The sequence below is a fragment of the Streptococcus sanguinis genome, assembly GCF_900635155.1.
GTDB classification, from domain to species: Bacteria; Bacillota; Bacilli; order Lactobacillales; family Streptococcaceae; genus Streptococcus; species Streptococcus sanguinis_G.
Genome location: NZ_LR134002.1, coordinates 2,286,327 through 2,342,939, shown reverse-complemented (window position 1 = coordinate 2,342,939; position 56,613 = coordinate 2,286,327). Strand labels below are relative to the sequence as shown.

Annotated in this window: 57 protein-coding genes, 1 pseudogene and 1 riboswitch (2 of these 59 running past the window's edge); of the genes and pseudogenes, 44 read left to right on the top strand and 14 right to left on the bottom strand. The window is 43.3% G+C overall.

All coding sequences use genetic code 11. The features are described from left to right. From yfmH to ELZ47_RS11725, 7 genes are all read left to right on the top strand, one after another. Window positions 1-1,289 carry the 3' portion of an EF-P 5-aminopentanol modification-associated protein YfmH gene (gene yfmH / locus ELZ47_RS11755; protein ID WP_126436085.1) on the top strand. Its footprint begins 7 nt before the window's first position, so 1,289 of the gene's 1,296 nt are visible here — the last part of the coding sequence; its start codon lies beyond the left edge, outside the window; it ends in the stop codon at window positions 1,287-1,289. 33 nt (window positions 1,290-1,322) lie between these two features. Next, the gene (rodZ, locus tag ELZ47_RS11750) at window positions 1,323-2,177 is read left to right on the top strand and encodes a cytoskeleton protein RodZ (protein WP_126436084.1); all 855 of its coding nucleotides are present in this window, start codon (window positions 1,323-1,325) and stop codon (window positions 2,175-2,177) included. Window positions 2,178-2,193: 16 nt separating this feature from the next. After that, window positions 2,194-2,733, top strand: coding sequence for a CDP-diacylglycerol--glycerol-3-phosphate 3-phosphatidyltransferase (gene pgsA / locus ELZ47_RS11745; RefSeq protein WP_002899412.1), 540 nt, complete (start codon window positions 2,194-2,196; stop codon window positions 2,731-2,733). A 1-nt stretch (window position 2,734) separates the two neighbouring features. Beyond that, complete coding sequence (locus tag ELZ47_RS11740; RefSeq protein WP_164549622.1) at window positions 2,735-3,571, top strand: energy-coupling factor ABC transporter ATP-binding protein; 837 nt, start codon at window positions 2,735-2,737, stop codon at window positions 3,569-3,571. Further along, a complete protein-coding gene (locus ELZ47_RS11735) occupies window positions 3,547-4,386 on the top strand; it encodes an energy-coupling factor ABC transporter ATP-binding protein (RefSeq protein WP_002894262.1) in 840 nt (279 codons plus the stop codon). Before ELZ47_RS11740 ends, ELZ47_RS11735 begins: the two co-directional genes overlap by 25 nt. Beyond that, entirely contained in the window at window positions 4,379-5,173 is a 795-nt protein-coding gene (locus ELZ47_RS11730) for an energy-coupling factor transporter transmembrane component T family protein (RefSeq protein WP_126436082.1), read from the top strand. The genes ELZ47_RS11735 and ELZ47_RS11730 overlap by 8 nt, the downstream gene beginning before the upstream one ends. A 210-nt stretch (window positions 5,174-5,383) precedes the next feature. After that, complete coding sequence (locus ELZ47_RS11725; protein ID WP_002894257.1) at window positions 5,384-5,974, top strand: LysM peptidoglycan-binding domain-containing protein; 591 nt, start codon at window positions 5,384-5,386, stop codon at window positions 5,972-5,974. Window positions 5,975-6,109: 135 nt separating this feature from the next. Here ELZ47_RS11725 and ELZ47_RS11720 read toward each other — a convergent pair whose 3' ends face one another. From ELZ47_RS11720 to sdaAB, 3 genes are read right to left on the bottom strand one after another with little or no spacing between them, the layout of a single operon-like run. Then, a complete protein-coding gene (locus ELZ47_RS11720) occupies window positions 6,110-6,757 on the bottom strand; it encodes an HAD family hydrolase (protein WP_126436081.1) in 648 nt (215 codons plus the stop codon). Between the two features lie 51 nt (window positions 6,758-6,808). Further along, window positions 6,809-7,681, bottom strand: coding sequence for an L-serine ammonia-lyase, iron-sulfur-dependent, subunit alpha (gene sdaAA / locus ELZ47_RS11715; protein WP_126436080.1), 873 nt, complete (start codon window positions 7,679-7,681; stop codon window positions 6,809-6,811). An 8-nt stretch (window positions 7,682-7,689) separates the two neighbouring features. Next, a complete protein-coding gene (gene sdaAB, locus ELZ47_RS11710) occupies window positions 7,690-8,361 on the bottom strand; it encodes an L-serine ammonia-lyase, iron-sulfur-dependent subunit beta (protein ID WP_126436079.1) in 672 nt (223 codons plus the stop codon). A 298-nt stretch (window positions 8,362-8,659) separates the two neighbouring features. Here sdaAB and mnmA point away from each other — a divergent pair, with 298 nt between their 5' ends. From mnmA to ELZ47_RS11630, 16 genes are all read left to right on the top strand, one after another. Further along, entirely contained in the window at window positions 8,660-9,781 is a 1,122-nt protein-coding gene (gene mnmA / locus ELZ47_RS11705; protein ID WP_126436078.1) for a tRNA 2-thiouridine(34) synthase MnmA, read from the top strand. Between the two features lie 19 nt (window positions 9,782-9,800). Next, window positions 9,801-10,415 (top strand): MarC family protein, encoded by a 615-nt coding sequence (locus ELZ47_RS11700; protein ID WP_002894248.1) that lies wholly within the window; start codon window positions 9,801-9,803, stop codon window positions 10,413-10,415. A gap of 144 nt (window positions 10,416-10,559) precedes the next feature. Next, on the top strand, window positions 10,560-12,467 hold the full coding sequence (gene mnmG, locus ELZ47_RS11695; RefSeq protein WP_061589483.1) for a tRNA uridine-5-carboxymethylaminomethyl(34) synthesis enzyme MnmG: 1,908 nt from the start codon (window positions 10,560-10,562) through the stop codon (window positions 12,465-12,467). Window positions 12,468-12,606: 139 nt separating this feature from the next. Further along, window positions 12,607-14,628, top strand: a complete 2,022-nt coding sequence (locus ELZ47_RS11690; protein ID WP_126436077.1) for a DHH family phosphoesterase — start codon at window positions 12,607-12,609, stop codon at window positions 14,626-14,628. After that, a complete protein-coding gene (gene rplI / locus ELZ47_RS11685) occupies window positions 14,625-15,077 on the top strand; it encodes a 50S ribosomal protein L9 (RefSeq protein WP_002894242.1) in 453 nt (150 codons plus the stop codon). The genes ELZ47_RS11690 and rplI overlap by 4 nt, the downstream gene beginning before the upstream one ends. A 26-nt stretch (window positions 15,078-15,103) precedes the next feature. After that, entirely contained in the window at window positions 15,104-16,459 is a 1,356-nt protein-coding gene (gene dnaB, locus ELZ47_RS11680; protein WP_002894241.1) for a replicative DNA helicase, read from the top strand. Between the two features lie 2 nt (window positions 16,460-16,461). Beyond that, a complete protein-coding gene (locus tag ELZ47_RS11675; protein ID WP_002894239.1) occupies window positions 16,462-16,737 on the top strand; it encodes a Veg family protein in 276 nt (91 codons plus the stop codon). Window positions 16,738-16,833: 96 nt separating this feature from the next. Beyond that, complete coding sequence (locus ELZ47_RS11670) at window positions 16,834-17,457, top strand: HAD family hydrolase (RefSeq protein ID WP_164549621.1); 624 nt, start codon at window positions 16,834-16,836, stop codon at window positions 17,455-17,457. An 84-nt stretch (window positions 17,458-17,541) separates the two neighbouring features. Further along, window positions 17,542-17,643, top strand: a riboswitch (TPP riboswitch). Between the two features lie 118 nt (window positions 17,644-17,761). Beyond that, on the top strand, window positions 17,762-18,514 hold the full coding sequence (locus ELZ47_RS11665) for an ABC transporter permease (protein ID WP_126436075.1): 753 nt from the start codon (window positions 17,762-17,764) through the stop codon (window positions 18,512-18,514). Between the two features lie 41 nt (window positions 18,515-18,555). Continuing rightward, a complete protein-coding gene (locus tag ELZ47_RS11660) occupies window positions 18,556-19,557 on the top strand; it encodes an ABC transporter substrate-binding protein (RefSeq protein ID WP_126436074.1) in 1,002 nt (333 codons plus the stop codon). Further along, window positions 19,557-20,279 carry an ABC transporter ATP-binding protein gene (locus tag ELZ47_RS11655; protein ID WP_126436073.1) on the top strand — a complete coding sequence of 241 codons (723 nt, stop codon included), beginning with the start codon at window positions 19,557-19,559 and terminating at the stop codon, window positions 20,277-20,279. The genes ELZ47_RS11660 and ELZ47_RS11655 overlap by 1 nt, the downstream gene beginning before the upstream one ends. A 260-nt stretch (window positions 20,280-20,539) precedes the next feature. After that, the gene (rpsD, locus tag ELZ47_RS11650; RefSeq protein ID WP_002899562.1) at window positions 20,540-21,151 is read left to right on the top strand and encodes a 30S ribosomal protein S4; all 612 of its coding nucleotides are present in this window, start codon (window positions 20,540-20,542) and stop codon (window positions 21,149-21,151) included. Window positions 21,152-21,352: 201 nt separating this feature from the next. Next, the gene (locus ELZ47_RS11645) at window positions 21,353-22,384 is read left to right on the top strand and encodes an NAD-dependent epimerase/dehydratase family protein (RefSeq protein WP_126436072.1); all 1,032 of its coding nucleotides are present in this window, start codon (window positions 21,353-21,355) and stop codon (window positions 22,382-22,384) included. Then, window positions 22,359-23,186: an MBL fold metallo-hydrolase gene (locus ELZ47_RS11640; RefSeq protein ID WP_164549620.1), complete on the top strand. Its 828-nt coding sequence runs from the start codon at window positions 22,359-22,361 to the stop codon at window positions 23,184-23,186. The genes ELZ47_RS11645 and ELZ47_RS11640 overlap by 26 nt, the downstream gene beginning before the upstream one ends. Continuing rightward, window positions 23,155-24,414: a F390 synthetase-related protein gene (locus tag ELZ47_RS11635; protein WP_164549619.1), complete on the top strand. Its 1,260-nt coding sequence runs from the start codon at window positions 23,155-23,157 to the stop codon at window positions 24,412-24,414. Before ELZ47_RS11640 ends, ELZ47_RS11635 begins: the two co-directional genes overlap by 32 nt. Window positions 24,415-24,514: 100 nt before the next feature. Next, window positions 24,515-25,459 carry a 3-oxoacyl-[acyl-carrier-protein] synthase III C-terminal domain-containing protein gene (locus ELZ47_RS11630; RefSeq protein ID WP_126436069.1) on the top strand — a complete coding sequence of 315 codons (945 nt, stop codon included), beginning with the start codon at window positions 24,515-24,517 and terminating at the stop codon, window positions 25,457-25,459. A gap of 103 nt (window positions 25,460-25,562) precedes the next feature. Here the strand turns inward: ELZ47_RS11630 and ELZ47_RS11625 are convergent, their stop codons facing one another. Together ELZ47_RS11625 and ELZ47_RS11620 are read right to left on the bottom strand one after the other, a co-directional pair. Then, window positions 25,563-26,093, bottom strand: coding sequence for a TetR/AcrR family transcriptional regulator (locus ELZ47_RS11625; RefSeq protein ID WP_004189391.1), 531 nt, complete (start codon window positions 26,091-26,093; stop codon window positions 25,563-25,565). A 232-nt stretch (window positions 26,094-26,325) separates the two neighbouring features. After that, on the bottom strand, window positions 26,326-26,988 hold the full coding sequence (locus ELZ47_RS11620; protein ID WP_126436068.1) for a DUF4947 domain-containing protein: 663 nt from the start codon (window positions 26,986-26,988) through the stop codon (window positions 26,326-26,328). Window positions 26,989-27,361: 373 nt separating this feature from the next. Between ELZ47_RS11620 and ELZ47_RS11610 the strand changes: the two genes are divergently transcribed. The 3 genes and pseudogenes from ELZ47_RS11610 (at window position 27,362) to ELZ47_RS11600 (ending at window position 31,967) form a co-directional block, all read left to right on the top strand. Beyond that, window positions 27,362-29,785: a YhgE/Pip domain-containing protein gene (locus ELZ47_RS11610; RefSeq protein WP_125331278.1), complete on the top strand. Its 2,424-nt coding sequence runs from the start codon at window positions 27,362-27,364 to the stop codon at window positions 29,783-29,785. 189 nt (window positions 29,786-29,974) lie between these two features. Next, a pseudogene (locus ELZ47_RS11605) lies at window positions 29,975-30,688 on the top strand (VTC domain-containing protein). A gap of 19 nt (window positions 30,689-30,707) precedes the next feature. Beyond that, window positions 30,708-31,967 carry a carbohydrate-binding domain-containing protein gene (locus tag ELZ47_RS11600; protein WP_164549618.1) on the top strand — a complete coding sequence of 420 codons (1,260 nt, stop codon included), beginning with the start codon at window positions 30,708-30,710 and terminating at the stop codon, window positions 31,965-31,967. Between the two features lie 79 nt (window positions 31,968-32,046). On the opposite strand, the gene ELZ47_RS11595 is transcribed toward ELZ47_RS11600, so the two are convergent. From ELZ47_RS11595 to ELZ47_RS11580, 4 genes are all read right to left on the bottom strand, one after another. Then, a complete protein-coding gene (locus ELZ47_RS11595; RefSeq protein WP_125331276.1) occupies window positions 32,047-33,000 on the bottom strand; it encodes a S66 family peptidase in 954 nt (317 codons plus the stop codon). A gap of 144 nt (window positions 33,001-33,144) precedes the next feature. Continuing rightward, window positions 33,145-34,185: a DUF4097 family beta strand repeat-containing protein gene (locus ELZ47_RS11590; RefSeq protein ID WP_125331275.1), complete on the bottom strand. Its 1,041-nt coding sequence runs from the start codon at window positions 34,183-34,185 to the stop codon at window positions 33,145-33,147. Next, window positions 34,178-34,777, bottom strand: coding sequence for a DUF1700 domain-containing protein (locus ELZ47_RS11585; RefSeq protein ID WP_125331274.1), 600 nt, complete (start codon window positions 34,775-34,777; stop codon window positions 34,178-34,180). Before ELZ47_RS11585 ends, ELZ47_RS11590 begins: the two co-directional genes overlap by 8 nt. Continuing rightward, window positions 34,752-35,090 (bottom strand): PadR family transcriptional regulator, encoded by a 339-nt coding sequence (locus ELZ47_RS11580; protein WP_002913906.1) that lies wholly within the window; start codon window positions 35,088-35,090, stop codon window positions 34,752-34,754. Before ELZ47_RS11580 ends, ELZ47_RS11585 begins: the two co-directional genes overlap by 26 nt. A 258-nt stretch (window positions 35,091-35,348) precedes the next feature. Between ELZ47_RS11580 and ELZ47_RS11575 the strand changes: the two genes are divergently transcribed. From ELZ47_RS11575 to ELZ47_RS11550, 6 genes are read left to right on the top strand one after another with little or no spacing between them, the layout of a single operon-like run. Beyond that, window positions 35,349-35,480 (top strand): teichoic acid D-Ala incorporation-associated protein DltX, encoded by a 132-nt coding sequence (locus tag ELZ47_RS11575; protein WP_002894209.1) that lies wholly within the window; start codon window positions 35,349-35,351, stop codon window positions 35,478-35,480. Between the two features lie 19 nt (window positions 35,481-35,499). Then, window positions 35,500-37,050, top strand: a complete 1,551-nt coding sequence (dltA, locus tag ELZ47_RS11570; RefSeq protein WP_125331273.1) for a D-alanine--poly(phosphoribitol) ligase subunit DltA — start codon at window positions 35,500-35,502, stop codon at window positions 37,048-37,050. Continuing rightward, entirely contained in the window at window positions 37,047-38,291 is a 1,245-nt protein-coding gene (dltB, locus tag ELZ47_RS11565; RefSeq protein ID WP_125331272.1) for a D-alanyl-lipoteichoic acid biosynthesis protein DltB, read from the top strand. Before dltA ends, dltB begins: the two co-directional genes overlap by 4 nt. Before the next feature lie 19 nt (window positions 38,292-38,310). Continuing rightward, window positions 38,311-38,550 carry a D-alanine--poly(phosphoribitol) ligase subunit DltC gene (gene dltC, locus ELZ47_RS11560; RefSeq protein WP_002894204.1) on the top strand — a complete coding sequence of 80 codons (240 nt, stop codon included), beginning with the start codon at window positions 38,311-38,313 and terminating at the stop codon, window positions 38,548-38,550. Next, entirely contained in the window at window positions 38,543-39,811 is a 1,269-nt protein-coding gene (gene dltD, locus ELZ47_RS11555) for a D-alanyl-lipoteichoic acid biosynthesis protein DltD (protein WP_125331271.1), read from the top strand. Before dltC ends, dltD begins: the two co-directional genes overlap by 8 nt. 40 nt (window positions 39,812-39,851) lie before the next feature. After that, a complete protein-coding gene (locus ELZ47_RS11550) occupies window positions 39,852-40,337 on the top strand; it encodes an N-acetyltransferase (RefSeq protein ID WP_125331270.1) in 486 nt (161 codons plus the stop codon). 30 nt (window positions 40,338-40,367) lie between these two features. Here ELZ47_RS11550 and ELZ47_RS11545 read toward each other — a convergent pair whose 3' ends face one another. From ELZ47_RS11545 to ELZ47_RS11535, 3 genes are all read right to left on the bottom strand, one after another. Next, entirely contained in the window at window positions 40,368-41,195 is an 828-nt protein-coding gene (locus tag ELZ47_RS11545; protein WP_125331269.1) for a Cof-type HAD-IIB family hydrolase, read from the bottom strand. 32 nt (window positions 41,196-41,227) lie between these two features. Then, window positions 41,228-41,974: a DeoR/GlpR family DNA-binding transcription regulator gene (locus tag ELZ47_RS11540; protein ID WP_126436067.1), complete on the bottom strand. Its 747-nt coding sequence runs from the start codon at window positions 41,972-41,974 to the stop codon at window positions 41,228-41,230. Between the two features lie 163 nt (window positions 41,975-42,137). Continuing rightward, window positions 42,138-42,533, bottom strand: coding sequence for a hypothetical protein (locus ELZ47_RS11535; RefSeq protein ID WP_002917987.1), 396 nt, complete (start codon window positions 42,531-42,533; stop codon window positions 42,138-42,140). Window positions 42,534-42,813: 280 nt separating this feature from the next. Between ELZ47_RS11535 and ELZ47_RS11530 the strand changes: the two genes are divergently transcribed. Next, window positions 42,814-43,395, top strand: a complete 582-nt coding sequence (locus tag ELZ47_RS11530; RefSeq protein ID WP_197715324.1) for a DNA-3-methyladenine glycosylase — start codon at window positions 42,814-42,816, stop codon at window positions 43,393-43,395. Window positions 43,396-43,398: 3 nt separating this feature from the next. Next, window positions 43,399-44,661: a S41 family peptidase gene (locus ELZ47_RS11525; protein WP_126436065.1), complete on the top strand. Its 1,263-nt coding sequence runs from the start codon at window positions 43,399-43,401 to the stop codon at window positions 44,659-44,661. A gap of 26 nt (window positions 44,662-44,687) precedes the next feature. Here the strand turns inward: ELZ47_RS11525 and ELZ47_RS11520 are convergent, their stop codons facing one another. After that, a complete protein-coding gene (locus ELZ47_RS11520; protein ID WP_126436064.1) occupies window positions 44,688-45,854 on the bottom strand; it encodes a CynX/NimT family MFS transporter in 1,167 nt (388 codons plus the stop codon). Between the two features lie 42 nt (window positions 45,855-45,896). Beyond that, the gene (locus ELZ47_RS11515; protein WP_002910979.1) at window positions 45,897-46,418 is read right to left on the bottom strand and encodes a TetR/AcrR family transcriptional regulator; all 522 of its coding nucleotides are present in this window, start codon (window positions 46,416-46,418) and stop codon (window positions 45,897-45,899) included. 169 nt (window positions 46,419-46,587) lie between these two features. Here ELZ47_RS11515 and ELZ47_RS11510 point away from each other — a divergent pair, with 169 nt between their 5' ends. The 10 genes from ELZ47_RS11510 to ELZ47_RS11465 form a co-directional block, all read left to right on the top strand. Then, window positions 46,588-47,475: a cation diffusion facilitator family transporter gene (locus ELZ47_RS11510; RefSeq protein WP_126436063.1), complete on the top strand. Its 888-nt coding sequence runs from the start codon at window positions 46,588-46,590 to the stop codon at window positions 47,473-47,475. A 1,119-nt stretch (window positions 47,476-48,594) separates the two neighbouring features. Beyond that, window positions 48,595-50,277 (top strand): GspE/PulE family protein, encoded by a 1,683-nt coding sequence (locus ELZ47_RS11505; protein ID WP_002899360.1) that lies wholly within the window; start codon window positions 48,595-48,597, stop codon window positions 50,275-50,277. 1 nt (window position 50,278) lies between these two features. Next, entirely contained in the window at window positions 50,279-51,343 is a 1,065-nt protein-coding gene (locus ELZ47_RS11500; RefSeq protein ID WP_002899359.1) for a type IV pilus twitching motility protein PilT, read from the top strand. Window positions 51,344-51,346: 3 nt separating this feature from the next. Further along, window positions 51,347-52,573 (top strand): type II secretion system F family protein, encoded by a 1,227-nt coding sequence (locus ELZ47_RS11495; RefSeq protein ID WP_049547760.1) that lies wholly within the window; start codon window positions 51,347-51,349, stop codon window positions 52,571-52,573. 172 nt (window positions 52,574-52,745) lie between these two features. Continuing rightward, entirely contained in the window at window positions 52,746-53,189 is a 444-nt protein-coding gene (locus ELZ47_RS11490) for a prepilin-type N-terminal cleavage/methylation domain-containing protein (protein WP_049548091.1), read from the top strand. 110 nt (window positions 53,190-53,299) lie between these two features. After that, entirely contained in the window at window positions 53,300-53,743 is a 444-nt protein-coding gene (locus tag ELZ47_RS11485; RefSeq protein ID WP_049548091.1) for a prepilin-type N-terminal cleavage/methylation domain-containing protein, read from the top strand. 41 nt (window positions 53,744-53,784) lie between these two features. Further along, window positions 53,785-54,225: a prepilin-type N-terminal cleavage/methylation domain-containing protein gene (locus ELZ47_RS11480; RefSeq protein ID WP_049547790.1), complete on the top strand. Its 441-nt coding sequence runs from the start codon at window positions 53,785-53,787 to the stop codon at window positions 54,223-54,225. Between the two features lie 122 nt (window positions 54,226-54,347). Then, complete coding sequence (locus ELZ47_RS11475) at window positions 54,348-54,836, top strand: hypothetical protein (RefSeq protein ID WP_049547789.1); 489 nt, start codon at window positions 54,348-54,350, stop codon at window positions 54,834-54,836. Between the two features lie 28 nt (window positions 54,837-54,864). After that, window positions 54,865-56,169, top strand: coding sequence for a VWA domain-containing protein (locus ELZ47_RS11470; protein WP_049547788.1), 1,305 nt, complete (start codon window positions 54,865-54,867; stop codon window positions 56,167-56,169). A gap of 12 nt (window positions 56,170-56,181) precedes the next feature. Continuing rightward, window positions 56,182-56,613, top strand: the 5' end (the start) of a protein-coding gene (locus tag ELZ47_RS11465) for a type II secretion system protein (RefSeq protein ID WP_049547787.1). 1,056 nt of this gene lie beyond the right edge of the window; the window shows 432 of its 1,488 coding nt (coding positions 1-432); it begins with the start codon at window positions 56,182-56,184; its stop codon lies beyond the right edge, outside the window.

The following is a 56,613-nucleotide window of genomic DNA, read 5'->3' as shown; positions in this document are numbered from 1 at the left end:
GAGAAGTGCTAGAAAAAATCAATTATTCAGCAGTGGGAGAAACTGTTTATCAGACAGTCTTGGCAAATGGTTTGCGTGTTTTTCTTCTGCCTAAAAATGATTTTAATGAAACTTATGGGATTATCTCAACTAATTTTGGTTCAGTGGATACAGGGATTGTTTCACGTGAAACCAAGCAGGTCACTCAGTATCCGGCTGGAATAGCTCATTTTTTGGAACATAAGCTTTTTGAAGGTCCGCAGGGAAAGGATCTGCTGCTGGAATTTACTAAGCTAGGGGCTGAGAGTAATGCCTTTACAAGCTTTACTCGGACTAGCTATCTGTTTTCTGCAACGGATAATATTTCAGAAAACCTACATCTTTTGCAAGAACTGGTGCATCGGGCTGATTTTACAAAAGGATCCATTTTGCGGGAACAGGATATTATCGGCCAAGAAATTGAAATGTATCAAGATAATCCGGATTATCGTCTCTTTTTTGGAGCCTTGGCCAATCTCTATCCTCAAACACCTCTGGCAGAAGACATTGCAGGAACGAAAGAGTCTATCTCTGAGATTACCGTCGAAAATTTGAAGGAAAATTTCAATAACTTTTATCATCCTTCTAATATGACTTTGTTTGTGATTGGTAATTTTGATTTGGAACAGATAGCTGCTGAGATTGCAGAACAGCAGGAAAAACTAGTTTTTGCTGGGAGTTCGGAAGCTATTGAAAAAATTCCTGTGCGCCTTCACCCAGTGGTGTCAACAGACACCTACCGAATGGAGGTGGCTAGTCCAAAACTGGCAGTTGGGATTCGAGGGACAGACTTTGTTGATGAATCGGAGTTGTATCGCTATAAAATCACTTTGAAACTCTTATTTGCCATGATGTTTGGCTGGACTTCCAAGCGTTTCCAGTCCCTCTATGAAAGTGGGAAAATGGATAATTCTTTAACGCTGGAAGTGGAAGTAGAAAAAGATTTTCACTTTGTCATGTTGACGATGGACACTCAGGAGCCGGTGGGACTTTCTCATCAATTTCGCTCAGCCATCAAGAATTTTGACAAGGATTCGGATGTAACAGAAGAGCATTTGGATACGATTAAAAGTGAGATGTTTGGTGATTTTCTGCATGGTTTAAACTCGCTTGAGTATATTGCAACCCAATATGAACCTCAGTTGATGGGTGAGAATCTGTTTGATTTGCCGAAAATTTTACAGGACATCAGCCTGAATGATGTGATAAAACTAGGTCATCGATTTATCGATCAGTGTGATATGACAGATTTTACTATTTTTCCAAAATAATTCCAGAATCGTTTCTAAAATTTTGTTAAAATAGTGAAGAATAGAAATAAGGGAAAAGTAAGTATGAGAAAAAAAACGATAGGAGAAGTGTTGAAGCTTGCCCGGACCAATCAAGGGCTGAGCTTAGAGGAATTGTCAAAAAAGACAGATATCCAGCAGGATTTGCTGGAAGCGCTGGAACGAAATGACTATGATTTGCTTCCTAGTCCTTTCTATGCCCGTAGCTTCTTGCGGAAATATGCTTGGGCTGTAGATTTGGATGAATCCATTATTCTGGAGGCTTACGAAGCTGGTGAGATGATTGTCTTTGATGAAGTGGCACTGGCAGCAGATGAGGAATTCAGGAGCAGAAAAAATAAAAATAAAAGCTCTTTTCTGCCCTTATTCTATTTTCTCTTGTTGGCTTCAGCTATTGCTGCTTTCGTAGCTTATTATATCTGGAGCTATGCTCATACTAATTCGGTAAGTTTCAAAGCATCTAACAGCAATTATAGTCTGGTTTCCTCTAAAAGCATTAACAGTCAGAAGAGTTCCTTTTCTTCGATTGATTCTAAGTCAGTTTCTTCCTCAGTTAGCAAATTGACAGTTAGTGGAAGCGGAGAGAATTTGATTGCTGAGTATAGCGGAGCAAGTCAGCCTGTCAAAGTGACCGTTTCTGTGGAGCAAACGACCAATTTGGTAAGTATAAGCGATTCAGAACTAGCCGAAGGTATCACCTTATCTCCTGAAAAATCAAGCCAGACGGTTTCTCTTGAGCCAGGCAATAAGTATCTTATTACGTTAGCACCTGTTAAAGGAGCAACTGTGACGATAGAGGGACAAAAACTAGATACTTCGGCTTTGACTAGCGATAGCGGAACCATTAGTTTGAACATTACGAAAGGATAAAAACGAAGGGAATCCCATGAAAAAAGAAAATATTCCAAATGCCTTAACTCTTGTTAGAATTGCTTTAATCCCTGTATTTGTTGTGATTTTAACATTCGGTCATTCTTACACCATGCATATTTTAGCAGCTTTTATCTTTGCTTTTGCCAGTATAACTGATTATCTAGATGGCTATTTGGCTCGAAAGTGGGAAGTGGTAACAAATTTTGGTAAATTTGCTGATCCCATGGCTGATAAGCTTTTAGTGATGTCTGCTTTTATCATGTTGATTGAGATGAAAATGGCTCCTGCCTGGGTTGTGGCTATTATTATTTGCCGGGAATTGGCAGTAACAGGTCTGCGCTTGCTTTTAGTGGAAACAGGCGGTACAGTTTTAGCAGCTGCTATGCCAGGTAAAATCAAAACCTTCACGCAGATGTTTGCTATAATTTTTCTTCTGATTCATTGGACTCTATTAGGACAAATCCTTCTGTATATCGCTTTAATCTTTACGATTTATTCTGGATATGACTACTTCAAGGGAAGTGCCTATCTCTTTAAAGATACCTTTAAATAATATGGAAAATATCATCGAAGTAAGAAATCTTAAGTACAAATACTATAGTGAGTCTGAGAATTACACCTTAAATGATGTCTCCTTTCAAGTAAAAAAAGGGGAATGGCTGTCCATTGTCGGTCATAATGGCAGCGGAAAATCAACCACAGTTCGTTTGATTGACGGTCTTTTAGAAGCGGAAAGCGGAGATATTATTATCTCAGGCGATAAGCTGACAGCTGAAAATGTCTGGGAAAAACGCAGACAGATTGGTATGGTATTCCAAAATCCAGATAATCAGTTTGTTGGAGCAACTGTAGAAGACGATGTAGCCTTTGGTTTGGAAAATCAAGGACTAGACTATGATCTGATGGTAGAGCGAGTCCAGCAGGCATTAGAGCTTGTTGGCATGCAGGATTTTAAGGAGCGTGAACCAGCTCGTCTTTCCGGAGGGCAGAAACAGCGGGTAGCTGTTGCAGGTGTCGTAGCTCTGAGACCGGATATTATTATTTTGGACGAAGCAACTAGCATGCTGGATCCAGAGGGACGTTTGGATCTTATCCGAACCGTGAAAAAAATTAAAGATAGTAATCAGCTGACCGTCATTTCTATCACTCATGACCTGGATGAAATAGCCTTAAGCGACCGTGTTTTGGTCATGAAAGAGGGTCAGGTTGAGTCTACCGCTACTCCGAGAGAACTTTTTTCTCGAGAAGATTTGGAAGAGCTAGGATTGGATCAGCCGTTTGTTAATCAGGTAAAGGCGGCTTTGCGTCAGTCAGGGTTTCCTCTGCCAGACTCTTACTTAACAGAAAAAGAATTGCAGGATCAACTATGGGCATTACTCTCAAAAATGTAAGTTATACTTATCAAGCTGGCACCCCTTTTGAGGGACCAGCGCTTTTTGGAGTGGATTTGGAGATAAAATCGGGCAGTTATACAGCTCTTATCGGGCATACTGGCAGCGGTAAGTCAACCATTCTCCAGCTTTTAAATGGCTTGCTGGTTCCTAATCAGGGCAGTGTTGAAGTAGGCAGTACAGTCATCACGGCTGATTCTGTCAATAAAGACATTAAACAGGTGCGCAAGAAGGTCGGTCTAGTCTTTCAATTTCCGGAAAGTCAAGTTTTTGATGAAACAGTTTTGAAAGATGTGGCTTTTGGGCCTCAGAATTTTGGTGTTTCTAAGGAAGAAGCCGAAGCTTTGGCGCGTGAAAAATTGCACTTAGTCGGAATTTCTGAGGATTTGTTCAATCGCAGTCCTTTCGAACTTTCTGGTGGCCAGATGCGCAGGGTGGCCATAGCAGGTATACTGGCCATGGAGCCTGATATCTTGGTTTTGGATGAGCCGACAGCAGGACTTGATCCATCCGGTCGAAAAGAACTGATGAGGCTCTTTGAAGAGCTGCATCGTGCCGGTATGACAATTGTTTTGGTAACTCACCTAATGGATGATGTAGCCAACTTTGCTGATACAGTCTATGTTTTAGATAAGGGCAGAGTCGTCAAGAGCGGTCAGCCTGCTCAGGTCTTTCAGGATCTTGATTTTATGGAGAGTATTCAATTGGGTGTTCCCAAGATTACAAAATTTGCTCACGAATTGGCGGAGAAAGGGATGAATTTCTCGCACTATCCTATTACAATTGAAGAATTCAAGGAGATCTTGCATGGATAAGTTGATTTTAGGCCGCTATATTCCCGGAAATTCAATTATTCATCGTTTGGATCCGCGGAGCAAGTTGCTAGCGATGTTTCTTTTTATTCTATTAATTTTCTGGGCTAATAATCTTGTTACCAATCTGCTGTTGTTTGTTTTCGTTTTTAGTTTGGTCTTGCTGTCTAAGGTTCCTTTGAAGTTCTTTTTAAAAGGGATCCAGTCCATGGTTTTTATCATAGCTTTTACCACCTTGTTCCAGCTATTTTTGACCTCAGGAGGCGCTACAATTTTTCAGTTTGCTTTTATCAGAATTACAGAAGCAGGACTGTCACAGGCTGGTATTATTTTTAGCCGCTTTATTCTGATTATTTTCTTTTCTACTCTTCTGACTCTGACAACAACGCCCTTAAGCTTGTCCGATGCGGTTGAGTCTTTGCTGAAACCTCTGAAAGTTTTTAAGGTGCCAGCACATGAGATTGGCCTGATGCTCTCTATGAGCCTGCGCTTCGTTCCAACTTTGATGGATGATACTACTAGAATTATGAATGCCCAGAGGGCGCGTGGTGTTGACTTTGGCGAGGGAAAGCTTGTTCAAAAGGTTAAATCTATTATTCCCATTCTAATCCCTTTGTTTGCTTCCAGTTTTAAAAGGGCAGATGCTCTAGCAATCGCCATGGAAGCGCGCGGCTATAATGGAGGTGAAGGGCGGACACGTTTTCGCCGCTTGGCATGGAAAAGAAATGACAGCTTGGCTATTATTAGCTTACTTATATTAGGTGTTCTGCTTTATATATTGAAAAACTGACCTATTGTTTAAAGTGTTTTTAGAGAATAGTATAAGTTAAACTTGTCTATTTTTTGCTTGGTCAAAGAAAATATTTGGCAAAAAAGCTCTAAAAGTCTGTTTTTAACGTCTAAACTAAATGTTCTTGTAACGTTTGACTTGGTAATGTAACTTTTTGGTAATATTTTATGTGTAAGATAGTATTATCACCGAAAGGAGAATTACATTTTAATGAACAAAAAAACAGCAAAATGGACTTTAACAGGTGCAGTCGCTGCAGCGGCTTTCTTGGTTTCAGGTATTGCAAATGCTGAGACCTATACAGTTGAAGCCGGTGATACTTTATCAGCTATTGCTAACGAAAAAAATACAACTCTTGAGAAATTAGTAGAGTTAAACAAGATTGCAGATCCAAATCACATCCGTGTTGGTCAAATCTTGGAACTTGGAAATAGTGCCAAAACGTCTGAAACAAGCGTAGCAGCAACTGCAACTCCCGTAAATAATTATGCAGCACCTGCAGCAACAGCTAATTCAGCAGCAACTTCAGGAGGCCTTGTACTTAGCAATGGTAATACCGCTGGTGCAACTGGTTCTTATGCAGCATCACGTATGGCAGAAATGACTGGTGTTCCTGCATCAACTTGGGAAGCTATCATTGCCCGTGAATCAAATGGTCAAGTAGATGCTTACAACCCTTCAGGTGCTAGTGGTCTTTTCCAAACAATGCCAGGTTGGGGTTCAACAGCTACTGTTGATGATCAAATCCAATCAGCATATAGCGCCTATAGTGCTCAAGGACTTTCAGCTTGGGGTTACTAAGATAAAACTAAAAAAACCACAGAATCCCTGTGGTTTTTTTAGTTTACATAAAATTGACAATTTATAAGCAGAAAATGGTAGTGTAGATAAAGATTTAAAGATAACAATCTTATCTAGATTGACAGCTATGTAAAGTTATGAAAAGTGTTCGTTTAATATTTTTAAAATGTGTTTGGGAGAATGAGCCAGGAAATCTGCTCCATTTTCTAGTAACTCTTTTTGGCTGCCAAAGCCCCAAAGGACTCCTAGAGTTGAGATTCTTACTTCTTTACCGCCAATTATATCAAACTTTGTATCGCCTATAATTATGGTTTCTTCTGGATTTGCATCTAGTGTTTGCAGAGCTCGGCGCAGAACATCTGCTTTGTGAAATGAATCTGGCAGTGAGCCAAAAATATCATCAAATTGCTCAGAAATAGCTAGATTTGCTAATAAATCTTGTGCTGTGGGTTGATTCTTACTCGTTGTTACATAAATCTGATAACCAGCTTCTTTTAACTGTGTCAGCAATTCTGGTATCCCCTCATAGAGGCGGACATCCCAGATGCCTTTTTCCTTATAGAAACTGCGATAATAATTAATCGCTTCTGGAACTTGGCTTTCTTCAAGAACAGAGGCGAAGCTTACTTCCAGAGGCGGTCCCATAAAACTTTTTATAATACTTTCTTCAGGGCACTCTTTTCCAAGTTGTTTGAAGCTGTATTCAAAGGATTCTTGGATGCCCTTTGAACTGTCAACTAGGGTTCCATCCAAATCAAAGAAGATATATTTTAAATGACTCATCTTGTCTCCTTGTTTACTATCTAGTAAATCTACTTGACAAATTTGTCAAGGTTATTCTCCAAAGATTTCTTTTGAAAGTCTGCGGCCAGTTGGTGTTGTGGCTAGACCGCCTTCAGCTGTTTCTCTGAAAGCAGTAGGCAGACTTGACCCGACTTGATACATAGCGTCAATGACTTCGTCAACAGGAATTTTAGATTCGATTCCCGCAAGAGCCATATCAGCTGCAATAAAGGCGTAACTGGCTCCCATAGCATTTCGCTTGACACAAGGCACCTCCACTAGACCAGCTACTGGATCACAAATCAAGCCCAGCATGTTTTTAATGACAAAACAAATAGCTTGACTGGCTTGAAAAGGTGAACCTCCAGCAGCTAAAGCTAAAGCAGCTGCACTCATAGCAGAAGCGGAGCCAACCTCAGCTTGACAGCCACCTTCAGCACCCGAAATTGAGGCGTTATTGGCAATAACTAGGCCAAAAGCGCCTGCAGCTAATAAAAAGTTTAGCTGTTCTTCTTCTGAGAGTCCTAATTTTTCAATGGCTGATGTAAGAACAGCTGGCAGACAGCCAGCACTGCCGGCAGTAGGTGTTGCACAAACCAGTCCCATTTTAGCATTATGCTCATTGACAGCAATAGCATTTTTTGCAGCAGTCAGCACAGTGTGATCTGACAAAGCCTTTCCTGACTGAATATAGTGGTCAAGTTTTGCTGCGTCACCACCAGTCAATCCGCTGCGAGACTTGCTCTCATCAAGTCCAAGAAGGACAGAGGCTTTCATGACTTCCAGATTGCGACCCATCAGTCGCAGGACTTCATCTCTTTCACGACCAGTTAATTCATACTCGGTAGCAATCATCAATTCAGCAACATTTCCTTGGTAATCCAAGTCAGCTTGCTCTACCAATTCTTTGATGGAATAAAACATATTTTCTCCTATTTAAAGAAATTCACATTATGCAGATGAGGAATATTGCGAATCTCATCGATGGCTTCCTCGCAGCTACGGCTGTCAACTTCAATAATCATAATCGCTTTTTCTCCAGCCTTCTCACGTGTGACATTCATCTGAGCTATATTGATATTGTAGCGTGACAGAGCTTCGGTGACATGGGCAATCATGCCTGGGACATCTTGGTGGACAATAATGATGGTCGGAGTATTCATGCTCAGAGATACTGAAAAGCCATTCAACTCTGTTACCTGAATGTTGCCGCCACCGATAGAGACTCCAGTCACACTGATTGTTTTACGGTCATTTTTAATTGTAATCTTTGTCGTATTGGGGTGGGGAGCATTGCTGTTCTTTTGAATCGTCCAGACAATCTTGATACCGCGTTTATGGGCGATTTCAAGGCTGTTAGGAATCTCTGGATCATCTGTATCCATACCTAAAATCCCTGCTACAAGAGCTAAGTCAGTTCCGTGACCTCGGTAAGTTTTGGCAAAAGAGTTAAAGAGCTGGAATTCTACTTCTGTTGGCTCATCGTTAAAAATAGAGGAGACAATTTTTCCGATACGAACGGCGCCTGCTGTATGACTGCTTGATGGGCCTATCATCACAGGTCCGATAATATCAAAAACAGATTGAAATCTTAGTGAAGTCATGATTTCTCCTTGCAGCTTATTTATTATTTTCATTATAACAAAGTTAAGGGCTTTCTGCTGATTTTTTAAATGAATTAAAAGTACATATTATAAAATTTCGTTAGATAGGAAAGTAAGTGAGAAAATCAATATATTTACAAAATTGTAAACATAATTTACAGTTAATAAATTTAGTTAAATTTCTGATTTGTTTTCCTAGTCCTTTCGTGCTATAATAGGCCTTGCTCAAGCGACCTTCAATCGTTGAAAGCACAGCACGACCTTCAATCGTGAAATAACGAAAAGATGGGAGAACACAATGAGTGATAACTCTAAGATTCGTGTCGTTGTTGGTATGAGCGGAGGCGTCGATTCATCAGTAACTGCTTTGCTCTTAAAAGAGCAAGGTTATGATGTAATCGGCATCTTCATGAAAAACTGGGACGACACAGACGAATTTGGTGTCTGTACAGCCACAGAAGACTACAAGGATGTAGCTGCTGTTGCAGATCAGATTGGCATTCCTTACTACTCTGTCAACTTTGAAAAAGAGTACTGGGATCGCGTTTTTGAATACTTCTTGGCGGAATACCGAGCTGGTAGGACTCCAAATCCAGATGTCATGTGTAACAAGGAAATCAAGTTTAAAGCCTTCCTTGACTATGCCTTGACACTGGGTGCAGATTACGTTGCAACAGGTCACTATGCTCAGGTGAAGAGAGACCAAGATGGCTTGTTTCACATGCTGCGTGGCAAGGACAACAATAAGGATCAGACTTACTTCCTAAGCCAACTGTCACAGGAACAACTGCAAAAAACTATGTTTCCTCTGGGTCATTTAGAAAAGCCAGAAGTTCGAGCGATTGCTGAAAGAGCTGGTTTAGCTACCGCTAAGAAAAAAGACTCGACAGGTATTTGCTTCATTGGTGAGAAGAATTTTAAAGAATTTCTGAGTCAATATTTACCAGCCCAGCCTGGTCGAATGATGACCTTGGAAGGCCGAGATATGGGCCAGCATGCTGGGTTGATGTATTATACCATTGGCCAGCGAGGTGGTCTTGGAATTGGTGGTCAGCACGGCGGAGATAATGAGCCTTGGTTTGTTGTTGGAAAAGACCTCAGCCAAAATATTCTTTATGTGGGTCAGGGCTTTTATCATGACAATTTGATGTCAACCAGCCTTGACGCTAGTCAGGTTCATTTCACAAAAGAAATGCCAGAAGAATTTACTATGGAGTGTACAGCTAAGTTCCGTTATCGTCAGCCGGATTCTAAGGTGACAGTTACTGTAAAGGGTGACAAGGCAGTTGTCAACTTCGAACAACCACAAAGGGCTATTACTCCAGGTCAAGCAGTCGTCTTCTATGATGAAGATGAGTGCTTAGGTGGCGGTTTAATTGACAATGCCTACCGTGATGGCAAGGTTTGTCAGTATGTCTAACTGGAGTTAAATAAAAACGATGAGTTCTCAATTTTTTTATGCATTTATGGCATTTTTCGCTATAATGAACCCAATTTCAAATCTTCCTGCTTACATGGCTTTAGTAGCAGATGATAGTCAAAAAATTTCACGAAAAATTGCTTTTAGGAGTCTTTTGATTGCCTTTGTTATTGTAACTGTTTTTATCTTTTCAGGAGATTTCATTTTTAAAGTATTTGGAATTACAATTGTTTCTTTCAGAATTGCTGGTGGAATATTAGTGGCCGTTATCGGTTATCATATGATTAATGGTAATCATTCACCCAGCTATAAAGGAATGGAGCAGCAAGCAGTAAATTCAGATCCAATGTCTATTGCTATTTCTCCTCTTGCAATGCCACTTTTTGCGGGACCAGGTACAATTACAACTGCTTTAAGTCTGGCTAATGGAGGTTTGCAGAATCAACTGATAACCGTAGTTGCTTTTGCTCTACTATGTGTCATCACTTATCTCCTGTTAAGAAGTGCAAAACAAATTGCAGGCTTCTTGGGAGAAAATTTGATGAAAATTATAACGAAAATGATGGGACTTTTACTATTCTCGATAGGAATACAGATGATTATCGTCAGTGTGCAGACCTTGCTCAAACAGTGATTTGCATTGACAAAACGATTTGATTTGATAAAATAGCTTTAACAATAGTCATGATGGTCAAAGCTCATGGATGTTGCAGGCTTTTTTGTCCTGCACTTCTGGAGACTTGGCCTTTTTTGGTGAAAAAAAACGAAGGAAAAAGAAATGTCACACAATTTTACTGAAAGTTATGATATTATCGTGATTGGAGCAGGGCATGCTGGGGTTGAGGCATCGCTGGCTGCTAGTCGAATGGGTTGCAAGGTTCTTTTAGCAACCATCAATATTGAGATGCTGGCTTTTATGCCCTGCAATCCTTCTATCGGAGGGTCTGCTAAAGGGATTGTCGTTCGTGAAGTAGATGCTTTGGGTGGGGAGATGGCCAAGAATATTGACAAGAGCTATATCCAAATGAAGATGCTCAATACTGGTAAAGGACCCGCTGTTCGGGCTCTTCGGGCCCAGGCGGATAAGGAAGTTTACTCCAAAGAAATGCGGAAGACTGTTGAAAATCAAGAAAATCTGACTCTGCGGCAAACCATGATTAATGAAATCTTGGTAGAAGATGGTAAGGTCATTGGGGTTAAAACAGCGACCCATCAGGAGTATGCAGCTAAAGCTGTTATTGTTACGACTGGAACAGCTTTGCGGGGAGAAATTATTATTGGTGATCTCAAGTATTCATCTGGTCCAAACCATAGCTTAGCAGCCATTCCTTTAGCAGATAATCTGCGTGACCTAGGATTTGAAATTGGTCGTTTTAAAACTGGAACTCCTCCACGTGTTAAGGCGTCATCTATCAATTATGATGTGACTGAAATTCAGCCAGGTGATGAAAAAGCCAATCATTTCTCTTACACGTCTCGTGATGAGGACTATGTGAAAGATCAAGTGCCTTGCTGGTTGACTTATACCAATGCAGAAAGTCATGAAATTATCCAAAATAACCTGCATCGTGCTCCTATGTTTTCAGGTATCGTTAAGGGTGTGGGACCTCGCTATTGCCCGTCAATCGAGGATAAGATTGTCCGTTTTGCGGACAAGGAACGCCACCAGCTTTTCTTAGAACCTGAGGGTCGTGATACAGAAGAAGTTTATGTGCAGGGGTTGTCAACTAGTTTGCCAGAAGATGTGCAGAAGGACTTGGTTCACTCTATCAAGGGTCTAGAAAATGCTGAAATGATGCGGACAGGCTATGCCATTGAGTACGATATGATTATGCCTCACCAGTTACGGGCAACCTTGGAAACCAAGAAAATTTCTGGGCTCTTTACAGCAGGGCAGACCAATGGAACTTCTGGTTATGAAGAAGCCGCTGGTCAAGGGATTATTGCTGGGATTAATGCGGCCTTGAAGATCCAAGGGAAGCCGGAGTTAATCTTGAAGCGCAGTGATGGTTACATTGGAGTCATGATTGATGATTTAGTGACCAAGGGGACCGTTGAACCTTATCGCCTCTTGACTAGCCGAGCTGAGTACCGTTTGATTCTCCGTCATGACAATGCTGATATACGTTTGACAGAGATGGGACGGGAAATTGGTCTTGTAGATGATGAGCGCTGGGCTCGTTTCGAGATTAAAAAGAATCAATTTGATAATGAGATGAAGCGTTTGGAATCCATCAAGCTAAAACCTGTTAAGGAAACAAACGCTAAGGTAGAAGCGCTTGGCTTTAAGCCTCTGACGGATGCAGTAACTGCCAAAGAATTTATGCGGCGTCCGGAAGTGTCTTACCAAGATGTGGCTCAGTTCATTGGTCCGGCTGCAGAGGAGCTTGATGAGAAGATTATCGAGCTGATTGAGACAGAGATTAAGTACGAAGGCTATATTTCCAAAGCTCTTGATCAGGTTGAAAAGATGAAGCGCATGGAAGAGAAGCGGATTCCGGCTAATATTGACTGGGATGATATTGATTCGATTGCGACAGAAGCACGACAGAAGTTTAAGAAAATCAATCCAGAAACGATTGGTCAGGCTAGTCGTATTTCTGGTGTCAATCCAGCAGATATTTCTATTTTGATGGTTTACTTAGAAGGCAAGTCTAGAAGCATTTCTAAAAATCAAGCGAAGTAACTCTTGTAAAAGGCTTAGTTTCCTTTGGGAAGCAGCCTTTTTGTGTAAATTTACAAGAGGTTTACAAAATTGTAAACTTTGAAAGGCTGTTTTTCGCTTCCTTTACTTATTGGGAGAAATTCGCTTTTTTCTTGGATTTATGGTAAAATGGCGGAATAAGAGGTCTATGATGAAAAAATTTCGTTTTGCCCCAATTCACTTGGCGATGGCGGGTCTAATTTCCTTTATAATCTTAGCCATCTGTCTGAGGCTTTTTGGTGATAGTTTGGCCATGCTAGCTGCTCTCATGCTTGTGCTAGCTCTTTTGATTGTGCTTTTTATCCAGCAACAGAGAGTATCCGAGCTAGATGAGATTGAGCAGATTCATTATGTCAATCATCAAGCAGAAGGAAGCCTCGCTTCCTTGCTGGATAAGATGCCAGTTGGTGTCATTAAAATCAGTGAAGATAATGGTGATGTAGAGTGGTTTAATCCATATGCAGAACTGATTTTTACAACCGAAGATGGTGATTTTGATGCTGATATGCTCAAGAATATCATGAAGGCTGCTTATTCAGACTCTGGTCATTATGCTACGGTTGGAGACAAGAAATATTCGGTTTACTTGGACCGTGCATCCAGCGTGTTTTATTTTTTTGATGCATCCAATGAATATGAAGCCACTGTTGGTCTGGTGACAACACGCCCCGTAATCGGTATTATCTCGGTGGATAACTATGATGATTTGGAAGATGTCGTTTCTGATACAGATATCAGTCATATCAATAGCTTTGTAGCCAACTTCGTAGCAGAATTTTCTGAGCAGTTTCACATGTTTTACCGTCGGGTTAGCATGGATCGGTTCTATCTTTTTACGGATTATACAGTGCTGGAACAGCTGATGGAAAATAAATTTTCTATCATTGATCAATTTCGGACGGAAGCTAAAAATCGAGAGCTGTCACTGACACTCAGTATGGGCTTTTCTTATGGTGATGGCAATCATGATGAAATCGGTCGGGTCGCTCTGCTCAACCTCAACTTAGCTGAAGTTCGCGGTGGGGACCAGGCTGTTGTCAAAGAAAATAATGACAACATGAACCCAATCTTCTTTGGTGGAGGAACGGCTTCAGCTGTTAAGCGCACGCGCACCCGTACTCGGGCTATGATGACTGCGATCTCTGATAAGATTAAGAGTGTGGATCAGGTCTTTATAGTCGGACATAAAAATCTGGATATGGATGCCTTGGGCTCTTCTCTTGGTATGCAGCTCTTTGCTAGTAATATCATTGAGAAAGCTTATGTGGTTTATGATCCGTCCCAGATGGCTTCTGACATTGAGCGATCCATTACAAAGCTCCAGCAGGAAGGGGCTGACTATCTGGTGCCGCTTTCTGAAGCAGTAAATATGGTGACCAATCGGTCGCTCTTGATTATGGTTGACCACTCCAAGATATCTCTGACTCTGTCTAAGGATTTCTTTGATCAATTCAGTCAGATTATCGTAGTCGATCACCATCGTCGTGATGAAGATTTTCCGGAAAATGCTGTGATTGCCTATATCGAAAGTGGGGCTAGCAGTGCCAGTGAATTGGTAACGGAGCTGATTCAGTTCCAGAATTCTAAAAAGAACCGTCTCAGTAAGATGCAAGCCAGCATTCTCATGGCGGGTATCATGCTTGACACCAAAGGATTTTCATCTCGGGTCACCAGTCGGACCTTTGATGTGGCCAGCTATCTACGGACTCGGGGCAGTGACAGTGTTGTGATTCAGGATATTTCCGCTACGAATTTTGAGGAATATCGTGCGATTAATGAGCTGATTTTAAATGGCAAGAAGATTTTGCCTAATGTCATTGTAGCAGCTGGTCCAGAGGAGAACACTTATGATACGGTTGTCATCAGTAAGGCAGCTGATACCATGCTCTCCATGTCAGGAATTGAAGCTACTTTTGTCGTGAGCAAGAATACCAAAGGCTATGTGTCTATTTCGGCTCGCAGTCGCAGCAAGATCAATGTTCAGCGAATTATGGAAAAGCTGGGCGGTGGCGGTCATTTCAATCTAGCAGCAGCTCAAATTGAAGGTAAAACAGTTTCTGAGGTCCTTCAGTCGCTGAATCAAGAAATTATGGACCAAGTCATTAAAGAGGAAGTAATAATAGACGAGGAGAAAAAAGGATGAAAGTAATTTTTTTAGCAGATGTAAAAGGCAAGGGCAAAAAAGGCGAAATTAAGGAAATGCCGACTGGCTATGCTCAAAATTTTCTGATTAAGAAAAACTTAGCCAAGGAAGCAACAGCGCAGGCTATCGGTGAACTGCGCGGTAAGCAAAAGTCCGAAGAAAAAGCCCACGCAGAACTAGTGGCAGAAGCTCAGGCTATTAAGGCTAAGTTAGCAGAAGAAGCTACTCTTGTTGAATTTACTGAAAAAGTTGGTCCGGACGGCCGCACCTTTGGCTCTATTACCAGCAAGAAAATAGCAGAAGAGTTACAGAAGCAGTTTGGCATAAAAATTGACAAACGTCATATCAAGGTGGACTCACCGATTCGCTCCATTGGTCTGATAGATGTTCCAGTGAAGATTTATCAGGATATAACTGGGGTGATCCGTTTGCGGGTTAAAGAAGGATAATAGTGATTTGAAGGAAGGATTTACCGATGGCAGAGATTGATGAACTCCGAGCTCAGCCTCAGGATATTTTAGCGGAGCAGTCCGTCTTAGGAGCCATTTTCATTGATGAGAGCAAACTGGTCTTTGTTCGTGAGTATATTGAGCCTGCTGACTTCTTTAAGTATGCCAATCGCTTGATTTTCAAGGCTATGATTGACTTGGCTGACCGCGGGGATGCCATTGATGCAACGACGGTTCGCAATATTTTGGATAGTCAGGGTGATTTGCAGAATATCGGCGGTCTCAGCTACTTGGTGGAAGTGGTCAATTCTGTGCCAACCTCTGCCAATGCTGAATACTATGCTAAAATCGTTGCAGAAAAGGCCATTCTAAGGCGGCTGATTTCGCGTTTGACAGAGTCTATCAATCAAGCCTACGATGGTGACCGGCTGTCAGAGGAAATTATCGCCGGAGCTGAAAAAGCCCTGATTGATGTCAGTGAGACGGCCAATCGCAGTGGCTTTAAAAATATCCGTGATGTGCTGAATCTTAACTTTGGCAATCTGGAGGCTCGGTCTCTGCAGACATCAGATATCACTGGGATTGCGACTGGCTATCGTGAGTTGGACAAGATGACGACTGGTCTGCATGAGGAAGAATTAATCATTCTGGCGGCTCGGCCAGCGGTCGGAAAGACGGCCTTTGCTCTTAATATTGCTCAGAATATCGGAACCAAGCTGGATAAGACTGTAGCCATTTTCTCTCTGGAAATGGGGGCGGAGAGCTTGGTGGACCGGATGTTGGCTTCTGAAGGGGTGATTAACTCTCATTCCATTCGTACGGGGCAACTGACAGATGAAGAGTGGCAAAAATATACCATTGCGACAGCTAATCTGGCCAATGCTAGTATTTATATCGATGATACACCAGGGATTCGGATTACGGAGATTCGCTCGCGGGCTCGAAAACTGGCCCAGGAAACGGGTAATCTAGGGCTGGTCTTGATTGACTATCTGCAGCTGATTACAGGAACTGGTCGTGAAAATCGCCAGCAAGAAGTTTCGGAAATTTCCCGACAGTTGAAAATCTTGGCGAAGGAGCTCAAGGTACCGGTCATTGCGCTGAGTCAGCTCTCACGTGGCGTGGAACAGCGGCAGGATAAGAGACCAGTGCTGTCTGATATTCGGGAATCAGGTTCCATTGAGCAGGATGCGGATATCGTTGCCTTTCTTTACCGGGATGATTATTATGATCGAGCTGGTGAGGAGGAAGAAGGCATTCCCAACAACAAGGTTGAAGTCATTATCGAGAAAAACCGGAGTGGAGCGCGTGGTACAGTAGAGTTAATTTTCCAGAAAGAGTATAATAAATTCTCAAGTATTTCCAAAAGAGAGGACGAATAAAGATGAGTGATGCATTTACAGATGTGGCAAAAATGAAAAAAATCAAAGAAGATATCAAGGCGCATGAAGGACAAATCGTTGAGATGACGCTGGAAAACGGTCGTAAGCGCCAAAAAAGCAAGCAAGGCCGTCTTATTGAAGTTTATCCGTCTTTGTTTATCGTGGAATATTCCAATGAAGGCGGTCAGCCAGGGGAAATCTCCAATACCTATGTGGAGTCTTATACTTATTCTGACATTTTGACAGAAAAGAACCTCATCCGTTATTTTGATGAATAGAAAGGTCCAGCGGGCCTTTTTAGTTATTTCTAAATGAGCAGAGCAACAAAATGAGCAATTATGTAAGCTGAAAAATAGAGAAAACAGGTGGTCATCATGATTAAAAATTTGGTTTTTGATTTGGGCAATGTTCTGATTGAATGGAATTCTGAGAAAATCTTGACATATTTTGAACCTGAGAAAGAACGGCGGCAGGTTCTTAGACAGGCCATTTTTGAATCAGGTGTCTGGCATCAGACAGACAAGGGAGAGCTGAGTTTGAAAGAAGCCTGTGAGGAAGTCCTGGCTCAGTTGGACGTTTCCTATCATTCCGCCATTAAGAATATCTTTTATCATTGGTATGAGGTTGTGCATGTTTACAGTGATTTACAGGAAAGGATTCGGCTATGGGCTGACCAGGGCTATCGAATCTATATCTTGTCAACCACTTGTGAGATTTTTTATCATATTGAAAAAGCTGGTTTGTTGCCCATTTACCCACTGCTGTCAGGCTATATCCTTTCCTCAGAGGTCGGTGTTGTCAAGCCGGAAGCAGAGATTTACCAAAAGCTGTTGAAAAAGTATGGTTTGAATCCAGTAGAATCCGTCTTCATTGATGATATTCAGGCTAACTTAGATACGGCAGCTGAACTGGGCTTTGAAACCATTTTATCCACAAGTGAGACTGAGAATATCAGGGCTATGGAGACTTTGCTGGCTTTGAAAGGGAAGTTTGGCTGATTGATGATAGTTTGCTTTACTTATAGTTGAAAGGGAGTGAGCCCAAGCTCCAACCTTGACATTTGCTGATGATTGCGCTATCATAGTCCTATATATGGGAGTCTGTGTACAGTCTGAGAGGAAGTGTAAGCTTCGACCGCACCTGATCTGGGTAATGCCAGCGTAGGAAACATGCCTAAAAATTGTGGCATTTGTGCGCCTTTTCCATATATGGAAAAGGCCTTTTCTTTTATCATCTTTTCAAAAGCTTGATGATTGAAAGAATTGCAGGGCCCAAAATAAATGAAGGGAGGAAAACTAATCAATGAAAGCACTACAAAGGCTGATGCGGCAGCAAATCGGTCTCTTAGGGATGCTGGGTGTACTTGTCATCTGGCAGGTCATGGGCTGGCTCAAGCTCTTGCCCAAGTTTATCCTGCCGACACCTCTGGAAATTGGTCAGGCCTTTATCAGAGATGCTGGCTTTCTAGCAAGTCATAGCTGGGCCACCTTAAAAGTAGCCTTGCTGGGTTTAGTCTTGGGCGTCATCTTGGCTTGTATGCTAGCTATACTCATGGACAGCATGAGCTGGCTCAATGATCTGATTTATCCCATGATGGTCGTGGTGCAGACGATTCCGACCATTGCTTTGGCGCCAATTCTGGTTCTCTGGCTGGGTTATGGGATTTTGCCCAAGATTGTGCTCATTATTCTGACGACGACTTTTCCGATTATCGTCAGTATTCTGGACGGTTTTCGGCATTGTGACCGGGATACTCTGACTCTCTTTGAGCTTATGCAGGCCAATCGCTGGCAGATTCTCTGGCATTTTAAAATTCCAGCTAGTTTGCCTTATTTCTATGCGGGCTTGCGCGTCAGTGTTTCCTATGCCTTTATTACGACTGTGGTTTCTGAATGGTTGGGTGGTTTTGAAGGCTTGGGTGTTTATATGATCCAGTCTAAGAAGCTTTTCCAGTACGACACCATGTTTGCTATTATCATATTGGTTTCGGTTATCAGTCTTCTGGGGATGAAGCTGGTGGCTATCAGTGAAAAATATGTCATTAAGTGGAAATAGGAGCTCAGCTCTGCCATTTTCCAAAGAAAGAAAAGAGGATAATGATGAAAAAAAGTTATAAAGTGTTGCTGGCAGGCTTAGCTGCCGTATCAATCATTGGCCTAGCGGCTTGTGGTAAGTCAGGCTCAGAGTCTGCTAGTAAGGATAAAAAGATTGATTTTATCCTAGACTGGTCACCTAACACCAACCATACCGGCCTTTATGTGGCTCAGGAAAAGGGCTACTTCAAGGAAGCAGGCGTGGATGTGGATATCAAGTTGCCGCCTGAAGATAGCAGTTCGGACCTGATTATCAACGGCAAGGCGCCTTTTGGCATTTATTTCCAGGACTCTATGGCTAAAAAACTGGATAAGGGCGCAGAAATCACAGCTGTCGCGGCTATTGTAGAGCATAATACTTCGGGCATTATTTCCAAAAAATCTGCAGGGATTACTGGACCTAAGGACCTAGCTGGCAAGAAATACGGTACCTGGAATGATCCGGTGGAGCTGGGCATGCTCAAAACCTTGGTTGAAAGCCAAGGAGGTCAGTTTGATGAAGTGGAAAAAGTTCCCAACAACGATTCCAACTCAATTACGCCGATTGAAAATGGCTTGTTTGATGCATCGTGGATTTATCATGGCTGGGACGGCATCATGGCTCAAACTCAGGGCATGGATACAAATTTCTTTTATATGAAGGACTATGTAAAGGAGTTTGACTATTATTCTCCAGTCATCATTGCCAATAATGACTATCTCAAGAAGAATCCGGACGAGGCGAAAAAGGTCCTGCAGGCTATCAAGAAGGGCTATCAATATGCCATGGAGCACCCTGAAGAAGCGGCGGATATATTAATCAAGCATGCGCCAGAGCTGAAGAACAAGCGTGACTTTGTCTTGGCTTCTCAAAAATATTTGTCCGAGCAATATGCATCGGATAAGGACAAGTGGGGTCAGTTTGAGGCTAGCCGCTGGAATGCCTTTTACAAATGGGCCAAGGATAAGGGTATCGTGGACAATGACTTGAGAGATAAAGGATTTAGCAACGATTATATAAAATAATGACAGAAATTAAACTTGAAAATGTAAGTTATGCTTATGATGAGCAGCAGATTTTGAAGGACATCAACATACAGGTAGAAGCAGGCCAGGTCGTAGCAATCTTGGGGCCTAGCGGTGTTGGAAAGACGACCCTCTTTAATCTCATCGCTGGGATTTTGGAGGTCCAGTCGGGCAGGATTGTCCTAGATGGGCAGGAAAATCCTAAGGGCCGGGTGAGTTATATGCTGCAGAAGGACTTGCTGCTGGAGCACAAGACGGTGCTGGGTAATGTCATCTTGCCCCTCCTCATCCGAAAGGTATCCAAAAAGGAAGCGACGGAGCAGGCAACTCAGATTTTGAAGGAGTTCGGGCTCTTTGATGTGGCAGACAAGTATCCACATGAGCTGAGCGGGGGGATGCGGCAGCGCGTGGCTCTGCTGCGAACCTATATGTTCGGTCACAAGCTATTTCTTCTGGACGAGGCCTTTAGTGCTTTAGATGAGCTGACTAAGATGGAGCTACACGCTTGGTATCTGGATATTCACCGTAGGCTGGGTCTGACGACTCTCCTCATTACTCATAGCATCGAGGAAGCTCTGGCTCTCAGTGACCATATCTATATTCTGAAAAATCGGCCTGGGCAAATTGTTGCAGATCTACAATTGACTTGGTCAGACAGCGAGGATAAGGAACTGCAGAAGCTACGATATAAGCAGGAGATTTTAAAGATTTTGGGAATGTGAAGTAACTGCCTGAAATCCTTTACTTTCAAAACAACCTCAATCAAGCCAAAAGGCTTGATTTTTTGCATGAGACCCTTTACTTTTGACTTTATTCATGGTACAATAGCCTTTGTGTGAAATAGCAGCAGGAAAGCATGGAGCTCGTCAACAGAACATCAGCTATAAAAGTAGCCTTAGCTGTTTGGGCGAAAATGTTCTGCACGAATCAGGGCTTTCTAAGTGACTATTTCCTCAAAAATATTTTACAGGAGGACATTTTTATGTCACGTTATACAGGACCATCTTGGAAACAAGCTCGTCGTTTGGGTCTTTCTCTTACTGGTACAGGTAAAGAATTGGCTCGCCGTAACTATGTACCTGGTCAGCATGGACCAAACAACCGCAGCAAATTGTCAGAATATGGTTTGCAATTGGCTGAAAAGCAAAAACTTCGTTTCACTTATGGTGTAGGTGAAAAACAATTCCGTAACTTGTTTGTTCAAGCTTCAAAAATCAAAGAAGGAATCCTTGGTTTTAACTTCATGCTTCTCTTGGAGCGTCGCTTGGATAACGTTGTTTACCGTCTTGGTCTTGCGACTACTCGTCGTCAAGCTCGTCAATTCGTAAACCACGGTCACATCCTTGTTGACGGCAAACGCGTTGATATCCCATCATACCGCGTAACTCCAGGTCAAGTGATCTCAGTTCGTGAGAAATCATTGAAAGTGCCTGCAATCCTTGAAGCTGTTGAAGCAACTCTTGGACGTCCAGCATTCGTATCATTCGATGCTGAAAAATTAGAAGGTTCATTGACTCGCCTTCCAGAGCGCGATGAAATCAACCCAGAAATCAACGAAGCACTTATCGTTGAATTCTACAACAAAATGCTTTAATTTGTATTTGTTCAGAAGCCGGTTTCCCGGCTTCTTTTTTTATACTCTCAATGAATTAATTAGAGCTATTTCCAACTAAAAAATGTCAATGGATTGAGACAGCTGTTTGGGGAAATTATCTGATTTCTTTCTGCTCCTATCCAATCAGGTGAGACACCCAGTAAAGATTTTTTCCAGCTTTTTTAGGGAAGATTTGCTGAAATGGTGTATAATGGGGACAAGACAGAAACAGAAAATTATATGAAAGGAGTAGCGATGAAGGTTCTAGTGACAGGAGCGACTGGCTTTCTAGGAAAGTATGTTGTTGAAGAGCTGGCTGAACAAGGCTATCAGGTACGGGCTTTTGGCCGTAATCTGAAGGCTGGTCGGCAGTTAGAAGGTCCTTCAGTAGAGTTTTTTGCTGGTGATTTTACCAGAGAAGAAGAAATTTTTGCAGCCTGCGAAGGAGTGGATGCAGTGGTGCATGCTGGGGCTCTCTCAACGATTTGGGGACCCTGGGAGCAGTTTTATCAGACAAATGTAGTAGGAACCAAACTGGTTATGGAAGCTTGCCGGCATTTTGGAGTGCAACGACTGGTCTATATTTCCTCTCCGAGTGTTTATGCTGCGGCGCGTGATCAACTTGCTATCAAAGAAGAGGCTGCTCCACAGGAGAATGAGCTGAATTACTATATCAAAAGCAAGCTCATGGCTGAGCGGATTGTCCGAAGCTATCCTCAAGTTCCATCGGTTATCTTGCGCCCTAGAGGGCTTTTTGGTATTGGAGATACCAGTATCTTTCCTAGGATTCTGCGCTTAAGTCAAAAACTAGCGATTCCACTTATCAGAAATGGTCAGCAAATGATGGATATGACCTGTGTGGAAAACGTAGCCTTAGCTGTTCGTTTGGCTTTGGAAATACCAGAAGCACAAGGGCAGGTTTACAACATTACCAATGGAGAATCCCGTAGTTTCAAGGATATGCTGGATGAAGCTTTGGATGGTTTACAGGTTCGTAAACGTTATGTTCGATTGCCTGCTGCTTTTCTAGGTCTTCTGGCACAAGGATTTGAAAGCTTTTATCGCTTTTTTAACATTGAAAAAGAGCCACCTCTTACTCTTTACACCTATTACTTAATGCGTTACAGTCAAACGCTGGATATATCAGCAGCAGTAAGGGATTTGGGCTATCAACCCAAGTTGACAATCAGTGAAGGGATTGCAAAATATGTCCAACATTATCGAGAAAATTGAGTATCTTCAGCCTGGGCGCTGCAGCAGTCACTTGCAGCAGATGTTTAAGGGAGTTGCCAAGAAAAAAATGATTTTTCCAGCTGGTGTTTTCCTCTTGAAGCATCGTGAGAAAGGCTATATTCTCTACGACACTGGCTATTCTCCAGCTATTCTGAAGCCCAAGCTCAAATACTGGCTCTATGGTCTGGGAACGCCTGTAGATATGTCAGAAGAGGAGCGTATAGATCGTCTGCTTGAGCAAAAAGGAATTGCGCCAGAAGATATTTCTTATGTCATCTTGTCGCACTTGCATCCAGATCACATCGGCGGAGCTGCTTTCTTTCCCAAGGCCCGCTTCATTCTGACCAAGACCGTTTTCAAAACGTATCAGCATGCCAAACTGAAGGATTTGATTTTCAAGGAATTTCTTCCGCAGGATTTTGAGAGTCGGTTGGAAGTGGTGGAACCTCAGCAGGTCCAAGCAGAATTCCTCTATCGCAAGACAGTTGACTTGTTTGGCGATGGCAGTATATATCTGGCCTCAGTTGATGGGCATGCTGCTGGTCAAGCTTGTCTCTTTTTGCCAGATTATCATCTGTTTATCGGAGCTGATTTGTGCTGGGGCGTAGATCTGTTGCCGTATACGGAGCAGATGCGTTTCTTGCCGTCACTAATCCAGGATAACAAGGAAGAATACATGGCTGGTGTGGCCTTGCTTCGGCAGTTGCTTGCCGTTGGCTACCAGGTGCTAGTCAGTCATGATCCGGCTGAGAGAGTGGAGCGGATTTTGTATGAAACTAGGAACATTTCTAAAAACCTTTAGCGTCATGCGCTGGGGGCATCGATTTAAAGATCGAAAGGCTCTGGAACGATATCAAATCAAAGCTTTAGCAATCTATCGGGAATTTCTGCAGCAGGAATCACCTTATTTTAAATCAGGTATTCCAGCAGATTTTAAGATGAATAAGGCCTTTATGATGGAGCATTTCAATGAGCTCAATACTCAAGGGCTGGATCGTGATGAGTTACTAGCTTTGGCACTGGAGAGCGAGCGAACACGTGATTTTAGTCCCATGATAGGAGAGATTGCTGTTGGCTTGTCTTCAGGGACGTCCGGTCATCGAGGCTTGTTTGTCACCACTGAAAAGGAGCGCAGTATGTGGGCGGCAGCCATCTTGGCAAAGATGCTGCCTAAAGATAAACTCTTTGGGCACAAAATCGCCTTCTTTCTGCGGGCAGATAACCAACTCTATCAGACTGTCAATTCAGGCTTGATTTCTCTGGAGTATTTTGATACTTTTCAAGGAGCCGAAGAGCATGTAGAGCGTTTGAATGCTTACCAGCCAACGATTTTGGTGGCGCCAGCATCAATGCTCTTGGAGCTGGCTAAACAAGTCAAGGCAGGAAATTTGAAAATTGCCCCTAGCAAAGTCGTATCAGTGGCAGAGATTTTGGAAGAGCCAGACCGGCAGAGGATTCAAGCAGGATTTGGTCTGAAAAAGGTGGACCAGGTCTACCAAGCGACCGAGGGCTTCCTAGCCTGTAGCTGTTCCTACGGGAATCTTCATCTAAACGAAGACATTGTCCATGTAGATAAGCACTACTTGGATGATCGGCGTTTTTATCCTATTATCACGGACTTCAAGCGGACTTCTCAACCAATTTTTCAATATGAGCTGAATGATATCTTGGTGGAAAATCCTGAACCTTGCCCCTGCGGTTCGGTCTTTACACGGATTGACAGGATTGAGGGGCGCTCGGATGATATTTTCATTTTTGAAAATACCGCAGGTCAGTCGGTGGAGATCTTTCCGGACTTTATCCGCCGTTGTCTGCTCTTAGTTGATGCGATTGGAGAATACCAAGTCGCTCAGAAGCAGGACTATTCGCTGACCATTGCTATCGAACATCGTAGTCAGCAGCGAGAAGACGAGATTGTCCAGCAGTTTCAAAACTTAGCGACTGATAAAAGCTTTCTTATGCCGGCTATTTCTTTTGAAGATTATCAGCGGGACAGAGGTCGTAAGTTGAAACGAATTTATCGGGCTTAAGAATGCCCCAAGTGGAAAAATATATGAATCGGTGGCTCATACTCTTTGACAGTTTACCTAACTGCCGAGCAGCCCCAAGTCTGACAAGAAGGAGTTTAATATGACAGCAGTAAAGAATCATATAAAGATTGTTGGTTATGGTACGCATCTACCTAGAAATACTGTGACTTTTAAGGATCAGACCCGTTATCGAGTGGTGGAAAATGAAGAAACCCAGCTTTCCATGGAGGTCAAGGCGATTGAAAAAGCCCTGCAGCAAGCGGGCTTGACTATCAAAGACATTGATTGCATCGTGTCGGCCAGTGCGGTGGGCGTTCAGCCTATTCCCTGCACCGCTGCCCTGATTCACGAGTTGGTGGCTAAGGGCTTGTCCATTCCAGCCATGGATATCAATACGACCTGCACCAGCTTTATCTCAGCTTTGAGTCTCATGTCTCATTTGTTGGAGGCTGGTGAATATCAAAGAATCCTCATCGTGTCTAGTGAGGTTGGAAGTTTGGGTCTCAATCCCAATCAGAAGGAAAGTTTTGAGTTGTTCAGTGATGGTGCGGCTGCTTTGATTTTTGAAGCAACAGAGGAAGAGAGAGGTGTTATCTCCAGCCTGCAGCGGACCTGGTCTGAGGGAGCTCACGATACAGAGATTCGCGGTGGTTTGACATCATTTCAGCCTAAGGAGTATTCGGATGCTACCAAGACTCACTACATGTTTGACATGAATGGCAAGAAGATACTCTTGCTCTCTGCCAGAAAAATTCCGGAAATGTTTAAAGAATTTAAAGAAAAGAGTGGTCTCAGCCTATCTGACCTGGATTATATCATTCCGCATCAGGCGAGTCGTGCTCTGCCAATGGTCATGCGCAGCTTGGGTATTCCTGATGATAAATACCTTAATATTGTGCAAGACTATGGTAATATGGTGTCAGTAGCAGTGCCCTTTTCTCTCTGTTATGCTCTGGAGCGCAATCTAGTCAAGGAAGGGGACACCATCGCTCTGATGGGAACAGCAGCTGGTATGACAGTTAATATGCTGGCTATGAAATTATAATACAATAAAAATAGGGTGTACAGAACCTCTTTTAGTTTTGTACACCCTGTTTAATTTTTCAAAAATTTGAGTAGAAGTGTGCCCGATGGGCTTAAGCAACTTCTTATATCATTTTTAAAAGAAATTCTGCTATTTGTTCAGGGCTTTCTTTTTTTCCTCTGGAAACCCACATCTGGCAGACGCCGAAGAAGGCATTAGCGAGAAAGACCCGGCTGTATTCTTTTTCAAAATGATTGTAAATGCGATTGCTAAAGCGATCCTGAAGGCTATCAGCTAGCATCATCTGCAGCTTATGGCGCAGGAAATTTTGAATTTCTTTCGTTCCGTTTTCCGTCAGAAGAGCAGCTAAAAGCGGCTCTAGCTGGAGGAACTGAAAGACCTCCGTAATCGCAGTTTGAATATCCTCCTGATTGTTATCAAAAATATACCCCAGTTGATGAAAGAGGTTTTGCTGATAACGTTCAATCATATCGTACTTATCCTTGTAGTGAGTATAGAAACTACTACGGCTGATGCCAGCAGCTTGAGCTAGCTGGACAGTAGTGATATGGTCGAAGGACTGCTGATGCAGTAGTGAAACCATGGCTCTCTCAATAATAGCCTTGGTTTTTCGGCGTTTATTGCTTTCTAACATAAAATCTCCCTTTGAGGCTAAGCCTCAGTCTGCTCTTCAAACTAATAGCTATCATAGCAAACTACTTTTTCTTTTTCTCCATGTACTATTATATCAAATGTTTTTCAAGTGGAAAAGAGTTAAATTCTGAAAATAGGCATAGATAGGCAAAATTTTATTTTATTAGGTTTGTTAGACTGGTAAAATAATAAAGCCAAGACTTAAAGTAAAGTCTCGGCCTTCGTTTTGAGCATTATTTAAAGTAGAGGTAGTCGGGGTCGGGAGTGACGTAAAGCAACTCACCCTCTTGCGAGAAGATAATAGAAATTTGTTCATTTTTATAAGAGTAAATTGTGTAGGTGTTTTGTAACCTTGATGCTTGAGAAATATCAACTACACCTGCTAAGAAAGCACGCGCTTGTTCGGTGTTGATTTTTTGCTCCTGAACCAGCCTCTTCAGATTTTCTAATTCTTTGTTTTGGAAAGCTTCGTATTCAGAAGCGAGGTCGGTGCTTACTTTTTCTGGCTCGCCCAAAATACTTTTGACTTTTTCTTGGGTATATCCTTTAAATTCAGGAATTTGAGCTTCAAAACCGCCAGATTCATAGGATTGGTAATAAACCTTGGCATCGCCAGTCGCATAAATCTTATCTTTCTTAGCATGATCAGCATCTGCGGGAAGACCATCTGTGGTTTTTTCGGGCTCTTTTCTAGCATCTTGACTGGAACTGCTGGAAGATGAAGACTCTTTCGTTTCAGATTTCTTTTTGCTAGAACTATCTTTCTTTTCTAGCTTTCTGGCCTCAGAAGACTGAGCTGGACGATTTGACCTTTGTGGCAAAAACAAACTGCAGGCTGACAGCAGAAATAGTGCTGCAACTAGAGAAAATAAGCTAAATAGTGTTCTTTTTTTCATTGTCTTAAACCTTTCTTTACTATTCTCAATCTGACTTGAGCTATTGTCATGTGAGGCATCTGCTGGCAGCAGTGTTTCACATGGAACCCTATCATCAAGTTAAGAGCTCGATGCTTGACTCCATTTACCTCGCTTATCATTCTAACATAATACTGATTTTCTGTGTACCTACCTATGGAAGAATACCTTTTATTTACAGATTATTCAGGGATTAAAGACACTAGGACCAACTTATTCCGCTTCTCTACAATCTTTTTAAACAAAATTAGACACGGTGTCCAATTTTTAAAGAATAAACTTGTAATAATTTTCGATTGGTGTATAATCAATTTTATCTAAATTTGGACACTGTGTATAATTTTAGGAGGTAGACATGTTAAGAGAATGGAAAGCTATTTTAAAAAAGCCGACTTTTATCATTGTGATGTTAGGAGTCTCTTTGATTCCTGCCTTGTATAACGTTATTTTCTTGAGCTCCATGTGGGATCCGTATGGAAAGGTATCAGACTTGCCAGTGGCGGTCGTCAATCAGGATAAAGCTGTAACTGCTAATGGTAAGACCTTGTCTATAGGCGAGGATGTTGTTTCCAGCCTCAAGGAAAATAAAAATTTGGATTTTCACTTTGTCAGTAAAGAAGACGCTCAAAATGGTCTGGAAAAGGGTGATTACTACATGGTTGTGACGCTTCCAAGTGATTTATCTGAACGTGCAGCCAGTGTTTTGACAGATAATCCTCAGCAAATGAAGATTGACTATCAAACGTCTAGCGGCCACAGTTTTATTGCTGGTAAGATGAGTGATTCAGCTATGACTTCTTTGAAGCAGACGGTGGCGCAAAATGTGACGGATACTTATACGAGCGCCTTATTTAAGAATATGGGAGATCTAAAAACGGGATTGGTTAAGGCATCTGATGGTGCTCAGCAATTAGCATCTGGCAGTCAACAACTAGGTTCAGGCAGTCGGACAATTGCAGATAACTTAAGAACTCTGAATCAAGCTACGAGCAAATTATCGTCCGGTGCAGCTCAATTTAATACAGGACTACAGACTTATACTGGGAGTGTTGCACAAGTATCGTCTGGACTGGGTAGTTTGTCAAACGGGATACACACTTATGCAAATGGTGTAAGTACTGTGGCCGCAGGTGCAAATCAGCTGTCGGGTCGATCAGCAGACTTATTGGGTGGAGTCCAACAGCTTACTCAGTCAGGAGATGGAGTTCAGGCCTTATCAACAGGTGTAACGAATCTGAACACTGGCTTGGTTACATTAAAGTCATCGGTAGATACAACCTTAGCTAACAATCAGCAAAACGTGAATGATTTGGCAACTGGCTTGACTCAGTTGAATGCTAGTATTCAAGCTGCAGCAAGTGACTCAGCAGTGTCGACAAACAGCATTGAAGCTTCACTGACTAGCATAGCAGCATCCGCTCAAGCCATTATCAATAACAATCAAGATGCCAAGGCTGCAGCTTTGGCAAGTGTCCAAGGGACCAGTGCATATCAAGGCCTTTCTAGTGAGGCTAAGGCTGAGATTGATACAGCAGTCAGTGCTAGTCAAGCGGGAAGTGTTCAATCTGCTCAGGCAATTTTATCAGAGGTTGATACGATGAGGGCTTCTCTTGAAACGATAAAAGGCGCTAGTCAAACAAAACTTAGTCAGTTAGAAGGTGCATCAAATCAAGTTCTGCCACAGGCAGCTAACATGATCAATGGCCTTTATAATGGCTTATCAACGGTGAGCGCAGGTCTCGGTTCGGCAAGCGGAGGAGCCAATCAACTAGTTGCAGGTGTAGATACCCTAAATGAGAAACTAACGACTGGCGCAACACAATTGGAACAAGGGGTGACAAGCTATATCAATGCAGTCGGTCAGCTATCTGAGGGAACATCAGCTTTGGCAAGTAAGAACCCTGATTTGCTAGCAAATACAACAAAATTAGCAAACGGGGCAGCCCAATTAACAGATAAATCGCCAGAATTGACCTCTAGTTTCGGGAAATTAGCAGATGGGACCAATCAATTAGCGAGCGGCACAGAAAAGCTGGCTGATGGCAGCAGTGCTTTAACAGATAATCTCTCTGAACTTACTGTGGGAACGAGTGATTTGTCCAATGGCCTCTCAGATGCAGGTGATAAATTGTCGGCTGTTTCAACCAAGGAAGACAATGCAAAAACTCTGGCAGATCCTTTGACACTGAGCAAGACAGATGAGAATAAGGTAGAGAAAAACGGCATTGGGATGGCGCCTTATATGATTTCAGTAGCTTTATTTGTGGCGGCTATTTCAACCAATATCATCTTTAGCACACTTCCATCGGGTCAAGAACCTAGGACGAAACGAGATTGGCTGAAGGCCCGTATAGAGGTAAATGGAGTCATTTCTGTCGTGGCGGGTGTTTTGGTCTATGGTGCTGTGCACTTGATAGGCCTATCTGCTAACCATGAGTGGGCAACCCTCGGTTTGATTGTCCTAGCCAGCATGACCTTTATGGCTCTTGTGACAGCTTTGGTTACTTGGGATAGCAAGCTTGGTGCCTTTGTTTCTCTGATTCTTTTGCTTTTACAGCTGGCTTCTAGTGCAGGAACCTATCCGCTAGAGCTGACTAGTAAGATTTTCCAAGTTATCAACCCTTGGCTGCCAATGAGCTATTCTGTATCGGGCTTACGCCAAACGATTTCCATGAATGGCCAAATAGGTACTCAGGTGCTCTTCCTTGCTTTTGTTTTAGTTCTTTTCATGGCGCTTGGTACTCTGGTCTATCGAGCAGATAAAAAACAGCTAGCTTAGGGCACGTGCTTTTATGAATCTGTAAAAATGTAGATGAAAAGTCTATCTGTAATTCTTTTACTTTTTCTCTAATCAACATCTCCTGAAAAGGGAGATGTTTTGTTTTCTTTAAGTTTTCTTTATCTTTCTTTTAAGTTTTCATCTTTAAAATTGCATTACATTCAAGAAAGATAGAGAAGGGAGGAGGCCATGGCAGAAAAATTTTTTCAAAATCATTTTCAGCGCTTTGAAACCAAATACATCATTTCTAAGGAAACCTTGCTGGATCTATTGCTAGAGTTTGAAGGCTATCTGGTGGAGGATGAGCGAGCTTATTCGACCATTAACAATCTCTACTACGATACGCCGTCTTATCAGCTCATTCGTGAGTCCTTGGAAAATCCTTGCTTTGACGAGAAGGTGCGCTTGCGAACCTATCAAGAGCATCCGACCGAGGATAGTCAAGTCTTTTTGGAAATCAAGAAAAAGACTGAGAATCTGGTAACCAAACGCCGTCTTGCAGCAGATTTGCTGACAGCGGAAGCCTATCTGGACGGAGATTACAGTCAGCTGACTGACCTTCAGATAGATAAGGAAATGGCCTGGATGACCCAGCATTTTGGCAACATTCAGCCCATGATGTATATCGGCTACAATCGTTATGCGATGAAAGGGATTGAGGATGAGCGGATTCGGATTACCTTTGATCACGACCTGACCTACCGTCCTTATGATCTGAGTCTCTTGGCTGGTCGTCATGGAGATTATCTCCTGCCAGCCGACCACGTGATTATGGAAGTTAAGATTCCAGAAGCTTGTCTGCTATGGCTGAGCTAGATCATGGATCGCTACCAGCTGTCTCCGAGCTCTTTCTCCAAATATGGTTTTGCTTACAAAAAGTTAAACAGTATCAGCAGCAAATAAAATAGATAGGAAAAGAAAAATGAAACAATCAAAATCAATCCTTAAAAAAATTAAATTGATGATTCCACTGGTCTTGATGACAGCAGTGCTGGGAGCATGCAGTTCAAACGCCAGCAGCTCTACAGCTTCAAGCACTACCCAAACTGCTAATGCTACCAGTACCAGTCAGACCAAGACCAATACTTCTGATTACTTTGCTTCAGAAGACTCAGATGCTTCTTATGATGAGTCCAAGGCGACGACCATCAGCCTGAGTGGCTCTAGTGCTAAGACCTCTGGTGACGGCGCTAGTGTCTCCGGCTCTACCGTGAAAATCTCTGAGGCTGGGACCTATGTCGTTTCCGGAACGAGTGAAAATGTGCAGATTCTCGTCAAAGCAGGTGATAGCGACAAGGTCCAAATCGTCCTAAATGGTGTAACCATGAGCGGGACAGATGCAGCTATTCTAGTAGAAAATGCGGGTAGAACAAGCCTAACTCTGGCTGACGGCAGCCAAAACACCATCTCAGACTCATCAAATCATAGCAATACGGATGCAGATGCAGCTATCTATAGTAACTCTGATCTGACTCTCAATGGCTCTGGAAGTCTGACAGTTGACGGCAAGTATGAAACAGCGATTAAGTCTGAGCAGACCTTGCGGGTAACAAGTGGAAATTATACACTCAAGGCAGCTAAGAATGGTCTGTCTGCAGCTTCAGCCATTAATATCAAGGACGCTACTATCGATATCACAGCGACAGAAGATGCCATCCATGCAGACAATGATGAAGATACTTCTCTGGGGAATCTTTATATCCAGTCTGGCACCATCACGATTAATGCTGGTGATGATGGTCTGCACGCGAGCAATATCGCTTTGATTGATGGTGGAACAATTACGGTTTCTAAGAGTGTAGAAGCTCTGGAAGGAACCAATGTTACCATTAACGGCGGCAAGCTGGACCTTTATGCGACAGATGATGGTATCAATGCAGCTAGTGATGTAACTGGAGCTGATATCTTTATTAAGATTACCGGTGGCGATATCAAGGTCGAGGTCGGTGAAGGCGATACAGATGCTATCGACTCCAACGGCGATGTCATCATGTCAGGAGGAAACTTAGACATTACTTCTACGGTATCTGCCTTTGACTTTGATGGAACGGCTACCTACACTGGCGGTACCATCACGGTCAATGGTGAAAGCCGAACAGAAATCACAGCAGACGGACCTGGCGCTGGTGGACCTGGTGGCAGCGGTGCCCCAGGCGGTAAAGGCGGTTTTGGTGGACGATAAAAATGCCGATGAGATAATAATGAAATAGTGCCTAATGAAAGAGAAGAATCCTCATTCCAGCTGGAATGAGGATTTCTTGCTATTCATCAATTCTGATAGATAATTTTTCTGTATCCACGGTCACCTGAGAACCGATGGTAATGGTAAAGAGTGGCTGAGTATGGGCAAAGTCCAAGTCGTAGAGGACAGGAATTTGTTTGAGAATTGGATGTTTGTCCAAGATATAAAGGAGCAGCTCCTCTGTCATCTCACATTCTTTTGGAAAGCGGCCGATGAGAAGGGCCTGCGGGTTAGGATAGGCCTGAAGGAGGGCAGCTAGATTGCGTTCAAACTCCACATAATTATCTTCCTCGGCTTCCTCAATAAAAAGGACATAGTTTTCATCTGTCGGGGCATAGGGCGTGCCGCGCAGGAGTGAGAAGGTGGAGAGATTGCCGCCGATAGCAGTGGCTTGGGCTTGCCCATGGTGATAAACTTTCCACTCAGTTTCATGGAAGGTCAGTGGGGCATCGGGCAGGTACCAAGCATTGTCGCCCCATTTTTCACTAGGAGTCAATTCATAAGAAGTCTGGCTGACGGCCTTGAGCCAGCTCTCGGTCTGATAGTCCTGTAAGGCTTCCATCTTAAAGCTAGAGTAGGACGGTTCCATATAAGTTTTCATGCCGGTCTTGCTATAAATAGCGTTGAGCAAGGCTGTTGTGTCTGAGTAGCCGCAGAAAATCTTAGGATTTCTAGCAATCAATTCAAAGTCCAGATAGGGCAGGAGCTCATTGCAGTTGAAACCGCCGATGGTGGCCAGAATAGCATCAACGGAGTCATCTGAAAAGGCAGCATGGATGTCTGCCACCCGGCTTTCGATGGAGGCAGAGCCTAACATATCATTTTCCAGATAATGTTCCGAAAAAGACACGGTAAATCCTAACTTTTCTAAGCGCTCCTTGGCGGCTAGATTGGCCTCAAAGCCACCGATGTGTTCGATGGACGACGAAGGGCTGACGACCCGAATGTGCATGCCAGGTGTGAGTTTTTTCATAGGAACCTCCTTGTGATAAATTTTTATAGAATATCATAGCACAAAGGCCAAGGCCTGTAAAGCAATCTTAGGGCATTGTGGAAATTTTTATCAAAAAAGGGAGTCGCTGAGGACTCCCTGATTGTATATATTCTTTTCTATGATTTATTCGCTGAGCTTAATGCTACCGCTTTGGGCGCTGGCAGTAAGTGTAGTTGTCGGATTTTCGACTTTACGGATGGCAGAGTCGCCAAGTTCATCGCCTTTGGTGTGCTCTACATTCATACCACTAGGGATGTCAATTTCACCTAGATTCGTTTTCAGATCAAAGGATAGCTGCGACAAACTGCCAGAAACCAGATGCAGATTAATATCGCCCAATTGGTCAGTGATAGAGATTGTACCAGCTAATTCCAATCGTTCGGAGTTCAGTGAGCCGCTTGAGGTTTTCAGAGTGCTGTCGGAGATTTTGCTCGAGTTTAGGTTGACATCTCCCAGAGAGTTTGCTATTTCGCCCGATGCGAACTGGCTGTTGTTCAGAGTGATGGTACCCGAAGAATCAATGATTTTTCCAGAGCTAATCTGACTGTTATTGAAGGTAATCTCTCCCAGAGAGTTCTTAAATTTACCAGATGCGAATTGGCTATCATTCACAGTCAACGAGCCATTGGATAGAGAGAAGTCAGCATTTTTGGCTGATAGATTGGACAGCGTAACATCTCCTAATGACGAACTGCCGCTGAATGTCTCAAGCTTGGTCCCCTTGGGCAGGGAAAGCTGCACAGTACGCTTCCCCTGAGATTCTTGGTCAAATAAGCTGAGTAAGGAGCGGATGCCAGCGCTTATGTGGAAGGAGCCTGCACCATCTTCCTTGATGTTTAAGTTTCCGTTTTCAGAACTTGTTGTGATTTTTCCAAGCGAGCTTCCATCAATCTGATAGTTACCATCGCTTTGGTAATAGGTCAAGTGAGCCTTGTCATCAGGAGATTCACTGATGACGAGGTTTCTAGCCGCTAAGTTAATATTTAGGGAAGAAAGATCAGAGAAACTTTCTTCTTTTTTCGTTAGTTTTACCTTGCTTTTGGCAGAATTGACCAAGTCGTTGACACCGCCTGTAATGGAGCCGATAGTTGTCAAGGCTCCACCAAAGAGACAGGCTAGAATAGCTGCGGATAAAAGAGGTTTTTTCAATTTGATGTTAGCCATGACGTGCTCCTTTCTTTGCGAAAAGTTGAGCTAGTTTGACAAAGCCAGCCTTGCCAAACTGAGTAACAGGAGAAATGCCTGCGTAGAAGATGCCGGACAGTCCCAGAGCTAGAACACTGAGCCCCAGAGTGAACAGGAAGGCCGGGATCGATGTCGTCAGTCCTACTGTCAAAGTGTCCCAGATCAGGCTGATTCCAAAAATAAAGAAGGCAAAGGCACCTATAGCCATGACTAGAGCAAAGATAAAGACTAAGAGGAAGAAAACGAAAGTCAAAAGTGCTGCTACTATAAAGAGTGGAATAGCCAAAGGTGCTGCCAAAATGGATAGGATAGCAATCTGGACGATGTTCTTAGTGTTTTTTGATGAACTGCTGTCTTGATTATCTTCCTCGACTTTTTTGTCCAAAAGATTCAACATAATCTCGTGGGCCGCTTCCTTTGGGCTGCCTAGCTCAGCAATAGCGGTTTCCTCGCCCTCTGGGCCTACCTCGTCGAAGTATTCAGTGAAGTAATCCATAGCTTCCTGATAGTCCTTGCGTGGCAGTTTTTTCAGATATTTTTCTAGCTCAGCTAGATACTCGGTTCTTGTCATGACGGATGCTCCCTTCTATGATACCGCTGATGGTCGTAGTATAAGTTTGCCACTCTTCTTTTAGAGTGAGTAGATGTTCATGCCCGTAGGCAGTGAGTGAATAGTATTTTCGTTTTCGTCCTTGGTACTCCTGCGAATAAGTCGTGAGGCAGTCATTTTGCTCCAGCTTCTTCAGAATAGGGTAAAGTGTTGATTCTTTGATATTGGCAATCAGCTTAATCGTTTGGCTGATTTCATAACCGTAGGAATCGTCTTTTTCAAGGATGGCTAAGATGAGAAACTCAATCAAAGCCGATGATGTGGGGAAAGACATAGGACCACCTCCTTGTGTAAAATATTTATATATAATCTTTCTATATATAGTCTACAACCTCTTAGGAAAAAAGTCAAGCAAAATATATAAAATTTTTATATATTTTTTGAAAATGCCTTTTTATGGTTATTTATAAGGTGCATCAAAGTACCTTTCTTCCTTATAAGAACTTTACATCTTCCTTAGCTTTTGTGTTGAAAACATCTTCCATAAAATGGTAAAATGGTGTAAGTCTAACTAAAAATATAAGAGAGATCTATGAAAAAACATCAAACCCTATATAAATTTTTGGGCCAAACCCTACTATATTTTGTTATCTTTCTGGCCTTACTTTATTTCTTTAGCTATCTGGGTCAGGGTCAGGGTGGCTTTATCTATAATGAATTTTAATGTGAGAGAGTAGGAAATAATGTCAAATAAAGTGATACATGATATGATTGAAGCGATTGAGCATTTTGCTCAGGTGCAGCCGGATTTTCCGGTCTATGATATTTTAGGTCAAGTTCATACTTATGGCGATTTAAAGAAGGATTCCGATTCGTTGGCGGCTCATATTGACCGTTTGGGACTTCCTGACAAGTCTCCGGTTGTGGTCTTTGGCGGTCAGGAATACGAAATGCTGGCTACTTTTGTGGCCTTGACCAAGTCTGGTCATGCCTACATTCCTATTGACAGCCACTCAGCCTTGGAGCGCGTGGCAGCGATTGTGGAAGTTGCTGAGCCAAGTTTGATTATTGCCATCAATGATTTTCCGCTGGCAAATGTAGCAGCGCCTATTTTTAGTGCGGAGCAAGTTCAGACAGCCTTCAGAGAGGGAGCGTCCTATGAACTGAGCCATCCGGTGCAAGGAGATGATAATTATTACATTATTTTCACATCGGGAACGACTGGTAAACCTAAGGGAGTGCAGATTTCTCACAATAATTTGCTCAGCTTTACGAATTGGATGATTACAGATAAGGAGTTTGCGACTCCGGCTCGTCCTCAAATGTTGGCTCAGCCGCCTTATTCTTTTGACTTGTCAGTCATGTACTGGGCGCCGACTTTGGCCTTAGGAGGGACTCTTTTTGCCCTACCTTCGGCTGTGACTCAGGATTTCAAGCAGCTGTTTGAGACGATTCTCAGTCTGCCTATTGCTATCTGGACTTCGACACCTTCCTTCGCGGATATGGCCTTGCTGTCGGATGACTTTAACAGCCAGAAGCTACCTCAGCTGACACATTTCTATTTTGACGGCGAGGAGTTGACAGTCAAGACAGCTCAGAAGCTGCGCGATCGCTTCCCTCAAGCTCGCATTATCAATGCCTATGGTCCGACTGAGGCAACAGTGGCCCTGTCTGCAGTAGCAGTGACAGATGAGATGCTGCAAAATTGCAAGCGCCTGCCGATTGGCTATACCAAGGCGGACTCTCCTACCTTTGTCATTGATGAAGAGGGACAGAAGGTACCGAATGGCCAGCAGGGAGAAATCATCGTCTGCGGTCCAGCAGTATCTAAGGGCTATCTGAATAATCCTGAGAAGACAGCGGAGGCTTTCTTTAAATTTGAAGGTCTGCCAGCCTATCATACGGGAGATGTCGGCTCAATGACAGATGAAGGTCTGCTGCTCTACGGTGGCCGGATGGACTTCCAGATCAAGTTTAATGGTTTCCGTATTGAGCTGGAGGATGTGTCTCAGAACCTGAACAAATCGAAATACGTTGAATCTGCAGTGGCTGTGCCCCGCTACAACAAGGACCACAAGGTTCAAAATCTGCTGGCCTATGTCATTCTCAAAGACGGTGTGGCTGAGCAGTTTGAGCGAGAAATCGATATTACCAAGGCAATCAAGGAAGATCTGCAGGATATCATGATGTCCTATATGATGCCGTCCAAGTTCCTCTATCGAGAGACCCTGCCTCTGACTCCAAATGGCAAGATTGACATCAAGGGGCTGATTAGCGAGGTCAATAAGCGATGATGGATTTCTTGAAACAGCTGCCTCACTTGGAACCCTACGGCAATCCAGTTTACTTTGTCTATATCGTTCTAGCAGTTCTGCCAATCTTTGTTGGACTTTTCTTTAAGAAACGTTTCCCCCTTTATGAAGCCTTGGTCAGTTTGGTCTTTATCATCCTGATGCTGACAGGTCCCAGTCTGGCGCAGCTTTGTGCTCTGCTGGGCTATGTTATCTGGCAGATAGTCTGGGTTTATTCATACAAGTTCTATCGCCGGTCGCGGGACAGCAAGTGGATCTTTTATCTGCATACCTTGCTGGCGGTTCTGCCGCTTGTGCTTGTCAAGGTAGAGCCCGCAATCAGCGGCCATCAATCTCTCTTTGGCTTTTTGGGGATTTCCTATCTGACCTTTCGCTCGGTAGGGATGATGATTGAGATGCGGGATGGAGTTTTGACAGAGTTCACACTCTGGGAGTTCCTGCGTTTCCTGCTCTTCATGCCGACCTTTTCGAGTGGCCCCATTGATCGTTTCAAGCGTTTCAATGAAGACTATTTGAACATTCCTGAGCGAGATGAGCTGCTGGATATGCTGGAGCAGTCTGTCAAGTATATCATGCTAGGTTTCCTTTATAAATTTATCCTGGCCCATATCTTTGGACATCTCTTGCTGGGGCATGTCAAGACCTATGCTCTCTATACCGGCGGTTTCTTTAATCTGGGAACTCTGGGCGTCATGTATGTCTTTGGTCTGGATCTCTTCTTTGACTTTGCCGGTTATTCGATGTTTGCGCTAGCTATTTCCAATCTCATGGGAATCAAGAGCCCTATCAACTTTGATAAGCCTTTTCTCTCACGCGATTTGAAAGAATTTTGGAATCGCTGGCACATGAGTCTGTCCTTTTGGTTCCGTGATTTTGTCTTTATGCGGTTGGTCATGGTGCTGATGCGCAATAAGGTCTTTAAAAACCGCAATACGACATCCAGTGTGGCCTATCTGATCAACATGCTGATTATGGGCTTCTGGCATGGCGTGACCTGGTACTATATCGCCTATGGTCTCTTTCATGGAGCTGGTCTGGTCGTCAATGATGCCTGGCTGCGCAAGAAGAAAACGCTAAACAAAGAGCGCAAGGCCAAAGGGCTTCCGCCTCTGCCAGACAATAAATGGACCCAAGCTTTGGGGATTGTGGTAACCTTTCACGCAGTCATGTTCTCATTTTTAATCTTTTCTGGATTTTTAAATGAGCTTTGGTTTAAAAAATAAAAATGAATGAGGAAGAAAAATGGATATAAAAGCAGAAGTAATTGAAATTATTGAAGAACTATTTATGGAAGATGTGTCAGACATGATGGACGAGGATTTGTTTGACGCTGGTGTCCTAGACAGTATGGGAACGGTCGAGCTGATTGTTGAGCTGGAAAACCGTTTTGACATCCGCGTGCCAGTGTCAGAGTTTGGCCGCGATGACTGGAACACAGCCAACAAAATCGTTGAAGGCGTAACGGAGCTTCGCAATGCTTAAACGACTCTGGCTGATTCTGGGGCCTGTTTTCTGCGCCATGGTCATGGTTGCCCTGCTCTTTTTCTTCTATCCGCTTGATAAAAAGCATGATATAGAAGCAGAGAAGCGCTCGGCAGTGACCCTGACAGCAGAAAATTTCAAGAGCCGCAGTAAGAAGGTGACAGCTTTGACCGATAAGAAGATGCGCTTTGTGCCCTTCTTTGGATCTAGCGAATGGCTGCGCTTTGATAGCATGCATCCGGCAGTGCTGGCTGAGAAATATGACCGCTCCTACCGTCCCTATTTTCTAGGACAGCGCGGGGCAGCATCATTTAATCAGTACTTTGGTATGCAGCAGATGTCCTCTGAGTTGGAGGGACAAACGGCGGTTTATGTGGTGTCGCCCCAGTGGTTTACCAAGACCGGCTATGATGCTTCGGCCTTTCAGCAGTACTTCAACAGCGATCAGCTGACGGCTTATCTGTCTCAGCAGCAGGGAGATGCGGCGGCACAATATGCAGCCCAGCGCCTCCTTCAGCTCTATCCAGATGTTGCTATGGCAGAGAGCGTCCAGAAGCTGTCTGAAGGTAAAAAGCTGAGCAGCTTTGAAGAGCGCCATATTGAGATGATGGCTCATCTTAATGAGCGCCAAGATGCTTTTTTTAGCAACTTTGCTGCCCTTAATAATGAAAATTATGACCAGCGAATTTTGCCTTATATGGCGGATCTGCCAGATACCTTCTCCTATAAAGCTTTGGAAGAGATTGCCACGGCAGAAGCCAAGAAGAAGACCAATAACAACCAATTCGGCATAGACAATCAATTTTACAAGACCCGTCTGGCCGGCAAGGTTGCTAAGCTCAGAGGTTTTCAAACCAAGCAATCTTATGAAAAATCCCCTGAGTACAACGACTTGCAGCTGGTTCTGGACCAGTTCGCCAAGTCAAAGACCAATGTCATCTTCATCATTCCACCGGTCAATTCTAAGTGGATGGAGTATACAGGTCTCAGTCCTGAAATGTACCAGCGGACGGTGGCTAAGATTCGCTACCAGCTGGAAAGTCAGGGTTTTACCAACATTGCTGACTTTTCTAAGGACGGCGACAAGCCTTACTTCATGCAGGATACTATTCACATGGGCTGGAATGGCTGGCTGGCCTTTGACAAGGCGGTTGATCCTTTTGTAGCCAATCCACAGCCGGCGCCAAACTACCAGATGAATGACCGCTTCTTCAGCAAGGAATGGTCTCAGTATACTGGCAAACCAGAAGAATTCAAATAAGGTTGGGACTTTCCAGCCTTATTTTTATAAAGGAGGAAAGATGAAGATTCGTTTGTCCCAAACAGAAGATATCCCAGCCATTATGGCGATTTATGATGTGGCCCGTCAGTTCATGAAAGACCAGGGCAATCCGACTCAGTGGGATGGAGGCTATCCCAGCGTGGGCTTGATTGAGGAAGATATTGTGGCTGGCCACTCCTTTGTTGTCGAGGAAGATGGGCAGCTAGTTGGCACCTTTGCTTTTATCATTGGAGAAGACCCGACCTATCAGGTCATCGAAAAGGGAGCCTGGCATTTTACGGAGCCTTACGGCACCATTCACCGCATCGCTTCGAACGGGCAAGTCAGAGGTCTATCCCGTCAGGTCTTTGATTTTTGCTGCCAGCAGATTCCCTATTTGCGAATCGATACCCATGCGGACAATCAGGCTATGCAGGCAGCAGTGCTGAACTACGGCTTTAGTGAGTGCGGCATTATTTATGTGGCAGACGGCAGTTCTCGCCTGGCTTATGATTATCATCAATAAAAAAATCTGCTCAAGGGCAGATTTTTTAGGTTATATCAAAACATACTTTTTTAAAGCTTCTGCGACCCCGTGCTCATTGTTGCTTTTGGTGACGGTTTTTGCCTTGGTTTTGACTGCTTCAGGGGCATTGCCCATAGCGACTCCGAGTCCAGCTAGTTGCAGCATAGGAAGGTCATTGAAGTTGTCTCCGATTGTCATGACCTGCTCTAGAGGCACTTGGTAGTGCTGGGCAATTTCGTACAGGGCTTGCTCCTTGGAGACATGTTTGGCCGTGACTTCCATGTAGTTGTCCTTAGAGAGATAAAAGGCTGTCTTGGGAAAGTCCAAGGTCTGCAAGTAGTCATGGAGTTTCTGGATGATAGGCGCTTTATCGATAAGAAGTAGCTTGTGGACGGGCATTTGCGCATCTAGTACTGGCATTAGTACATTCTGAATCATCGGCTGCTCCCCTGTAATAGCTGCCTCTATCTGTACCCACTTATCCAAACGATCGGCAATCCAATCCTTGCCGGAATAGAGATTGATGGACACGCTAGGAAATTCAGCCTTGACTAGCTCCAGAAAAGTACGGATTTCTTCCTTATCCAGAGGGTGCTCGATAATGGTCTCGTAAGCTTGTGGGTCGCCCTTGATGACTAGAGCGCCATTGTAGCAGGCCAGCGGATTATCTCCCAGTCCCAGCTCACGCGCAATCGGCTCCATACCAAGAGGAGAACGTGCGGAAGCGAGGACGAAAGGGATTTTTTCTCGGTTTAGTAGAGGAATCATATCCTTGAGCTTAGGATCCACTTGGTGCTGATCGTCCAAAATGGTGCCGTCAATGTCGCTAATAATCAGGCGAATCGCTTGTTTTGTCATGGGTCGTCCTCCTATGTGTCTAATGGATCGATTTAATAAATTATTTTAACCTTGTCTCCAAGCAGTTTTTGGACTTCAGGGCTGGGCTCTTGGTCCGTGATCCAGTAGTCAAAGTCGCTGACAGGACCTAGTATGTACTTAGACTCTTTCTGCCATTTGTCTTGCTCGGCCAGCAGGATTTTAGTCTTGGCGTGCTTCAAAGCCAGTTTTTTCAGGTGAGCATCGGCCTTGTCTTCGAAGCTGACTAGACCATCAGAGACACTAGCTGCACCGATAAAGGCAATGTCAAAGGAAATTTGCTGCAGCAGCTCTGCTTCATTGAGCGCGTAGTAGAATCGGTTTTTAGGATAAAATTTTCCGCCTAAGAGGTGAAAGTCCACTTTGTCCTGAGTGCTCAGCATGATTGCATTATCCAGAGAATGAGAGTAGATTGTCATAGGCTCCTTGATGCGCTGAGCCAGATGGAGAACGATGGTTGAGACATCAAAGAAAGCAATCTGCCCCGGCTTGAGAAAGCCATGAGCCTTCTGAGCAATAGCCTTTTTTTCTTGACTTAGTTGGTTGATACGGTCGTTAAAGGACGGGATTTGCCGGCTAGTATCCAGCGGGATAATGCCTCCGTGGGTGCGCTGCACAAGCCTACGCTCGCTCAAAATCGAAAAATCTCGCCGAATAGTATCTTTAGAAACCTGAAAATGCTCAATCATATCCTTGGCTGACAGCTGTTTTTTCTCAGCCAAGAGCTCTAAAATTTCAGCTAAGCGTTGTTCTTGATACATGCTTGTCCCTCCTTGCTTTTCTGAATAGAGTATAACACGACAGATAAGTTTTTACAAGCCTTTTTAATGTTTTACAAGTTTTTTTGAAATGCACAGGAAAAATTCAAAAAACCGAGCAAAACTCGGTTTTCATGATTTATAATAATCGAAATATGTTTTTCAATTAAGGTGTTTGGATATTGACAGATCCATCGCTGCCGACCTTAACATCAACACCGCCGCCTTGAACATGAACGCCATCTTCATTTACGCTAACACCAGCGTTGTCAGTTTGTACATTAGCACTACCGTCTCCGTTAGTTTCAACAGAAGCATCTCCGCTTTCGTCTCCGCCATTTACATTAACGCTAGCATCTCCGCCGTTTACGTTGACTTTGGCACTACCGCTTTCTTCAGATGTGCTGCTAGAGCTTGTCTTAGCTTTAGATGAAGAAGATACGCTTGAGCTGGAACTTGAGCTTTCTTCAGTCTTCTTATCTGCAGAATTTCCGCAAGCTGCCAAAAAGAAAAGTGCAATTAGTGGTAATAAAAATAAAGAAATTTTAGATAATTTTTTCATCTTACCCCTCCTTCTAGTATAATATTAAACAAATATTTCATTTGAAGCAATGAAAAACCGGATTGATACACAAATAACATACTGCGTTAATAAAAATGTTACAGAATATATGTAAGATAAATAGAAAACATACAGATTTTAAAAGGCTTTTCGAACTTTCTGGGCTATTTGCGTTGTAATTGTTTTGTAACAAATAACCAGTCTATGAGAAGGAGAAAAATAACATTTTTGCAACATTTCTTTTCCTCTGTAAATGGAGAAATCATGCTATAATCAACCTATGTTATCAAGAAATTTTCAGAAACTAATCGAGACAGACACAGTTGCAGCAGCGCGAGCTTTGCTAGGTATGCAGCTGATTCTAAATGGCCAGAAGTTAGGCCGGATTGTCGAAACAGAAGCCTATCTAGGAAGTCAGGACAGCGCCTGTCATTCAGCTAGAGGGCGCCGCTCCCCTAAGAATGAATCCATGTATCTGCCAGCTGGTCACTGGTATGTCTATCAGATTCATGGTCATCAGATGCTGAATCTGGTGACCAAGGCTGAAAATGTGGCCGAAGCCGTACTGATTCGAGCCTTGGAGCTGCCGGATGGCCGTCTTTTAGCTAATGGTCCTGGTAAGCTAACCAAGTACGCTGGGATTGATAAGCGTTTTGATGGACAAAGTTTAGCGACCTCCAGTCTGCAATTAGCCTATGACCTGACTCCGAATCAGATTGCTAGCCGTCCGCGGATTGGCGTGACCTGCACAGATGCCTGGCGGGAGGAGCGCTTGGGCTTTTATGTGGCCGGCAATCGTCATGTCTCGAAAATGCCCAAGCGAGGCCTGCTGGATGATGAGGACACCTGGAAGAAGGAGTAAAGGATGAAGAAAACAGAGATTTTTGACCAAGTCGTAGAAATTATGCGAGAGGATTCCTCTACAAAGAAAGACATCACGGGTGCAAATCCCGAAGAATATCGAGCGCGTATCACAGACCAGATGAGCCAAGAGGATTTTCTCTACCAGATGCATTTTTATATAGCCAGTTTTGGGATTTTGTCTCATGTTTGTTTTGGGCTTAAGGAAACGCAACTGCCCGGCTTTAAAGTGAGATACTATCAAGACTGCCTCTACGTCCTGCAGGCAAATAATGACACGGGGCTGAAACGTGGCGACCAGATTCTAGCCTTGGATGGGAAAGCCTTGCCTCAGGTCTATCAAGAACACAAGGATTATTTTGTCAGTTCCACACCAGAGCGACAGCACAAGGAGTGGGCTTACTTTGTGGAGCATGCCGGAGAAGTTACGGTAGTACGCAATGGCGAGGAAGAGCAACTGCATGTTCAGCCAATCGCCCACCCAAAGAAGCCGTCGCAGATTGAATGGCGCAGCCTTTCTGAGGACATCGTCTATCTTAAGTTAGAGGATTTTACGGATGAGGCAGCCATCACTCAGCTATATGCAGACAGTCAAGCAGCTATTGAGCAGGCCAAGTATTTAATCATTGATGTTCGAGTCAATTATGGCGGGACGGACTCGCTTTATTATCCACTTTTCAAATATACTCTCCCTCAGGGAAAGACCTTCAGTGACTTAGATTTGCCAAGCGATGATGGGATGGAGATTCTCTATACGGATAGAAATGTTGATTTGCGTCAGCAACTGATGCAAAATATCCTAGAAGATCCAAACTTGTCAGCAGAAACTCACCAGATTCTCAAAGAATTTCTAAAAGAGCTAGAAGAAAATCGGGGGAAAGGGTATGTCCTTTATGGCAATGAAGACAGCAATCAGAACTTTCTACCAGATGTTCTAGGTCTAGCTCGACCTGAAAAAGTCTTTGTACTAGCAGATGTTACCTGCGGGTCTTCAGGTGATAATTTTGTTGATACCATGAAAAAGATGCCCAAGGTTACGGTCCTAGGGCGTCCGACTATGGGAATTTTAGATTATTCCAATTGCTGCGTGAAGGATTTTGGTGACTATGAGCTCCTGTTTCCCACTTCACGTGACACTAGGATTGATCAAGGAAAGGGCATGAATGATAAGGGAGTTGAACCGGATATCCTGATTCCTTGGACACCAGAGCACCTAGAACGGGATGTGGATCTAGAAGAGTGTCTCAACTATTGCAAAAACGCTTAGGATTTCTAAGCGTTTTTTCGTCTATATTAGATCTTGTCAAACTTCTCAATGTAAAAGAGAGTTAGCGTCACAATGGCAGCCAAGCCAATGAGAATGAAGATGGCTGGAGTCCAGGAATGGAATAAATCAAAGCTGTATCCAAAGAGGCTAGGTCCAAAGGCGGCCAGAATATAACCACCAGTCTGGGCTAAGCCAGATAGCTGAGCGGTTTGTTCAGGAGTACTGGTTTTCAGCGAGAAAGTAACCATGAGGTAGGGGAAGAGGGCGCTGACAGACATGCCGATTAGCAGATTGAGAATGAGCCAGTAGACAAAGGAATCTGTCTTGACCAGCAGCATACTCAGACCAACCATACCAGTTACAGAGAAGAGAGCAATCATTCCTAAGCGTTTTTTAGCGGATAAACGCGTTGTCAGACTAGGTATCGTCATAGCCAGAGGAAGACTGATAAAGGAAAAGATAGAGGCCAAGAATCCAGTAGCATCATTGGAAAGTCCAGCCAACTGCCCAAGAGTCGGCAGCCAAGTGATAGCCGTATAAAAGAGTAAAGACTGCAGGCCGCCAAAAACAATCAGAGCCCATACTCTAGGATTTTTTAGCAGGGAGCCCATTTGCTGCTCGCGGTTTTTACTAGTCAGTTTGTGATTGTGCCGGCTGTTAGGCAGCCAGATTAAGCAGGCCAGTAAGCAGATAAAGGTCAGGACGAGAATCAGTCCTTTCCAGCCAGCTAAGCGGACAATAGGCGCAGCCAAGGGAGACATGATTGAGATGGCCAGTCCCATAGAAGTGATATAAAGCGTGGTTAAAAATCCAATTTTCTCTGGCTGATTGGCCTGAATGACATTAGGCAGGAGCACATTTAAGACGGCGATAGCAGCCCCTAGCATGATTGTACCTGCATAGAGTAGAGGCAGGTTAAAGATACGAATAAAAGAGCCCAGAGTAAGCACAATCATGGCTATGGTGAAGAGCTTTTCCAGGCCGACCTTTTGAGCCAGGCGTGGGGAAAAGGCTGAGCAGAGTGCAAACATGATCAAGGGTAGGCTAGTCAGCAGTCCCAGTGAGTTGACGGGAACTTGCAGTCCCTTAGCAATATCGCCTAGCACAACAGGCAGTACTGCAAAAGGCGCCCGTAGGACAACCCCCACCATCAGAATACCTGGGAGCAAAAATTTCGAATGTTGCTTTTTCATAAAGTTAAGTTTCCTCCTATATAAATAAATATCAAAATAAAATCAGTCCATCAAATCCAGAAAATACTGGCTGATAACTGTTTCTGGCAATGTTTTCTTCTGCTGGAGCCACCAGCTGACCGTCTCCACAAAGGTAGAGGTCACGTAATTTCTCAGAAAGGGCTCTGGCAGCTGAGATTTTTTCTGCAAGAGCTGCTCCTGAATCATCGGAAAGAGATAATTTTCCAGCTCAATCTTTAAGCGATTGGTGAAATAGATATTTTTCGAAAGCAGCAAGGTTGCAATCTTGTCCTGATTCTTTTGGAAATGCTTGAAAATATGGGCGGTTGCTTCAAAGAGGTCCTTGCCGTCGTCGCGTTCAAGAAAGGTATGCTGAAAGAGGTCTTGGCAAACCTCCTCTAGTAGAGCTTCCTTGGTATCGAAATGGGCATAAAAAGTCGACCGGCCAACGTCTGCCAGGTCGATGATTTCTTGCACTGTAATGCTTTCATAACTTTTTTGATGCAGCAGGCTGATAAAAGCTTGGTAAATAGCTGCGCGTGATTTCTTGACTCGTCTGTCCATAGCGTTTCGGAACAAAAGAGCAGGATTGTTCAATAACAGACAAAGCCACTCAATTGCTTCTTGTTTCCTTTCTGAGAATAAGGGATAATAAAGATGAAGAAAACTGAACAAGGTGTTCCGTTTTGATTACATTATACTATAAATTTAGCCAAACTGAAAGGAGGCTGCCGTGAAATCTAGTAAAAATATGACTATTGCCTTTCTGTTAAACTTTTCCTTTGCCCTTCTCGAGTTTATTTTTGGCTTCATGTTCAATTCCAGCGCTGTACTAGCCGATGCTGTGCACGATACAGGAGATGCGATGGCCATCGGACTTTCCACCCTTTTTGAAAAAATTTCTAATAAAAAAGAAGACAAGAAATACACTCTGGGCTATAAGCGCTACAGCCTTTTGGGAGCCTTGCTGACCTCGGTCATCTTGCTGGTCGGCTCGACCTTGGTGATTATCGAAAATGTACCCAAGGTCTTTGCGCCTGAAAAGGTTAATTATGACGGCATGCTGGTGCTGGGTATCTTTGCCATTATAGTCAATCTAGCAGCCAGCAAGGTTGTCGGTCACGGACATGGACACAGTCATAATGAGTCCATTCTCAGTCTCCATTTCTTAGAGGACATTCTGGGCTGGGTGGCTGTTATTCTGGTATCTATCGTGTTGCGCTTTACCGACTGGTATTTTCTAGATCCGCTGCTCTCCCTACTCATTGCAGGCTTCATCCTCAGCAAGGCCTTGCCTAAGTTCTGGGAAAATATCAAGATTTTTCTGGATCATATCCCTAGCGATATTGATCTGAGCCAGCTTTATCAGGAAATTCTAGCGGTTGAAAACGTTCAGGCTATTACTCAGCTCAATGTCTGGACCACAGACGGTTTGGAAAAATTTGCTATGATCCATATCTGTCTTGAAAATCCAGACCTGCTGGCCGAGACTCAAGCCACCCTGCGTCAAGAATTGCAAGCCTATGGTATTACCAAAATCACCATCCAGACGGATAGCAGCTTGGAAGAGCATGAAGAGTGGTGTATAGGTGGAGAGGGCGATTTAAAACCTCATACTTAATAGTACTACTGTAAAAATATCTCTGCAGTCCGATAATCGGGCTGTTTTTTGTTTTATAGTCTGATTGCCATCTTTTAAGTACTTCTAATTTTATGATTTTCTTCTTATTTAATGTGTCTTTTTCCCTGTCTGAAAATTCTAGCTTTTTTGTTTTTGTGGGATTTCAAGAAAAAATAGACAAGCCGCGCACAATGTGCATTTTTAGATAGGTTTTAGTTTAAAATCCATGCAAATACATTGACAATGCTTTTTCTTTAGCATATACTATTGGGTAGGAAGAAACAGGCAAAGCTTGCTAAGCCTTGTCCTGAAGCGCCTTTCCTAAGCATATCGACTACCGATCAGAAAAGGACAGATGCTGTCACACTGTCCATCTGAAGGTTGAAAAAGAAGCAGTAAAGGGGAAATTTCCTCAAAAAAATTTGCTTTTTTTTATCCTCGAAGTAAAAAAACGCTTTAAAAAAGTGTCAAAAAGCTTGATATAACAAGGTTTTATCAAAATTAAACATTTTTTTAAATGTAATCATTTTTTTCGAGGCAAACCTGTTGACAAGATGTCAATTATGTCATATACTGTGATAGGTAAATGTTTTTTAAAGCAAATAAAGCTTTTGTTCCTAGCATTTCCTACCAAAATATGCATATCGGTAAAAAGAAAAGCCATAAGACAAGAATTCTTATCTTATGGCACTGGCTGCTTGATGATTCGGGTTAAACCAACTTCACACACACACGGTTTAACCTGCATCTAAAAGCATGAGAAATTTTTGCAAGAGAACTTGCTTTGTATAGTATTTAAGAACGCAAGAACAAATGTTTTTGGCATCTGCTTTTTTGCGCCCCTTTTGACAAAATTAGAACGCCCCTTATCAATCCTAGGATTGTTTTAAGGACTGTTACTAGGTTTATCAGATGGAGATACTGCTCAAAGCATCTAACTTAAAACATTAAGTTTGGTTCTATTGGTAAATTTTCCATGTACTAGCCTAACTTAAAAAGCTTAAAGAAACCTTAAAGGAAACTTTAAGCGAGGGAGATTTTTTTAAGAAAGCTGTTATCTATTAACGCATAGAAAGAATTGAAGGATTTTTACAAAAAAATCACAGACAGGAGAAACAAATGGCACTAATCGCTATATTGGTTCAATTCAATCTGATAACGGCAGCTCAAAAAGAAGAAATTCTTCAAGATATGCCACAATCAAACATGCAGTTAGAGAGATATCTAATCAGCAAAGGCTATGTGACAGAAGAAGATATGCTGAAAGTCATGAGTTACTATTACCGTGTACCTCATGTCAATCTATCACAGTTTGTGATAGAAAAGGAAGCTGTCGAGAAGGTTTCAGAAAAAGTTGCTAAACGTCATGGATTGATTCCGATCTCTTTCACAGATGGAGAAGAGGGAGAAGAACCCAAGTTAGTAGTTGCGATGGCAGATCCAAGCAACTATATCGCCCTAGACGATGTTAAAATCGTCTCTAAGATGGCGGTAGAACCTTATGTAACTTTTCGGGATGATATTGAGAAGTATATCGATCAATACTATTCCAAAGGAGAAGAAGCCCAACAGGCAGCGACCGAAATCGAAGGTTTTAATGTGGATGAAGAGATCGTCGAAGAAGATCTCGAAATCAAAAACGCTCCGGTTGTACGTTTGATTGACTCGATTATCAGTCAGGCAATCAAGACGCGGACTAGCGATATCCATATTGAGCCCTTTGAAAAAGTTGTTCGTGTTCGTTTCCGGGTTGATGGAACCTTGGTGGAAAACATGCAGTTGAAAGCCAATGCTCACTCAGCCATTGCGACACGGATTAAGATCATGAGTGGTCTGGACATCGCTGAGCGGCGGATTCCTCAGGATGGACGGATTGAGACAACCATCGACGGCAAAGAAGTCGATATGCGGGTTTCAGTCTTGCCTACTGTATTCGGTGAAAAAATCGTTATTCGGATTTTGAGCCGGAATGCAACTCTCCTTAGTAAAGAGGAGCTGGGATTCTCGCCAACCAACCAGAAGCTCTTTGAAGATATTCTTAAGGCGCCAGAAGGCATTATCTTGCTGACTGGTCCTACGGGAAGCGGAAAGACAACCACTCTCTACACAGCGCTCCGTGAGCTCAATGATGTAGGAAAAAATATCATCACTGTTGAAGATCCGGTTGAGTACCGATTGGAAGGGGTCAACCAAGTTCAGGTTAATAACAAAGCTGGACTGACCTTTGCGAGTGGTTTGAGAAGTATCCTGCGTCAGGACCCGGACATCGTTCTCTTGGGGGAAATTCGGGACGAAGAGACAGCTAGTATCGCGGTTCGTGCCGCTATCACTGGTCACGTCGTTCTCTCGACTATCCACACCAATGACACAGCTAGTACAGTCAACCGTTTGGTCGATATGGGCATCAAGCCTTATCTGGTCTCAACGGCGACTGTCGGTATTATCGCACAGCGCTTGATTAAGCGTATCTGTCCTAAGTGTAAGACTGAGTATACTGTAGAAACAAATGAACATGCAGGTATCGGTATTCACAAAGGAGACACCTTGTATCGCGGACGCGGCTGCAACTACTGCAGCGGTACGGGATACTATGGACGTATTGCCATCCACGAAATCATGGCGGTGACACGGGAGATTAAGTCACTAATTAATGATGGTGGAACAACGTCACAGCTTCGAGCAGAAGCTAAGAAAAATGGTATGCGAGACTTGGCGGAGGAGGCCATTGATATCGCAAAACAGGGGACTACAACGATTGAAGAAGCAATGAAGATTGCCTTCAGTCTAGAAGGGGAAGTTTAGGATGAATTTGGATGAGTTAATTAAGCAGGCGATTGAAGCGGGTGCATCAGATATCCACTTCACGGTTGGCGCTGAGCCAACCATGCGTCTGCACGGGAGGTTAACACAACTCAACAATACAATTTTGACCAACGAAGACACGGTTCGCTTCACCAAGCATATTTTAAATGAGAAGCAGATTGCTCATCTTTTAGAAGTCGGTGAAGTGGACTGTGCCTACGAGGTCGACAATGGCTATCGCTTGCGGGTCAATATCTTTAAGCAGAAAAACAACTGCGGGATTGCCTTGCGGGTTATTCCCAAGGATATTCCATCTATGGAATCTCTGGGATTGCCACCAGTTATCAAAAAGCTGGCTGAGAAACGCCGGGGGCTGATATTGGTTACCGGGCCAACAGGAAGCGGAAAGTCAACGACCCTGGCAACCATGATCAACTACATGAACAGCTTGCGGGACGAGCACATCATCACGATTGAAGATCCGATCGAGTACATGCACACGCATAATAAGTGCTTGGTCAACCAGCGTGAGCTGGGAGCAGATACACAGAGCTTCGGCAATGCCCTTCGCGGTGCCCTTCGTCAGGACCCGGATGTCATCCTAGTCGGTGAGATGCGGGATAAGGAAACGATTGAAATCGCTCTGCGTGCGGCGGAAACAGGTCACTTAGTTCTGTCAACTCTCCACACGGTCGGTGCTGTAAACACCATGGACCGGATTATCGACGTATTTCCAGCCGAGCAGCAGGAGCAAATCCGCGTACAGCTTTCAGCCGTTATGGAAGGGGTTGTATCGCAGCAGCTCATGCGTACAGCGACCGGAAAAGGTCGTGTAGCCGCCTTTGAAATCATGCTGGGGACACCCGCTATTCGCAACCTCATTCGCGAAGGGAAGACCCACCAGCTGCTGACCCCAATCCAAACAGGGGCTCAGCTAGGCATGATTACCATGGACACTTCGCTCATGGGACTCTACCGTCGCAATGTCATCGACCAAAGAACGCTGCTGTCCTACTCAGTGGACCGCGCTCAAGTTGAAAAATCCCTAGGAATAGTGGGGTACTAGAGCATGACAGTATATGTTTGTAAATACTTAGACACTCGGCAAGGAGTCGTTACACTAGAGGTGGATGCTCCTAACCGGACGGACGCCGTCAATCGGATCCGTCTCAAAGGGAAGCCAATCAGTGTCGAAGAAAAGGTCATGGGCTCTAAGGAGATTGTCCTTTTCCAAAGTAAGAAGATCAAGCTCAAGGACATATCGCTCTTCTGTAAGCAGATGTCGGTTATGCTAAACTCGGGTATCCCGCTCAACAATGCAGTGGATATCTTAGAGCAGCAGACAGATGCCAAAAACTTGAAGGCAAGTCTGAAGGTTATCAGTAAAGGCCTGAAGGAAGGGAATCAGCTGTCCAAGGCTCTAATTGAGCAAAATGGTCTCTTTCCCGACCTCTTAATCCGTATGGTACAGGCCGGCGAAAAGACTGGTAAGCTAGACGAGGTACTGGAAAGAATGTCTGAGCACTATAATAAGGAGCTCAAGACCAGTCGCCAGATTCGTGGAGCTATGATCTATCCAGCGGTCCTTGCCTTTCTGGCAGTAGCTGCCACCTTGGTCTTGCTCTATGTCGTTATCCCCAACTTCTCGGGAATCTTTGAGCAGAGTGGTGTAGCATTACCTTTGCCGACACGTATCGTCTTGGCAGCTAGTAACTTTGTCCAGTCTTACTGGTATATCCTCTTTGGAGGGGTTGGGCTTCTAGTCTTCCTATTCCTGCGTTATCGCAGTACTGAGGCAGGCCGCTACCAGCTGGACCAGCTAAAGCTCAAGATGCCAGTCGTCAAAGGACCGATGCAGAAGATTGTTACTGCTCGTTTTGCCAGCACCCTGGCTACTCTTACCAGTGCGGGTATCCCTCTGGTAGAGGCTATTGATTCAGCTGCTGCAACGACCAATAACGCTGTTGTTATTGACAAGCTGAGAATCGCCAATGAAGGTCTGCAAAAAGGGGAACGTCTAACGGGTATGCTGACCTCGACAGGTCTCTTCCCTCCAATGATGCTCTCGATGGTCAAGATCGGTGAGGAGTCTGGGTCTCTGGAGTCCATGCTCAATAAAACATCGGATTTTTATGAAGAAGAGCTGGAGGCAGCTATCAAGCAATTGCTCTCACTCTTGGAACCAGCCATGATCATCTTCATGGGGGTTATCATCGGAGGTATTGTTGCTTCTGTTATGTTACCAATGTTTGAAATTGCCAATGCTGTTCAACAGGGTGGTGAAGCAAATCAATAAAGATTATTTACAGAAAAAAGTTAGGATTCGCAGAGTAATTGCTCTGCACAAAAAGTTAGGAAAACCGTTCTGATGCTGGGAGTTTGTGGGGTCTCCCAGCTAGGAACAAAACAAACGCCCCTGTGGGCAAACGTATTAAAATTTATGAAAAAGAAATAGGAGAACTATTCAAATGTTAAACAAATTGCAAAAGTTCCGTCAGGACTTGAAGAAAAAAGGTAAAGGTTTTACCTTGGTTGAGTTGATTGTCGTAATCATCATCATTGCTGTTTTGGCAGCGGTCGCTATCCCAGCTATCACAGGGTTCCAAGACAGTGCGCGTAAGAGCCGTATCGAAACAGAACACCGTCAGTTAGTTTCAGCTGTTCAGTCTTATCTAGGTTCTCAAGTAGATCCGGAAACAGCTGATGTACCAAATCTTGAAGCTTTGAAACCATATATCTCTAAAACCTCTCAAAAAGAAGGTGATCTTGATAAGGTTCTTGCACAAGATAACGGTACTGCCGCACACGTAATTGATCCAAAAACTCATACTCTGACTTCTAAATATACTCCAAAGAGTGGCGGAGAAGCAAAAACATGGGTTTACAACTGGCGCGAGAACAGTACTAATTAATTGCGCATAACATCTCAAAGTCTAGTAAAACCCTGCCTTTGGGGTGTTTGATAAAACTGATTATTCATTATAAAAACAAAAATTTAACTACTTAAGGAGAACTATTTTAAATGTTAAACAAATTGCAAAAGTTCCGTCAGGACTTGAAGAAAAAAGGTAAAGGTTTTACCTTGGTTGAGTTGATTGTCGTAATCATCATCATTGCTGTTTTGGCAGCAGTAGCGATTCCAGCTATCACAGGATTCCAAGATAGTGCGCGTAAGAGCCGTATCGAAACAGAACACCGTCAGTTGGTTTCAGCTGTTCAGTCTTATCTAGGTTCTCAAGTAGATCCGGAAACAGCTGATGTACCAAATCTTGAAGCTTTGAAACCATATATCTCTAAAACCTCTCAAAAAGAAGGTGATCTTGATAAGGTTCTTGCACAAGATAACGGTACTGCCGCACACGTAATTGATCCAAAAACTCATACTCTGACTTCTAAATATACTCCAAAGAGTGGCGGAGAAGCAAAAACATGGGTTTACAACTGGCGCGAGAACAGTACTAATTAATTATAAAAAAACAGATTTAAAAATAGGGAGAACATCAACGAATGCTGAATAGGCTAAAAGAGTTCCGTCAGGACTTGAAAAAAGGTAAAGGCTTTACCTTGGTTGAGTTGATTGTGGTGATTATTATTATCGCAGTTCTCGCAGCAGTCGCTATTCCTTCTCTTGTTTCTTTCCAGGACACTGCCCGCAAGGCACGTATCCAGTCGGAACATCGTCAGTTGGTTCAGGCTGTGCAGTCCTATATTGGTTCGCAAGTCGAACCAGAAACGGCTGATGTACCAGACCTTGATGCGCTCAAGCCTTATATAGCCAAAGAATCTCAGGGTTCAGGAGAGCTGTCTAAGACCCTTGCAACAGATAATGGCAAGATTGCTCATGAGGTTAACAAGACGAGTCATAAGCTGATTTCGACTTATACGCCTGCTAGTGGCGGGAAGTCTATTACTTGGGAATTTGACTGGAGATTGAATAGCGCTAGCTAATAATAGCAATGAAAGAAAATCTCTATTCCGACTGCCAAGGCAGTCGGATATTACCAAAGTAGTTGTCATCATCTGACAACTATTTTGGCAATATCAAAAGAGAAAATTAGGAGATATTATCCATGAAAGGAAAAAAAAGACAAGGGTCAACCCTGCCTATGGTTATTGTGGCTATTGTGCTGCTGGTGGCCATGCTGGGCATTATGGCTTCTATAGTAGATACGGGACAGATGCAAACCCAGCGTATGTATAGCTACCTTAAAGCCAAATATATAGCAACATCTGGCTCTCAGCTTGCTTGGGGAGCTTTAGGTGAGGGGGCGTCTTCTCCTCTCTATGCAGAGTTTGGCAGGCGGGCACAAGATAAGGAAGGAAGAATCCCTAAAGATCCTATTATCTCTACTCATACCTTCAAAGATGGAGGTAAAGCTGAGATTGAGATGAATGGATCCTTTGAGGGTGATGACCGTAGCCCTAGAAATTATGTTATAACCATTAAATCAAAATCAACCTTGGCTAATAGTAAAGATTATTATGAGCATGTGGTAATCTTTAACTGGGAAACGCAAGGTATCCGTTCCGAAGAGGGCCACTTAGTCTCGGCTAAATAGATGGATCAAAAAATTTAAATAGGAAAGAATGATGAAAAAAATACAAAAAGGTTTTACACTGACTGAAATCATTATTGCCATCATCCTTACAAGTATGGTGGGACTTCTGATAGGTCTTGTATTTAACACAATGTTTTCAGGCCGCAATATAATCGAGCGGGAAGCTAGTATCCAATCAGAAATGCGAACTTCTATGCAATATGTGGATCGCACCATTGGTAAGGCGACCTCTGTTTTCGTCCTTGACGAAAGCAAATATGGCAAGGATGTCAGAAAAACAGAGGGCTGGAATTATATCGGATTATCACCTGATGGGAAGAAAGTTATAAATTATATTTGGAATAAGTCAACTAAAAGCTGGGACGAGTCAGTGTTAGGAACTAATTCCCTCTATGATATGCAACTGGATCTAGAATTTAAGGCAGATGAATCTTATCAGGATAATCGCTTGATTAACTACAATCTGACAGGTCAATATAAAAACTCTAAGAATAAACTTTCTATTGATACGGCTATCTCAGCTCTGAACACCAAGCAGGTTATATCTAAAGTAGCTAAAGGTAAGAAAGGGGTTGCCCTTGCTTATCGGAACGATCCTATTGAAGGTCAGGTAAATACAGCTGTTTCCTTCGTTTTTGATACTTCAGGCTCTATGGCTTATGGCCTGTGGAATCAGAAATTGGAACCAACAGATAGTAGAACCCGGATGAATATTTTGAAGACCAAAGCAAATCTTTTGGTTGATGACCTCAAGGAAATAGGGAACGTTAGTGTTAATTTGGTTCGGTTTTCTGGTGATGCAAGTTATATTCAAGAAGATTTTGTAGAGCTAGATAAGGACACAGATACAATTAAAACTAAGATTAAAGCCCTCCCTACAAGTTGGATTACTAACCCTGGAGATGGGCTTCGCTATGGCTTGGTAAGTCTTCAGAGAAATCCAGCCCAGCTAAAATATGTTGTCTTGCTGACTGACGGTATTCCAAATGCCTATACAGCCTCTCCTGACGGGATTGGGAAGTATGATCTGACAGCAAATTTCCCAACAAATGGTAAGCAAATTAAAGCTGATCAACCTGTTTCATTGACTACGGAATATGTGGGACAAGTGGCAAAGACCTTCGGCTCTGGTGTTAAGCGTATTAGTGTCATCGGCTTTTCAGGGAATGTAAAAGAAATAAAAGACGGACAAAAAATAGCTGATCAAATCAAAACAGTCGGAAAGGTAGACTCTACCTTTGTCATTGCGACTAATGAAGCTGCTTTAGAACAGACATTTGCAGACATAAAAAAGCAAATTCAACAAGATCTTTGGTTTGTGTCTGGTCCGTAGAAAGGAAGAGCGATGAAAAAAATGCGAAGAACCAGAGGTTTTACTCTAGTTGAGGTTTTGATAGCCCTCGTTTTGATAGGGGTCATTGCAGCAGGATTATTGACTTTCTTTTCTACTGGTTACCAGAATATTCTGGGCCAGCGTAATCAAAATGCTTTGAACTTTGACATTCAGGAAGATTTTGAAACCCGGTTAGCAAAAATTAAAAAAGATGGTGGAAGTGGCAACGATGTTGAAACTTTCACCTATCGTATAGGTAAAAACGGCCGGAGCAACAGCGTTAGCGTCAAGGGTACGACCCTGTCTTATAAGGATAATAAAGTCAAGAATATCCATCTCTTTGCCGCAAATAAAAAGGAAATCCCCTTGGATATTCCTGAGGATTTGGTCGTTTCATTAAAAGACACAAGTCGTTACTATTATTATGCTGGTGAGACTAGTCCG

Bases quoted from the DNA above. Each gene is read 5' to 3' on its own strand.
- ELZ47_RS11655 (WP_126436073.1), top strand. From the start codon at position 19,557: ATGACAGAAATTAAACTTGAAAATGTAAGTTATGCTTATGATGAGCAG.
- ELZ47_RS11700 (WP_002894248.1), top strand. From the start codon at position 9,801: ATGAGTTCTCAATTTTTTTATGCATTTATGGCATTTTTCGCTATAATG.
- ELZ47_RS11575 (WP_002894209.1), top strand. From the start codon at position 35,349: ATGAAAAAACATCAAACCCTATATAAATTTTTGGGCCAAACCCTACTA.
- ELZ47_RS11505 (WP_002899360.1), top strand. From the start codon at position 48,595: ATGGCACTAATCGCTATATTGGTTCAATTCAATCTGATAACGGCAGCT.
- ELZ47_RS11600 (WP_164549618.1), top strand. From the start codon at position 30,708: ATGAAACAATCAAAATCAATCCTTAAAAAAATTAAATTGATGATTCCA.
- ELZ47_RS11545 (WP_125331269.1), bottom strand. From the start codon at position 41,195: ATGACAAAACAAGCGATTCGCCTGATTATTAGCGACATTGACGGCACC.
- ELZ47_RS11535 (WP_002917987.1), bottom strand. From the start codon at position 42,533: ATGAAAAAATTATCTAAAATTTCTTTATTTTTATTACCACTAATTGCA.
- ELZ47_RS11690 (WP_126436077.1), top strand. From the start codon at position 12,607: ATGGTAAAATGGCGGAATAAGAGGTCTATGATGAAAAAATTTCGTTTT.
- rplI (WP_002894242.1), top strand. From the start codon at position 14,625: ATGAAAGTAATTTTTTTAGCAGATGTAAAAGGCAAGGGCAAAAAAGGC.
- ELZ47_RS11590 (WP_125331275.1), bottom strand. From the start codon at position 34,185: ATGGCTAACATCAAATTGAAAAAACCTCTTTTATCCGCAGCTATTCTA.
- ELZ47_RS11500 (WP_002899359.1), top strand. From the start codon at position 50,279: ATGAATTTGGATGAGTTAATTAAGCAGGCGATTGAAGCGGGTGCATCA.
- ELZ47_RS11660 (WP_126436074.1), top strand. From the start codon at position 18,556: ATGATGAAAAAAAGTTATAAAGTGTTGCTGGCAGGCTTAGCTGCCGTA.
- dnaB (WP_002894241.1), top strand. From the start codon at position 15,104: ATGGCAGAGATTGATGAACTCCGAGCTCAGCCTCAGGATATTTTAGCG.
- ELZ47_RS11470 (WP_049547788.1), top strand. From the start codon at position 54,865: ATGATGAAAAAAATACAAAAAGGTTTTACACTGACTGAAATCATTATT.
- ELZ47_RS11740 (WP_164549622.1), top strand. From the start codon at position 2,735: ATGGAAAATATCATCGAAGTAAGAAATCTTAAGTACAAATACTATAGT.
- sdaAB (WP_126436079.1), bottom strand. From the start codon at position 8,361: ATGACTTCACTAAGATTTCAATCTGTTTTTGATATTATCGGACCTGTG.
- ELZ47_RS11645 (WP_126436072.1), top strand. From the start codon at position 21,353: ATGGTGTATAATGGGGACAAGACAGAAACAGAAAATTATATGAAAGGA.
- ELZ47_RS11585 (WP_125331274.1), bottom strand. From the start codon at position 34,777: ATGACAAGAACCGAGTATCTAGCTGAGCTAGAAAAATATCTGAAAAAA.
- ELZ47_RS11480 (WP_049547790.1), top strand. From the start codon at position 53,785: ATGCTGAATAGGCTAAAAGAGTTCCGTCAGGACTTGAAAAAAGGTAAA.
- ELZ47_RS11580 (WP_002913906.1), bottom strand. From the start codon at position 35,090: ATGTCTTTCCCCACATCATCGGCTTTGATTGAGTTTCTCATCTTAGCC.
- ELZ47_RS11525 (WP_126436065.1), top strand. From the start codon at position 43,399: ATGAAGAAAACAGAGATTTTTGACCAAGTCGTAGAAATTATGCGAGAG.
- ELZ47_RS11625 (WP_004189391.1), bottom strand. From the start codon at position 26,093: ATGTTAGAAAGCAATAAACGCCGAAAAACCAAGGCTATTATTGAGAGA.
- ELZ47_RS11485 (WP_049548091.1), top strand. From the start codon at position 53,300: ATGTTAAACAAATTGCAAAAGTTCCGTCAGGACTTGAAGAAAAAAGGT.
- ELZ47_RS11640 (WP_164549620.1), top strand. From the start codon at position 22,359: ATGTCCAACATTATCGAGAAAATTGAGTATCTTCAGCCTGGGCGCTGC.
- ELZ47_RS11610 (WP_125331278.1), top strand. From the start codon at position 27,362: ATGTTAAGAGAATGGAAAGCTATTTTAAAAAAGCCGACTTTTATCATT.
- ELZ47_RS11635 (WP_164549619.1), top strand. From the start codon at position 23,155: ATGAAACTAGGAACATTTCTAAAAACCTTTAGCGTCATGCGCTGGGGG.
- ELZ47_RS11595 (WP_125331276.1), bottom strand. From the start codon at position 33,000: ATGAAAAAACTCACACCTGGCATGCACATTCGGGTCGTCAGCCCTTCG.
- mnmG (WP_061589483.1), top strand. From the start codon at position 10,560: ATGTCACACAATTTTACTGAAAGTTATGATATTATCGTGATTGGAGCA.
- ELZ47_RS11720 (WP_126436081.1), bottom strand. From the start codon at position 6,757: ATGAGTCATTTAAAATATATCTTCTTTGATTTGGATGGAACCCTAGTT.
- ELZ47_RS11475 (WP_049547789.1), top strand. From the start codon at position 54,348: ATGAAAGGAAAAAAAAGACAAGGGTCAACCCTGCCTATGGTTATTGTG.
- ELZ47_RS11630 (WP_126436069.1), top strand. From the start codon at position 24,515: ATGACAGCAGTAAAGAATCATATAAAGATTGTTGGTTATGGTACGCAT.
- dltC (WP_002894204.1), top strand. From the start codon at position 38,311: ATGGATATAAAAGCAGAAGTAATTGAAATTATTGAAGAACTATTTATG.
- rpsD (WP_002899562.1), top strand. From the start codon at position 20,540: ATGTCACGTTATACAGGACCATCTTGGAAACAAGCTCGTCGTTTGGGT.
- sdaAA (WP_126436080.1), bottom strand. From the start codon at position 7,681: ATGTTTTATTCCATCAAAGAATTGGTAGAGCAAGCTGACTTGGATTAC.
- dltA (WP_125331273.1), top strand. From the start codon at position 35,500: ATGTCAAATAAAGTGATACATGATATGATTGAAGCGATTGAGCATTTT.
- ELZ47_RS11670 (WP_164549621.1), top strand. From the start codon at position 16,834: ATGATTAAAAATTTGGTTTTTGATTTGGGCAATGTTCTGATTGAATGG.
- mnmA (WP_126436078.1), top strand. From the start codon at position 8,660: ATGAGTGATAACTCTAAGATTCGTGTCGTTGTTGGTATGAGCGGAGGC.
- ELZ47_RS11530 (WP_197715324.1), top strand. From the start codon at position 42,814: ATGTTATCAAGAAATTTTCAGAAACTAATCGAGACAGACACAGTTGCA.
- ELZ47_RS11725 (WP_002894257.1), top strand. From the start codon at position 5,384: ATGAACAAAAAAACAGCAAAATGGACTTTAACAGGTGCAGTCGCTGCA.
- ELZ47_RS11735 (WP_002894262.1), top strand. From the start codon at position 3,547: ATGGGCATTACTCTCAAAAATGTAAGTTATACTTATCAAGCTGGCACC.
- ELZ47_RS11540 (WP_126436067.1), bottom strand. From the start codon at position 41,974: ATGTATCAAGAACAACGCTTAGCTGAAATTTTAGAGCTCTTGGCTGAG.
- ELZ47_RS11620 (WP_126436068.1), bottom strand. From the start codon at position 26,988: ATGAAAAAAAGAACACTATTTAGCTTATTTTCTCTAGTTGCAGCACTA.
- ELZ47_RS11515 (WP_002910979.1), bottom strand. From the start codon at position 46,418: ATGGACAGACGAGTCAAGAAATCACGCGCAGCTATTTACCAAGCTTTT.
- pgsA (WP_002899412.1), top strand. From the start codon at position 2,194: ATGAAAAAAGAAAATATTCCAAATGCCTTAACTCTTGTTAGAATTGCT.
- ELZ47_RS11490 (WP_049548091.1), top strand. From the start codon at position 52,746: ATGTTAAACAAATTGCAAAAGTTCCGTCAGGACTTGAAGAAAAAAGGT.
- ELZ47_RS11550 (WP_125331270.1), top strand. From the start codon at position 39,852: ATGAAGATTCGTTTGTCCCAAACAGAAGATATCCCAGCCATTATGGCG.
- ELZ47_RS11675 (WP_002894239.1), top strand. From the start codon at position 16,462: ATGAGTGATGCATTTACAGATGTGGCAAAAATGAAAAAAATCAAAGAA.
- ELZ47_RS11665 (WP_126436075.1), top strand. From the start codon at position 17,762: ATGAAAGCACTACAAAGGCTGATGCGGCAGCAAATCGGTCTCTTAGGG.
- ELZ47_RS11495 (WP_049547760.1), top strand. From the start codon at position 51,347: ATGACAGTATATGTTTGTAAATACTTAGACACTCGGCAAGGAGTCGTT.
- ELZ47_RS11730 (WP_126436082.1), top strand. From the start codon at position 4,379: ATGGATAAGTTGATTTTAGGCCGCTATATTCCCGGAAATTCAATTATT.
- ELZ47_RS11520 (WP_126436064.1), bottom strand. From the start codon at position 45,854: ATGAAAAAGCAACATTCGAAATTTTTGCTCCCAGGTATTCTGATGGTG.
- dltD (WP_125331271.1), top strand. From the start codon at position 38,543: ATGCTTAAACGACTCTGGCTGATTCTGGGGCCTGTTTTCTGCGCCATG.
- dltB (WP_125331272.1), top strand. From the start codon at position 37,047: ATGATGGATTTCTTGAAACAGCTGCCTCACTTGGAACCCTACGGCAAT.